Source organism: Blastococcus sp. CT_GayMR19, assembly GCF_004570385.1.
Classification (GTDB): domain Bacteria; phylum Actinomycetota; class Actinomycetes; order Mycobacteriales; family Geodermatophilaceae; genus Blastococcus_B.
The window spans coordinates 1-48,572 of sequence record NZ_SPQL01000022.1 but is presented as its reverse complement, the minus strand read 5'-3'; the positions used below and the strand labels follow the sequence as shown (position 1 = coordinate 48,572).

Genomic DNA, 48,572 nt, shown 5'->3' with positions numbered 1-48,572 from the left:
GGCGGGCGCCGGGGCGGGAGCAGCCGCGACGGGAGCCGCCGGGGCCGGAGCTGCCGGAGCGGAGGGCGCCTCCCGGGGGGCCGGCGACGAGGGCGCCTCGGCCGGGCGGCCGGGGTGCTCGCCCGCGATCGACATCCGCCGCTCGAGGCGCTCGAGGCGCTGCAGGGTCGCGACCGCCGACCCGTCGGTGGCGGGCAGCAGCATGCGGGCGCAGACGAGTTCCAGGAGCAGCCGCGGCGCCGTCGTCCCCCGCATCTCGGTGAGGCCGTCGTGCACGGTGTCGGCCATCCGGCTCAGCGTGGCCGACCCGAGGGCCTTCGCCTGCTGGCTCATCAGGTCGAGCCGGTCGGGCGGGCAGTCGAGCAGGCCGTTCCCGCCGGCGTGCGGAACGGCGTCGAGGACGATCAGGTCGCGCAGCCGGTCCAGCAGGTCGGTGGCGAACCGGCGCGGGTCGTGCCCCGCCTCGACCACCCGGTCGACCGCGCGGAACACGGCGGGGGCGTCGTGCGCGGCCAGCGCGTCGATGGTCTCGTCGAGCAGCGCGTCGTCGGTGACGCCGAGCAGGCCGACCGCGCCCTTGTACGTGACCCCTTCCGGCCCGGCCCCGGCGAGGAGCTGGTCGAGGATCGACAGCGAGTCGCGCACCGAGCCCCCGCCGGCCCGCACCACGAGCGGGAAGACGGTGGGCTCGACGGTGACGCCCTCGGCCTCGCAGGTCTTCTCGAGCAGGCCGCGCAGCGTCGTCGGCGGCACGAGCCGGAACGGGTAGTGGTGGGTGCGCGACCGGATGGTGGGCAGCACCTTCTCCGGCTCGGTGGTGGCGAAGATGAAGACCAGGAACTCCGGCGGCTCCTCGACCACCTTGAGCAGGGCGTTGAAGCCCTGCGTGGTGACCATGTGGGCCTCGTCGACGATGTAGACCTTGTAACGGCTGTTCACCGGGGCGAAGAACGCGCGTTCGCGCAGGTCACGGGCGTCGTCGACGCCGCCGTGGCTGGCGGCGTCGATCTCGATGACGTCGAGCGAGCCGGGGCCGTCGGGCGCGAGCGCCACGCAGGAGTTGCAGTCGCCGCACGGCTGCGACGTCGGCCCCTGCTCGCAGTTCAGCGACCGGGCCAGGATCCGTGCCGAGGACGTCTTGCCGCAGCCGCGCGGGCCACTGAAGAGGTAGGCGTGGTTGATCCGGCCGCCGTCCACGGCGTTCACCAGCGGGCCGGTGACGTGCTCCTGACCGACCACCTCGGCGAAGGTCGCTGGGCGGTACTTGCGGTAGAGCGCCAGAGCCACGTGGGCAGGTTACGTGCCTGCACCGACACCGCGGCGCGCACACGACCGGCAGGTGTGGAGCGGTCGCGGAGCCCGGAGGGCGAGGTGACCAACCGGCAGGTGTGGACCGGTCGCGGAGCCCGGAGGGTTCCCGACCGGGACACGGGCAGCGGCTCCGCAGGGCAGGGGACGGCACCTGGCCGCGGTGCGGCCCGGTAGGGCCGCGATGGGCATAGAAAGGACCCCCCGCGCACCCGCCAGAGCCCGCTTATCCTTGCTGCCTTCCGGCCCTGGGGAGGTTCACAGGATGACGCCACACGAGGGGTCTGGCGTCCACTGTAGAGGAATCCACCAGCGCTCCGACGACGACGCCCGTTCCGCTCCGAGTCCTGAGGCCCGGCCCGCGCCGCGCCCGCGCCTCTCCCGCCGCGCTCCTGACCCGGAGCGCCGCGGGCTGATCGCCCCGCCGCCGGCCCACGATCACGGGCGCGGGCCGTTACGCCGATCCTCGGCGATGGGCCGGCGCACGGCGCGCCGGCCGAGGGCCTGCTCGTGCCGACCGCCGTGGGCGGAGCTCTGTGTGCGGAGGATGGGAGATTCGAACTCCCGAGGGGTTGCCCCCAACCCGCTTTCCAAGCGAGCGCCATAGGCCACTAGGCGAATCCTCCAGTGCACCGGCGATGCTACCGGGCGGCCGGCGGAGACCCGGCGCCACGGTCGGCGAATGCGTCGCATCGGCAACGGCATGTCTCCCGGGGGCGCACCGGAGACGCTCGTGCGGCATCCTGCACCGCAGGCGGTTGGTCTTCCGGCCGCCGGGGAACGCCCCGAACACGGGGGACCGAGAGGAGGCAGGACATGAGCGAACCGAGCGAGGTGCGGCCGGAAGTGGTCGAGGCCATCGTCGGCGTCCTCAAGGGCGGGGACCCCGCGGAGCTGCCTCCGGGTGCGACCGCAGCGGAGAAGGCGGCCGCCAAGGACACCTACCTCTCCGACTTCGTGGCCGAGCGCGGCAAGCGGGACCGCCAGTCGCAGGCGTGGGAGCTGCTGCTGACCCGGAGCTACGACGAGGCGCCGAGCTGGAAGCAGATCTTCGACGACCTCGACCCCGACGTGCACTCCGAGCTCACGAGCCTCTACGACGCCCTGCCGGCCGGCGCCCAGGAGGAGTACGTGCGCCGCTTCGGGGTCCCCTCCGGCGTCTGAGCCGCCGCCCACCGTTTCCCCATGACCCGACCCGTCACGACCCCCGGCCGCCTCGTCGCGGGGCGGTACCGGTTGAAGTCGCAGCTCGGCGGCGGCGGGATGGGCACGGTGTGGCTGGCGCGCGACGAGCTGCTCGGCCGCGAGGTCGCGATCAAGCAGGTGCTCTCGCCGCAGGGAGTGGCGGCCGCCGAGGCCGACCAGCAGCGGCAGCGAGCGCTGCGGGAGGGCCGGATCGCAGCCCGGCTGAGCCATCCGCACGCGATCTCGGTCTACGACGTCGCCCTGGAGTCGGGGCAGCCGTGGCTGGTCATGGAGTACCTGCCGTCGCGCAGCCTGGCGACCGTGCTCACCGAGGACGGCGTCCTGCGGGTCGACCAGGTGGCCCAGATCGGGGCCCAGGTGGCCGACGCCCTGGCCGCGACGCACGCCGCGGGGATCGTGCACCGGGACGTGAAGCCGGCCAACATCCTCATCGGCCAGGGGGGCCGGATCGAGGGCCTGGTCAAGATCACCGACTTCGGCATCTCGCACGCAGCCGGCGACATCACGCTGACCCAGACCGGGCAGATCACCGGGACGCCGGCCTTCCTGGCCCCCGAGGTCGCCCAGGGACGCGAGATGACCGAGGCGAGCGACGTCTTCTCCCTGGGGGCGACGCTCTACACCTGCATCGAGGGGCAGCCGCCGTTCGGCATGGAGGACAACGCGCTCGGCATGCTGCACCGGGTGGCCGGCGGGCAGATCACGCCACCCCGGCGGGCCGGGTCGCTGACGAAGCCGTTGCTGCGGATGCTCGCCGCCGAGCCCGCCGACCGCCCCGCCATGCCCGAGATCCGTGACGAGCTCGCGAAGCTCGCGGCCGGCCGCTTCGGGGACACCACGACCGTGCTGCTGGCGCGCACCGACCTGGGCTCGTCGGAGCAGGGCCGGAACCGGACCACCGCGTTCCCGGCCGGCGGCACGGCGGACGACGCGACCCCGCCGCCCGTCGAGCCCGCGGCGCCCACTCCGCCCCCGCCACTCTCCCGTCCGGCACCGACGCTCACCGGCCCCGCACCGTCGTCGTCCGACGGCTCGGGTCCGGCCGCCGTGGCGCCCGTCGCGGGCGCGGCAGCACCGGTACCGGACCGGGCTCCCCCGCCGCCCGCCCCCCGGACGCCGGGACGACGGCGCGGGCGCGCGCTCTGGCTGCTCGTCGCGCTGGTCGCGGTCGTGTTCGCCGGGCTGATCGCCTTCTGGGTCGTCTCGCTGGACGACCCCGTCGACTCGTCGGACGCGCAGACCTCGACGTCGGCCCCGTCGACGAGCGCGGAGCCGACGGCGGAGGAGCCGGCGCCGTCCGCCCAGCCGACGGCACAGGAGACGTCCGCCGAGCCCACGCCCGAGGCCCCGGCCGATCCCCTCTCGGCGGCCAGCATCACGACCTTCCTCGGGGACTACCACCAGCAGGTCCTGTCCGACCCCCGGGCCGCGTACGCCCGGACCGGGCCGACCCTGCGCGCCAACATCGGCGAGGCCGCCTATGTCGACTACTGGAGCCAGTTCTCCGACGTCCGCGTCAGCGACATCCAGGCCGTGGACGGGCAGACCACCGCGACGGCGTCACTGGAGCTGGTCTTCACGAACGGCACGCGCGAGTCGGGGCTGCACCAGTTCACGTTCCTCGTCCAGGACGGCCAGCTGCTCCTCGACAGCGACTTCCCGGCCTGACCCTCCGGGCGGCCACGCGGCGCCACCGGGGCCGCGACCGGCGCAGATGCCGGAAGGCTGTGCCCGGCCTAGCCTTCTCGAATGGCAGACAAGGACCTGCAGGAGCTGGTGCGACGCCGCCTGTGGGAGCTCGCCCGGGCTCCGGAGGAGGCCTCGCGGGTGTCCCGGTGGGTCGTCCCGCCGGAGACGATCGAGCGGATGGCCCGCGCCGGGGGGAAGAGCTTCATCAGCGAGGGGCTGGCCGAGTTCCTGGCGCGCGCACTCGAGGTTCCGGAGAACCGGATCCGCCGGGCGGCCGGGCTGCCCGAGGTCGACGATCCCCGCGCCGACATCGCGACCGGTCCGCACCTGCGGCTGATCCGCGGTGAGGGGTAGCCCCGGTTCCCCCGGGCCGCACGCACGAAGGCCCCGTATGTCCTGGGAGGACCGGCGGGGCCTTGCATGTGCGCTGGCGGTGGCGGTGGGATTTGAACCCACGGAGGGGGTTGCCCTCACACGCTTTCGAGGCGTGCTCCTTCGGCCGCTCGGACACGCCACCGCCGAAGAGACTACAGGCCGCGCTGCGCCCGGAAGAAAGCACGTAGCAGCGTGGCGGACTCCTCGGCCCGCACCCCGGCGACGACCTCGGGGCGGTGGTTGAGCCGGCGGTCGCGGACGACGTCCCAGAGCGATCCGGCCGCGCCGGCCTTCGGGTCGTCGGCGCCGTAGACCACCCGCGCGACCCGGGCCAGCACGCTGGCGCCGGCGCACATCGTGCACGGCTCGAGGGTCACCACGAGCGTGGCGCCGGTCAGCCGCCAGCCGTCGCCGTGCACAAGCGCCGCCGCCCGCAGGGCGAGCACCTCGGCATGCGCGGTCGGGTCGCCGCGCTTCTCCCGCTCGTTGGCCGCCTCCGCGAGGACGGTGCCGTCCGGGCCCAGGACGACGGCGCCGATCGGGGTGTCCCCCCACGCCTGCGCCGCGGCCGCCAGCTCCAGGGCCCGGCCCATCGCGGCGTCGACGTCGACGTCGAGGGTCACCGGGTGCTCCTCAGCACGCTCCGTCTCTGAGTGCACCTGAACTCAGAGACGGAGCGTCCGGGGAAGGTGGTGCATGGCCGACTCACGTCGGCCCGTCCAGCGGGAAACCGACGAGCTCCGAGAGCTCGGTGAGCGCAGCCGCGGGATCGACGACCTTGATCGTCGAGAAGCCGAGCGCGCGGGCCGGCTTCAGGTTGATCCCGAGGTCGTCGAGGTAGGCGCAGTCCCCCGCCTCGATCGGCCGGCCAACGGCCTCCGAGAGCCGGGCCAGCGCGCGCCGGTAGATCTGCGGCTCGGGCTTGCGCACGCCCTCGGTCGAGGACTCCACCACCGCGTCGAACAGCTCGAGCAGCTCGCCGAGCTCCCCCGTCCGCTCCATCGGCGCCACGTTGTTCGACAGCAGCGCCAGGGGCAGCCCCTCCGCCCGCAGCCGGCGTACGGCCGCCACCATCGACGGCCGGAGCTCGCCGCGCAGCGCCTCGAGCACGCGGGCGGCCTCCAACCGGTGACCCGCCGCCAGCGCCTTGGCCTCGAAGGCCGCCGAGAACCCGGCCGCGTCGAGCTCGTTGCGCTCGAACCGCGCCCACGCATTCGTGTCGGGATCGGTCGAGTTCAACCGCCGGATCAGCCCGTCGGGCAGGCCCACCTCCGCCTCGTACGCCGCGAACGCCGTCATCGGGCTCTCCGTGAGCACGCCGCCGAGGTCGAACACCACCGCGGAGACCCGTGCTGCCGGTGTTCCCGCGACCCCGCTCACGGAGCCACCGCCGCGGCCAGTTCCTCGGCGAACCCCAGCCGGGCGGCGATCCGCTCGACCATCTCGTCGGCCCAGAGGTCGTCCGCCGTCACGATCGGCCGCAGCTCGTCGGCCTTCAGCCCGTCGTCGGCGAAGACGTCGAGGTCTCCGCCCGGCCAGCCCGACTCGTCGTCGTCGAAGGAGCCCTCGGTGTCCACGCCGATGCCGTAGCGCTCGACCACCTCCGCGGCCAGCACCCACTCCAGCATCGCCGCGTCGGAGATCAGCGCCCGGACCATCCCGCCCGGCCCGTGCCGCAGGGCGACGAAGTACAGCCGCGAGTCGACGACGAGCACGAACGGCGGCGGCCATCCGTCAGCACCCGGCTCGCCCAGCGCCCGTTCCAGCACCGGCAGCTCGTCTCCCGCGTCCTCGGCGAGCAGCTCCACCCGCCACCGGCCCCCCGGCCGGCTCACCCGGACGGCGAAGCTCGTCCGCGGCGCGTCCGGGCCGGTCATCGCTTGCGCAGCATGGTCAGGCCGTCGGCCAGGGGCAGGAGGACGGTCTCCCAGCGCGGGTCCAGGGCGAGCGCGGCGTTCAGGGCGACGACGGCGTGGTCGTCCTCGGTCGTCGGAGTCAGCGCCCGTCCCTGCCGCAGCGTGTTGTCCAGCAGCACCACGCCGTTCGGCGTCATCCGCGGGTAGAGCTCCTCGATGTAGTCCGGGTAGCCCGTCTTGTCGGCGTCGACGAAGGCCAGATCGAACGTCTCGGCCGACGGCAGCGAGCGCAGGGTGGGCAGCGCGTCCCCCAGCCGGAGGTCGATCCGGTCGTCCACCCCGGCGCGGGCCCAGTACCGCCGGGCCACCGCCGTCCATTCCTGGCTGCGGTCCAGGCACATGAGCGAACCGTCCTCGGGCAGGCCCCGGGCGATGCAGAGGGCAGAGAACCCGGTGAACGTGCCGATCTCGATCGCCTGCCGGGCGCCGAGCGCACGGGTGAGCAGCTGCATGAAGGCGCCCTGCTCGGGAGCGATCTGGAACGTGGCCGGGGCCTCGCCGCGTTCCGCCATCGCGGCAGTCTCGGCGAGCAGGGCGGTGGCGACGTCGTCGGGCGCCTCCGACGAGGCGAGGACGTACTCGGCCAGCTCCGGCGTGAGGAGGAACGACCGGGGCGTCATGCCGCGTGCTGACGGACGAGCGCGGAGGGAGCGGGCGCGTGAGTCATAGTTCTGATCATGGCCGATGCCCCCGCCGACGGTGCAGCCCCCGCGACCGACGAGACCTCCGTGCCCGGCGACGTCGACCCGGCGCTGTTCGCCCGGCTGGCCCGCGACCCGCTGGCCACCCATCTCGGGATCACGCTCGAATCGGTCCGGCCCGGTTACGCACGCGCGGCCATGACCGTCGCCCCGGGCCTGCTGAACGCCTTCGGGATGGCACACGGCGGGGCGACGATGGCGCTGCTCGACGTCGTCCACGCGGCGGTGAGCAACAGCCACGGCACGCTGGCGATCGCGCAGGACGTGCACACCGAGTTCCTCGCCGCGGGGAGGCCCGGCGACCGGCTCGTGGCGGAGGGGGTCGAGGTGCACCGGAGCAACCGCACCGCGGTCTACCGGATCGAGGCCACGGCGCAGGACGGCCGGCTGGTCGCGACCGCGCTGGCCCGGGTGTTCCGCACCGGCCGGCCGTGGGACGAGGCATGAGCTCCTTCCCCGTCGCGACCATGCCGGCGCCACCCGTCGGCGTCGTGGGCCTCGGCCAGCTGGGCGGCTCGCTCGCCGCGGCGCTCGCGGCCGCCGGCCGCCCGGTCGCGGGGTGGGACGTCGACGCCGGCGCACGCGAGGCGGCCGCCGCCCGGGGCGTCCGGATCAGCCGGGAGCTGGCCGGCGTCGTCGTCCTCGCGGTGCCGCTGCCCGCCGTCGCCACCGCGCTGGACGAGCTGACGATCGATCCCGACGCCACGGTCACCGATGTCGGCTCGGTCAAGGTCCCGGTGCTGGAGGTCCTCGGCGACGCGTACGGCAGCCGCTTCGTCGGCGGCCACCCGATGGCCGGCACCGAGCGCTCCGGGCACGCCGCCACCGATCCCGGCCTGTTCGCCGGCGCCCGCTGGGCGGTCTGCCTCGACCCCGGCACCGATCTGCACCGCTGGCTGCGGGTCGCCGAGGTCGCGATCGCCGTGGGCGCGGAGGTCGTCCCGGTGACCTCGGCCGACCACGACGACGCCGTCGCCGCCATCAGCCATGTCCCGCATCTGCTGGCCGCCGCGCTGGCGACCGTGGCGGGCCAGGCCGGACCGCTCGCCCTGGGCCTCGCCGCGGGCAGCTTCCGGGACGGCACGCGGGTCGCGGGCAGCGACCCGGCGTTCGTCACGTCCATGGTCGAGGGCAACGCCGGCCCGACGGCGGCCGCCCTCGCCCGGGTCCAGCAGCAGCTCGCCCGCCCGTGGCCGGACCTGGTCGCCGACGGGCACGCGGTCCGCAGTCGGACGACGGGGCGACGTCCGGTCCGCGTGCCGCTGGACCGGACCGCCCTGCTCGCGCTCGGCCGGCAGGGCGGGGCGGTCACCGGGCGGCTGGCCGCGTTCCTCGAGGGCTGGGTACCCGAGGGCGCCTGACCGCACGGCTCGCCCCCGGTCGGTTTCGCGGCGTCGACGCCGGGCACCGGGTCCGGCATGGAAGAGAAGGACATCCTGAGCCGCATCTCCGCGCTGGTGGACGAGGAGCACAAGCTCCGCGAGGGCACCGAGCACACCGACGAGCAGCGAGCGCGGATGAACGAGATCGACGCCTCTCTCGACCAGTGCTGGGATCTCCTCCGCCAGCGCCGCGCCAAGCGGCAGTACGGGGAGGACCCCGACGAGGCCGAGCTGCGCCCCGAACCGCAGGTCGAGGGCTACCTGCAGTAGGCCGTGGGGGCTGCCTCAGGTGCGGGGGCGGGCGGCCCGGGAGACGCGGGCAAGGGCGTCGGTGACCACGGCTGCGTCGTCCCCGAGCAGCGTGAGCAGGTGACCGAGGAGTTCGTCGTGGGTCGCCGTCGCCGCGGCCAGGCGCTTCCGGCCCGCCGACGTGAGGGAGGCGGCGTCGTCCTCCGTTTCACGGGACAGCAGACCGTCGCTCACGAGCCGGTTCACCGTCGCGGGCTGGACCGGGCGGGTGAGGCCCGCGGCCTCGGCCGCCGACCCGGCGGCCGGCCCGCCCCCGGCGATCCGCCGCAGCGCGTCGAAGGCGGTCAGCGAGAGGCCGTGATGACGGCGCAGGGCCGCGTCGAGCCGCCGCAGGATGCGGTCGTGCGCCTGCATGATCCGCAGCCACGTCTCCGCGGGCCGCGGCACCGCACCGGGAAGGGCGGCCGGGTTCCGCGGGACGCCGCGGGCGAGCGCGTCGTCCCGCCGGTGCCGGCGGTTCTGGCCCGGCTGCTCGGCCTCACGCACGCCGGAGCGGGAGCCCCCGGCCGAGGGCGCGCTGCCGGCCGGCGACCGAGACCAGCCCGCCGACGGTGGCCACGAGCGCGGTGGCCGCGGTGACGAGCGGGATCAGGTCCGCCAGCCCACTGTCGCCGACCGCCGAGTCGAACCCGGCGACCTGCAGTTCGACGTCGGCGACGAGCTCCGACCGGTGGCCGAACATGTCCACCGTTACGGGCCCGGCGGTGGTGCGGTCCGGGATGTGGACGGCGATCTGCACGGTGCCGTCGGCACCGGCGGTGCCGGACCCGAGCACGGTGTCACTGCCGTGCAGCGCGATGGTGACCCGCTCGCCCGGGAGGAAGCCCGCTCCGACCAGCGTCACCGTCCCACCGGCGGCAACGGGTCGCGCCGAGGACGCGATCGTGCGGTCCGCGCCCGCGGGAACGGCGGAGACCGAGGGACCCGACTCGACGCCGCCGGCGGCCGGCGCGGACGACGAGCCCGCAGCCGAGGGAGCCGGCTCCTGCGACGGTGGGGCGGAGCTCGCCACGCCCGCCGACGGCGGGGCCGTGGGCGCCGCCTCGGCCCCGGGGGGCGCCAGGACGGCCTCGCAGTCCTCCTGGGTCGGCCGGGTGAAGCTGTAGGTGTCCAGCTCGTCGACGAAGGTGACGCCGGAGCCGTCCCGGGCGGCGTACTCGAGCCGGCCGTCGATGGTCTCGCCCCAGGCCACGTCGTCGGTCCGGAGCGTGACGGTGGCACCCGGCTGGATCGTCGCCTCGTCCTCACCCGCCGGCTGCCGAGTCGTCGCGAGCCGGACGAAGTACGCCGACGTGCCGGCGACGACCTCCACGACCAGCCCGCCCGGCCGGCAGCTGGGGCCGAAGGTGACCTGGCCGTCGGGGCGGGACGGGTCCTCGACCGCTGCCGCCGGGGCGGCGCTGAGCGCCAGGAGCACGAGGACGAAACCCGTGACGAGGCCCCCGGATGCTGCCGTCCGAGGCGCGCTGCGCGACGCCGTCCGTGCCCCCACGGCATTCCCCCTGGTACTGCTGTCGGCCCGTGATGCTTCCGATGCCGTTGGGTTCAGATGATGCACGATGTGACGCTTCGTTGTCGCCCCGTTACGCACGTTTCTCGCGTGTCGTCGCGGCGTGTCCCGAGATTCCGGCCGGATCCGGCCCGGCAGGCCGCTCCGAGGCCTGAGGACGGCGAGACGTGGCTCACTACGGTGACCGGGTGGACGAACCAGGTGCCGGGCGCCGTCGGCAGAACGAGGTCTACCGGGCGGGTGTGTTCGGGCACCGTCCGCTGGTCCCGATCGCGGCCCGGAAGCTCCAGGCGCGGGCGAAGCGGGCGCTGAACGCGCGCGCCTACGCCTATGTCGCGGGCGGCGCCGGCGACGAGGCCACCCAGCGGGCCAACCGCGCTGCCTTCGACCGGTGGGCGGTGGTGCCGCGGGTGCTGCGGGACGTGAGCAGCCGGGACCCCTCGATCGAGCTGTTCGGCCGCCGGCTCCCCGGCCCCCTGCTGCTCGGTCCGGTGGGCGCGCTCGAGCTCGTGCACGACGAGGCCGACCTGGCCGTGGCCCGCGCGGCGGCGTCGGTCGGCGTCCCGATGGTCTTCTCCAATCAGGCCTCGGTGTCGATGGAGGAGTGCGCCGCGGCGATGGGCGACGCACCGCGGTGGTTCCAGCTCTACTGGTCGACCTCGGACGAGCTCGTCGAGAGCCTGGTCGGGCGGGCCGAGGCGGCGGGCTGCGACGCGATCGTCGTCACGCTCGACACCACGATGCTCGGCTGGCGCCCGCGCGACCTCGACCTCGGGCACCTGCCGTTCGCGCTGGGCAAGGGCATCGCGCAGTACACGTCCGACCCGGTGTTCCGCCGGCTCGTGGCGGAGCGGGTGGCGAACGCCGGGCCCCGCGAGCCCCAGCCCCGCCCCACCCCGGCGGCCCTGCGTGCGCTCGTCGGCATGGCCAGGGCCTGGCCCGGTTCGATCCGCGACAACCTGCGCTCACCGCTCCCCCGCGCCGCCGTCGAGACGTTCCTCGGCATCTACTCCCGGCCGTCGATCACCTGGACGGATCTGGCGTGTCTGCGGTCGAGGACACGCCTGCCGATCCTGCTCAAGGGCGTCCTGCACCCGGACGACGCCCGGCGCGCGCTGGACGAGGGCGCGGACGGCGTCGTCGTCAGCACGCACGGCGGGCGGCAGGTGGACCGCTCGATCGCGGCGCTCGATGCGCTGCCGGAGGTGGTGGGGGCGGTCGCCGGCCGGGCCCCGGTCCTGCTGGACAGCGGTGTCCGCAGCGGCGCGGACGTGTTCGTCGCCGTCGCCCTGGGCGCCAGGGCGGTGCTGCTCGGCCGGCCGTTCGCCTGGGGTCTGGCACTGGCCGGCGAGGACGGCGTCAGGCAGGTGATCTCGGACGTGCTCGGGGAGTTCGACCTGACGCTGGGCCTGACCGGGCACACCGCCGTCGACCAGCTCTCCCCCGACATCCTCCGTCGCGTCGGCTGACATGCGGTCGCTCCTGGAGCGTCGTCCGCGCCCTCGGGAGTTCTGCCGCACCCAGGAGGACGAGGAAACGCTCCACCAGCACCGGTCCGGACGAGGAAGGCCCACACCGCTGGTGAGCGGCGCCTCGCCACGCCCGGGGACGGGGGTCCGGAGCGACACACCGGGCCCGTCTTGACGCCGGATGTGACCTGGCGCACAGTGGAGAGGGGCGGGGGCAGCCGGTACAACTGGCCACCCATCGCTGGGTGGACCGACCAACGCGGCCAGACCGTCAGGACCGGCCCCCCGCCCCCATATCCCTTCACTGTGCCGACAGGGCGTGCGCGTGGCGGGAACGATGCCTGCGATGCGGACACCGCTTGACGCGACCCCGGTCTCCACGAGGCCGGGGTCGCGGTCGTACGGGTCAGGCCAGGGCGGGTTCGGCGTCGACCAGACCAGAGCGGATCTGCTCCCGCAGCTCCGCGGTGTTCTCGTGGCCGTGCTTGTCGACGGCGTGGGCCACGGCGGCGTCGAGGAGCTCCTCCTCCTCGCCGGCGATCGTGAGCGTGCAGCCGATCTCGCTCGGCATCGTCCGGCAGTCGACCATCTTGCGCGTCATGTACGTGCCTCTCCGTGCGGGCCGGGCGCCCGCTACGGGCGTCCGGCCGGGATGCTGCCACCATCTGGCGGCTGGGTAACGACCCTCGACGGGCTCGTGGGAACAGCCCTCAGCGGGCGTAGTTGCTGGCGCCGTACCAGTCGACGACCACCACGGGCTCGTCGCCGACGACCCAGGCGTCATGACCCTGGGGGAGCGAGGTGACGTCGCCGGGGCCGGCCTCGAACTCGGTGCCGTCGGCCATGAGGACGTGCACCCGTCCACTGACGTGGTACTGCATGTGCGGCGCCTCGCAGAGCTCGGTGCCGGCGATCGGTTTGACGTCGTTCGACCAGCGCCAGCCCGGCTCGAGGACCAGCCGCCCGATCTCGGCACCGCCGACCTTCACGATCTCCGCCCGCCCGTGCGGGAACGGCCGGACCTCGTCCGGCTCGGCGAACCTGCGGTGCTCGGTGTTCTGGGTGGTCATCAACTGCCTCCTCGGAAGGTGGGATTCCCCCGTTGAGGTGCGGCCGCAGGCGTAGGCTTACTTGCACGTAAGTCAGACGTCAAGGGGTGTGACCGCGATGTCCGCGACGAGCGGCGCGAACGGCGCCGGGACGACGAGTCGGATACTCGACGTGGCCGAACGGATGCTGCAGGTCCGCGGCTACAACGGCTTCAGCTACGGCGACGTGGCCGCCGAGCTCGACATCACGAGGGCGGCCCTGCACTACCACTTCAAGGGCAAGGCCGAGCTGGGCCAGGCACTGATCGAGCGGTACGCCGCGCGCTTTGCCGACGCGCTCGCCCACCTCGACGCCACCGCCCCCGACGCGGCCGCCAAGCTCCGCGGCTACGCCGACCTCTACACCGACGTGCTCAGCGCCGACCGGATGTGCCTCTGCGGAATGCTCGCCGCCGAGCACCGCACCCTCCCGGACCCGCTCCAGCAGGCGGTCTGCGCCTTCTTCGCGTCGAACACCGCGTGGCTGCGAAGGGTCCTGGAGGAGGGCTGCGCCGACGGCAGCCTCCGGTGCCCCGGCACACCCGAGGACACCGCCTCGATGGTGCTCGGCGCGCTCGAGGGAGCGATGCTCATCACGCGACTGGACGGCGACGTCGCGCGCTTCACCGCGACGGCCAACCAGCTCCTGGCCGGTCTCTCCCCCGTGCCGGTCCGGGACACGGGAACGCCGCCGTCCCCCCGTTGCTAGGGCAGCCCGACCACCAGTGACGCGGTGATCTCCTCGGGCGCCGCCGGCAGGATCGTCTCGAAGTAGGAGCGCGCCGCGAGCGTCGTCCCCACGTCGTGGCCGGCCGCCTCCGAGAGGAACCAGCGGTGCTCGAGGACCTCGTGGAACAGCTCCGCCGGAGCCAGCCGGCCCAGCAGTTCGCCCGGGATCGCCGCGACGACGGGCCAGTACACCTCGTCGACCCAGCGGTGACCCGCGACGGTCTCGGGCAGTGCCGTGCCGTCCCGCTGCTCCAGCCAGGCCCGGTACCCGTGGAGGTCGGTGAGCAGCCGGCGGGCCTGGTTCTCCTGCACCTCGAGGCCGGACAGGCGGAACAGCTCGCGCCGGTGGTGGTCGGGCTCGGCGACCTGGGTGCGCACGCGCAGCCGCGACGCGTCGTCGGAGGTGACCAGCTCGATCTCGCCGGCGCCGAAGCCGAGGTCGTCGAGGCGCTGGAGCCGCTCGATCACCCGGAGCGTCTCCTCCTTCGGCGCGACGAGCTCCTCCCGGGTGAGCTCGTCCCAGAGGTGCTCGTACTTGGTGCGGAGGCCCACGGCCAGCTCGACCGCGTCCACGCCGTCCGGCAGGAGGCCCGCGGCCTCGAGGTCCAGCAGTTCCGCGCCGACGCGGTCGACGGCCAGGTCGACGTCGTGCGCCCGCTGCCCGTCGGAGAGGGCCGGGTGTCGCTCGACGGTCTCCGCGTCGACGAGGTACGCCGCCATGGCGCCGGCGTCCGGGCGGAAGAGCGTGTTCGACAGCGAGGGATCACCCCAGAAGACGCCGTCGAGGTGCAGCCGCACGAGCAGCCCGAGCATCGTGTCGACGAGCTGCTCGGCCGAGTGCTCGCCGCGCGGCGTCGAGAACAGGTGGCGGTAGGAGACCGAGTAGTCCAGGTAGCGGGTGACGAGGATCGCCGGCAGGTCGTCCGGGCGGTCGACGCAGATGCCCACGGCCTGGACGGTCGGCAGACCCTCGGTGGCGAACGCCGTCAGCAACGCGTACTCCTTGCGCGCCAGGGGCTCGACGATCTGCTTCAGCGCGTAGAGGGTGCCCTCGCTGGCGACGAAGCGGACGACGTGGCGCGAGATGCCGCGTGAGGGGACGTGCGTGACGACGTCCTCGGGCCACTCCTCCAGCGGAAGGTCCCAGGGCAGCGCCAGCAGACCGGCCGCCTCGGTGGCGGGCGGACGGAAGAGGAAGCGCATGCGGGACTCCGGCGGAACGGGGGCGGGACCGACTCAATCGTCCCTGCGCCGTGTTTCCTGGAGCCCCGTCCGACCCGGCGAGTCGTCATGACGTCTGTCTCGTTTGACCGCCTCCGCTACAGCAAACCCACCGTCGCTGAGGGAGTGGTCACTTCCTTGGGCGTCTGCGGCAGCACCGTCTCGAAGTAGGAGCGGGCGGCCGCCGTCGTCCCCACGTCGCGGCCGGCCGCCTCGGACAGGAACCACCGGTGCTCGAGGATCTCGTGGAAGACCTCGGGCGGCGCCAGCCGGCCGGCGAGGTCGGCCGGGATCGCGTCGATGATCGGCTGGTACACCTCGCTGACCCACCGGTGCCCGGCCACGGTCTCGGGCACCGTCCGGCCGTCGCGCTGCTCGAGCCAGGCGCGGAAGCTGCGCAGGTCGTTCAGCAGGCGGCGGGCCTGCTGCTCCCCCACCTCCAGGCCGGTGAGCCGGAAGAACTCGCGACGGTGCTGCCCGGACTCCGCGACCCGGGTCTTGATCCGCAGCTTGACGCCGCCCTCCTCGGTGGAGATCAGCTCCACCTCGTCCACCGCGAAACCGAGCTCGTTGAGCCGCTGCAGGCGGTCGGCGATGCGGTAGCGCTGGTCCTCGGGCGAGAAGACCTCCTCGCGGGTCACCTCGTCCCAGAGGGCCTCGTACCGCGCGGGCAGGGCGGAGGCCATCTCGATCGGGTCGATGTCGGCGGGGAGCAGCCCGCCCTCCTCCAGGTCCATGAGCTCGGCCGCGACCCGCTCGGTGGCCAGTTCGACGTCGTAGGCGCGCTGACCGGGCGACAGCCGCGGATGCCGTTCCACCGTCTCGGCGTCGACCATGTACGCCGAGATCGATCCGGCGTCGGGACGGAACAGCGTGTTCGACAGCGAGCAGTCGCCCCAGAAGATGCCGGCGAGGTGCAGCCGGACCAGGAGCTCGACGAGGGTGTCGATCAGCTGCTCGGCGGAGTGGTCGGCGCGGGGGCTGGAGAACAGGTACCGGTAGGACATCGAGTACTCGAGGTAGCGCGTCACCAGGACGGCAGGCAGGTCGTTCGGGCGGTCGACGCAGATGCCCAGCACCGAGACGGTCGGCAGCCCCTCGGCCTCGAACTCGGTCAGCAGGCTGTACTCGTGGCGCGCCAGGCGCTCGTCGATCTCCTTGAGGGCGTAGACGGTGCCGTCGGAGGTCGCGAAGCGGACGACGTGCCGCGAGATGCCCCGCTGCGGCACCTCCAGCAGGTGCTCGTCGTCCCACTCCTCCAGGGGCTGGTGCCATGGCAGCGTCAGCAGACCGGCGGCCTCATCGGCGGGCGGGCGGAAGAGGAACCGCATCGTGCGCTCCCGTGGTCAGGCGTCCGCGTCAGTGTGACAGCAGCGGTTCCGGCGGGCCGCCCCTCGCCCAAGCGCCGGGCGTCAGCTCTTCGTCTGGTTCGGGTGACGGGTGTGGACGTCGACCAGCCAGACGTCACGACCCTCGACGTAGAACCACAGGCGAGCTCCGCCGGGCAGCTCGTACTGCCACCGCCCGTGGGTCTTCCCGTCCCGTTCAACCGTCGCAAGCTGCCCCTTGAGCTGATGGTTCCGTTCACTCGAGGCGCGAGGTGTGCGAGTCAGGAAGTCCCAGGCATCCACGACGGAGTTGCGAGTCGTGCTGAGGAGATCCGTCCAGCCCTTCTCGGCCTGCCTGGTGGCGAACTGGATCGTGTACTCGGCCTTCTTCAGAGGGCGCGGTACATCCGACTTCCGCTTAGTCACCCTGACGCGGGTCGCTCACCGGCGACGGCTCGTCGAGCCAGTCGAGCTCTTCGTCCGGGGTGTAGCCAGCAGCCAGCGCCACCGCCGTGGAGTGCCATGCCTCGAAGACGACGAGGAGTGGTCCGAACTGGCCGACAGCGGCACAGGCACGGGCCACGTCGACGATCTCGGTACCAAACTTCTCGCGATCGCCGGCCCTGAGGAACTCCACCCAGGGGAACTGCTGCCGCAGCCGCTCACCGAGTGACTGGCCGGTCTGACTCAACGATGCAGCCACGAGGTTCGCAGCCACGGCGAATGCCCGACGTTCCCGCTCCACGTCCTCCGACTTCGCCAGAACCAGGTCGTCCCCATCCCGGCGGGTGATGTTGACCGGACCCTCGTCGGCGGCGGCGAACACGGCCGCAGAGTTGCGGGACAACTCTGACGACTGGACGGTGCGGCGCACGGCGGCGGTCATGCACCCATTATTCAGAACGTGTTCTGAATGTCAAGTCGGCGGCCCACCCGACGTGGCCAGCAAGGCCGACAGCATGCCCGAGCGGGAAGACGAATCTGCCGCGCCTCCCCCGTCGGGGCTGCGCGGCAGATCGGTGTCTCAACCAGACGTGCACCCGAAGGGATTCGAACCCCTAACCTTCTGATCCGTAGTCAGATGCTCTATCCGTTGAGCTACGGGTGCCGATGTTCAGTTGTGGTGCGCGGAGGCTCCGGGATTTGAACCCGGGATGGGGATTAACCCAAACCGCATTAGCAGTGCGGCGCCATAGACCGGACTAGGCGAAGCCTCCCGGGGTCCGAGTCGCTCGGAACCACCGAGGAGGAAGACTACCAGCGCGGCCGAGCGCCTTCGATGGGGCCCGGACGGCGGCCGGCGCCGCCCGTGGTCGCCGGAGCCGGCCCGCAACCGCCGGAGCCGCCGTGCAGCGCGGCTGCCGCGGTTGCACAGCGGCTCCCGCGGGGCCGACGCCCCGTCAGGCGGCGACCGTGTCGCGCAGGACCACCCCGCGCACCGGACGGCGCCCGGGCACCAGCGTGACCGCGACGGCGAGCGCCGCCCCCACCGCCGCGAGCGTGAGACTGCCGCTCACCCCGGCCGCCCCCTCGATGAGGGCACCGCCCACCGCCGCCCCGACGGCGGAGGCCCCGAAGGCGATCGTGGACAGCCAGGTGAAGGCCTCCGTGGTGGCGCGGGCCGGTGCGATCGAGCCGACCAGCGAGCTCTGCACGGTCAGCGTGGGGGCGATCGCCGTCCCGCCCAGGAACAGCAGCGCGCCGAGCACCCAGGGGTTGTCCACCGCGGCCAGCGGAACCAGGCCGATGGTCACCCCGAGCAGCCCCCAGCGGTACTGCCGCGGCAGCGAGACGCTGACGACGCGGGCGCCGAACCAGAGCCCGCCGGCGACCGACCCCAGCGACCAGACGGCCAGCAGCACGCCGGACAGGCCCGGCGAGCCGGCCGCGTCCGCGAACGCGGGGACGGCGACCTCGAGCGCCCCGAAGCCGAGCATCAGCGCGGAGCCGCTGAGCAGCACCCGCGGCATGCCGGGCGCGAGCACCGTCGTGAGCAGACCGGTCCGGGGACCGCCGGCCGGGACCCAGGCGCGCATCGCGGCGGACGTCGCGATGCCGAGCGCCCCGCTGACGGCGAGCACGCCCGCGGCGACGACGGCCCAGGCGGGGCCGGCGAGGACGGTCAGCGTGGCGACGGCCGTCGGTCCGGCCACGAACACGAGCTCGGTCGTGGTCGCGTCCAGGGCGTATGCGGTGGGGCGGACGGCGGGATCGACCCGCGACCACAGCGCCCGCACGGTGCCGGAGACCAGCGGCGTACCGGCGCCCGCGGCAGCGGCGGCGGCGATCACCAGCGGGGCCGACGCGTCCCCGAGGACGGCGGCCAGCAGCACGCCGAGGAGCACGGGGTAGACGGCCACCTGGCCGAGCAGGACCGGACGCGGACTGCGGCGGTCCGCCAGCCGGCCCAGCACCGGGGCCATGATCGCCATCGCGACGCCATGCGTTGCGGCCGCAAGCCCGGCGACGGCGTAGGAACCGGTCTGCTGCTGCACCATGAGCAGCAGCGCCAGCGGCACCATCGCCGACGGGAGCCGACCGGCGAAGCCGGACAGCAGGAGCACCGGGGCGGAGGGGAGCCGCCACACGGTGAGGTAGGCACGCATGGTTCTGCACTCGTTTCACTGCGGGGAAAGGAACTGTAGGGAGTCAAACAGCGTTGACCACCTACGCAGGTCCGAGGCTAGCACCGATCGGTAGGGAGCCACATGGATTACGACACCTACGGGTCAGGTGCCGTCGAACTGGCCATCGAGCTGGCCAACGCCGACCTCGACGAGTTGGTGAGCTTCCTCACCGCGCACGAGGAGTGGTTCAGCCCAGGGACGGCGTTGACGCTCTCGCCGGGTGAGGCCGGCCGCGCCGCCGCCACCGCTCAGCTGGTCCGGGCGGTCGCGGTGGCGGAGACCGAGGACGACGTCCTCGCCCGGCTCAACGAGCTGCTGGCCCTGGCCCGCCCGCGCCCCTACGCCACGCATCACGACGGCGAGCTGCACCTGCACTACGCACGTCCCGAGGCCCCGGCGCTGGAGCAATTGACGACGACGGTCGCGATGGGCCTGTCGCAGGTGGTCGTCCAGCACGGGTGGCGGCGGCTCGGCGTCTGCTCGGCCGAGGGGTGCGACGACGTCTACGTCGACACGTCGCGCAACGCGAGCCGGCGGTACTGCTCGAACACCTGCGCCAGCCGCTCGACCGTCGCCGCCTACCGGGCCCGCCAGAAGTCCTGACCCCACTCCCCCGCTTCCGGTACCGAAAGCGGAGGACGGCACCGCCGCTTGCGGTACCGAAAGCTCACCCGGCCGGGTCGGGGTGGGCGCGCGGCTCGGCCGGACACGGCTCGCTCCACTAGCGTCCGGACGTGTCCAACCCCCGGATCTGGGACGCGCGCCTCCACGCGTTCATCGGCCGCCTGCCCACCACGCCGGCCGACCGCTGGCTGCGCCGGCTCTCCACGTTCGCCAACCACGGGAAGCTGTGGTTGCTCCTCGGCCTCCTCCTCGGGCTGCGCAAGGGCCCGCTGCGCCGCGGCGCGATCCGCGGGGTGGGCTCGCAGGCGGTCTCCAGCCTGCTGGTCAACGTCGTCCTCAAGCGGTACTTCGGCCGGGTGCGGCCCGACCTGGAGAACCTGCAGTCCCACCGCCGGCTCCGCCGTGAACCGGGCAGCCTGTCCTTCCCCAGTGGGCACTCGTCGTCGGCGGCGGCCTTCGTCACCGGCCTGGCGATGGAGAGCCCGCTGGCCGGTGCCGCCCTGGCGCCGGTGGCGCTGGGCGTCGGCTACTCGCGGGTGCACGTCGGCGTGCACTACCCGGGGGACGTCGTCGCCGGGCTGGCGGTGGGCAGTGCCGTCGCCGTCGCCACCCAGCACTGGTGGCGGATCCGCCCGCAGGAGCCGGCCCGCGTGCGGACGACGTACGAGGCGCCCGCGCTGCCCGAAGGCGAGGGGCTCGTCGTCGCCGTCAACCCGAGCTCGGGCCCGGACGACTACGACCCGGTCGCCGACATCTCCCGCCTGCTCCCCCGCGCCGAGGTGCTGGAGATCGGCCAGGACGCCGGCGTCGCCGAACTGCTCGGCGAGGCCGCCCGCTCGGGACGGGTCAAGGCGCTGGGCGTCGCGGGCGGGGACGGCAGCGTCGCCGCGGCGGCCGCCGTCGCCCTCGAGCACGGCCTGCCGCTGGCGGTCATCGCCGCCGGCACGCTCAACCACTTCGCCCGGGACGTCGGGCTGGAGACACCGCAGGACACCGCCGACGCCGTCCTCTCCGGTTCGGCGGTGCACGTGGACGTCGCCGACGTCAACGGGACGCCGTTCCTCAACACGGCGAGCATCGGCGGTTACCCGGAGATGGTGCGCCGGCGCGACCGGCTGTCGGGGCGGATGGGCAAGTGGATGGCCCTGACCGTGGCGGCCGCGCAGGTGCTGCGGACGGGCACGCCGGTGTCGCTGGTGGTCAACGGGCAGCCGCTGCGGGTCTGGATCCTCTTCATCGGCAACGGCTGCTACACGCCCCGGGGTCTCGCGCCCGCCTGGCGCCCCCGACTCGAGGACGGCCTGCTCGACGTCCAGTACCTGAGGGCCGATGTGCGGTTCAGCCGGACGCGAGCCGTCCTGGGCGCCCTGCTCGGGGTCAGTGACCGCGGCTCGGCGTACGCGTCGTTCCAGGCCGAGGAGGTTCGCGTGGTCTCGCGCTCCGGGCTCAAGCAGGTGGCCTACGACGGCGAGATGGGCGAGAAGGCGGAGCAGTTCGTCTTCTCCAAGCGCGAGGCCCTGACCGTCTACTGCTGCCGCACCGAGTGACGCTCTACCGTGGGAACCGTGGTGCGCTGGCTGTACGTCCTGGTCGTCGGAGGGATCGTCTCCGGGTTCACGCTCCTGCTCATCACCGGCCGGTACATCAACGACGGGCCCGTCGTGATCACACTGACCAGGTCGCACGGTCTGCACGCGGGGGACCTGTTCGTGATCACCGGATGGGCGGTTGCCATGGCGGCCCTGGTGCTGCTTGCGAGGGGCCCCGACCGGGTCCGCTCGACCTGACGACGCGTCGTCCCTGACCCCGCGTTTCGCGCACCGGGGCGGCGGTTCCGATCACGGAGCGTGAAGCCTGGCCGGATTTTTGTCTGTTCGTGGCGCCCGCCACAGCCTCGAGGTTGTCGGTCGTGGTGATGTGACGACACAGTTCCCGTACCAGGGCCCCGGGGAGCAGCGTGTCCGACGGCAGCAGCACGACCCGGACGGCTGACCGACACGATCGGTCAGAGACGTCCGGCGCTGCCGCATGCCCGGCACAGAGCCCCGTGGCGTGGTGGCGCCGGACGCTCCTGACGGTCGCCCTCCTCCTCGGCGCCTGGACCCTCCTCGCCGTCTGGTCCGGTGCCGCACAGGCCGATCCGCTGGAGCCGGAGCCGTGCGCCGCCGTCCAGATCGAGCCGCCCCCGCCCTCCCCTCCCGTCGAACCGGTGGCTGCGGAGACATCGCCCGAGGGCGTCCCGCTCGAGCCGGCGACGTGTGACTCCGCCCCTCCGCCGGTCGTTCCCGCGGAGCCGGACGCCGTCGTCCCGCCGCCTCCGGGCCCCCCGGACGTCCCGGTCGCCGACGCTCCTGTCGTGATCCCGGCCGGGGACGCCCTCGTGCCGCCTCCCGACGGTGCCGTTCTGCCGGTGGCCCCCGAGGACGCCGGGCCGGCGCCGGAGGCCCCGACCGCTGACGTCCCATCCGCCGACGTCCCGGCCGTGCTCCCCGGCACCCCGCCCGTGGAGCCGGACGCCGCGCTCGTGGAGCCCGCACCCGTCGAGCCCGCGGTCGTGAGCCCACCGCTCGCGGCAGGGACCGTCCCGCCCGTCCCCTGCAGCGAACCGGCTTCTGGCGATGTCGTCGCGACGGACATCCGTGGCTCGCCGCACGGTGACTCCGGGAACGACGGGCAGCTCACCACCCGGACCGGATCGACCACGACCGGTACGGCGCCGGCCCTCGCCTGGGTCGAGGAGAGCGGTCCACCGGCCGTCCCGGCGAGCCCGCCCGCGCCTGCCCCTGCCCCTGCTCCCGTCCTGCCCGCACCGATCCCGATGCCCGCGCCGGCCGGTCCGGCCGGTCCGGCCGGGACCTCGGCCGCGGCGTCCTCCTGCACGTCCTCCGCCGGTGCGGGACAGCACGACCAGGCCGACAGCATCACCGCGGTCCTCGATGCCCGGGTCGCCGCCTCGCTCGCCCAGGCCGCGCTGCGGCCCTCCTCCGGCTTCGCCGGAGCCGTCGTCGGTGGCGCCGACGACCCGGGAGTCCGGCCAGGCTGAGCCTGCCTCCGACGGCACCCGTCTGCCGTCGGGCTCTCGCCTCTCCGATCGAGCACGGCCACGCCGTCTCTCGCCAGGGCCCTTCCCCGCCCTCCTCGCACCCGCGCCAGTCGCGGGGCCACGCACGGACGTCAAGGAACATCAGATGTGTCAGCACAAGCACGCGGATTCGGCGCTGCCCACGGGACAGGCGCCCCAGCACCCGCCGCGACTGCGCCGGCATCGGTCACAGGGCCGCCCCCTGCAGCCGACGCTGCTGGTCGGGGACGCGCACGGGGTCGCAGCGCTGCACCAGAAGCTCCTCCGGGAGCCCCGGCAGCGCTACCGGGTGATCGGCTGCTGCCTGCCCACCCCCGGTCGGACCGGGGAGACGGTGGACGGCCTCGCCGTGCTCGGGAGTCCGGACGACGTGATCGACGTCGTCTACCGGTACGACGTGGCCGCGGTCGCCGTCCTCCCCTCGTCGGGAATGGACCGCGCGGCGCTCCGTCGGCTGCAGAGCGACCTGCAGCTGGCCCGAGCGGACCTGCTGCTCGCCCCTGCGGGCAGCGATGCCCGCGGGACCCGCACGTGGCACTCGGCGGCGCCACGGCAGAGGGCACGCCCCGGGCTGCACGGCGTGCACCGGCTGGTGAAGGCCTCGTTCGACCGCGTGGCCGCGGCGTTCGCGCTCCTCCTGCTGGCGCCCGTCCTCCTCGGGGTGGCCGTCTGCGTCAAGGCCACGAGCGGCGGGCCGGTGTTCTTCCGGCAGGAGCGCGTCGGCCGCGACGGGCGCGTCTTCCGGCTGCTGAGGTTCCGCAGCGCGGGGACCCTGCGGCGCTACTCGATCGACGAGTTGCCGCAGCTCTTCAACGTCCTGGTGGGGGACATGTCGCTCGTCGGGCCCCCGCCCGGCCTGCCGTCCGAGCTCATCCGCAACGGGGTCGACGTGCACCGTCGTCTGTCCGTCAAGCCGGGCGTGATCGGCCTGGGGCAGGTCGGCGGTGGTCGGGGCCGGTCCCGGGCCCACCGGGAACGCGTCGACGTCGACTACGCGGAGAACTGGTCCCTCCGCCTGGACCTGATGGTCCTCGGCAGGACCTTCGCGGCGGTCCTGCGGGGGGAGGCGGCGCCGTAGGCCGCGGCGGCAGCGCACCGGTGTCCGCCCTTCACGGGGTGGTGCGGCCACCGGCGTCGCTGCTCACGGGTGACGGATCGACGAGGCCCGACCGGGCGGCCATCGGTGCAGGTCGCTACGGTCGCAGCCAGGGATTGCCCCGGGGTTCTCCCGGGCAGTGCACGTCCCGACGTCCACAGCGGCACCGCGTCCAGCGCCGCCGAGGGAAAGAGGTCTCCATGTTGGTCCGCCGCATCGCCCGGCCCCTGCTCGCCGCCCCCTTCGTCTACGGGGGGATCAGCACCCTCCGCAAGCCGCAGGACCGCGTGCCGGGTGCCCGACCGGTCGTCGAGAAGATCGCCGACGCCGCCGACAAGCAGCTGCCGGTGCAGCTCCCCAAGGACGTCGAGCAGTGGGTCAAGGCCGACGCCGCCGTGAAGGTGGTCGCCGGCGCCCTGTTCGGGCTCGGCCGCTTCCCCCGGCTGACCGCGCTGGTCCTCGCCACCTCGATCGTCCCCACCACGCTGGCGGGGCACCGCTTCTGGGAGCACACCGACCCGACCGAGCGGTTCGGTCAGATCTCCAACTTCCTCAAGAACACCGGCCTGCTCGGCGGGCTGCTGCTGGCCGCCGTCGACACCGAGGGCAAGCCGTCGGTCGGCTACCGCGCCCGCCGTGCCGCCAGGAAGGCCGCAGACTCGACCGAGAAGAGCTTCGAGCGGGCCCAGAAGCGGGCCGCCAAGGCGCAGAAGAAGGCCGCGAAGAGGGTCGGCCGCTGACCGCACCGCTCCCGCCCGCGGCCGCGCTCCGGAGGATCGCCTTCCTCCTGGAGCGCGCCCGCGAGCCCAGCTACCGGGTGCAGGCCTTCCGCACCGCGGCGGCCGTCGTCGACGGGCTCGACGCGGACCAGCTCGACCTGAAGATCCGCACCAACACCCTGAAGGACCTCAAGGGCGTCGGACCCAAGACGGCGGCGGTGGTCGTCGAGGCGCACGAGGGGCAGGTGCCGGAATACCTGACCAAGCTCGAGGAGACCTACGCCGAGCTGATCCCCTTGGCCGACGACGTCGCCGAGTTCCGGGCCGCGCTGCGCGGCGACCTGCACGTGCACTCCGACTGGTCCGACGGCGGCAGCCCGATCCGTGAGATGGCCGAGGCCGCGATGGCGATCGGCCACGAGTACATGGCGCTCACCGACCACTCCCCCCGGCTGACCGTCGCGAACGGGCTGAGCGCAGCGCGGCTGGAGCAGCAGCTCGACGTCGTCGCCGGGCTCAACGCGGAGCTGGCGCCCTTCCGGATCCTCACCGGGATCGAGTGCGACATCAACGTCGACGGCAGCCTGGATCAGACCGACGAGCTACTCGGCCGGCTGGACGTCGTCGTCGCCAGCGTGCACTCCGAGCTGCGGGCCGACTCGAAGGCCATGACCGCCCGCATGCTCACGGCCGTCGCCAATCCGCACACCGACGTCCTCGGGCACTGCACCGGGCGGCTGGTCATCGGCCGCCGGCAGCGCAACGGCACCCAGAAGCCGCGACCGGAGAGCCAGTTCGACGCCGAGGCCGTGTTCAGCGCCTGCACCGAGTTCGGGACGGCGGTGGAGATCAACTCCCGGCCCGAGCGGCTCGACCCGCCGAAGCGGCTGCTGAGCCTGGCCGTGGAACTGGGCTGCGACTTCGCCGTCGACACCGACGCCCACGCACCCGGACAGCTCGACTGGCAGAGCAACGGCTGCGAGCGCGCCGTCGAATGCGGTGTGCCGGTGGACCGGGTCATCAACACGAAGACCGCCGACGACCTCCTCGCACGGGGGTAGGTAGAGGGGGCGCTCAGGCCGGGTTCGCCGCCAGGTACCCGGCGAGGGCCTCGCTCCAGTTCCGGGGCCGGAACCCGGCGTTCTTGATCTTCGACAGGTCGAGCACGCTGTTCAGCGGCCGGGCCGCAGCGCCTGGCTTGTCGGCGAAGTACTCGGCCGTGCTCACCCGGCCCACGTCGTCCCCTGACCGTCCGCGCGCCTCGAAGACCGCCGCGGCGACGTCGGCCCAGGACGCAGGCTCCCCGTCGTTCGTGATGTTGTAGGTACCGAACGGCGCCCCGGTCTCCAGGAGGTGTCGGATGCCCGCGGCCAGATCGGCGGTGAAGGTGGGGCGGCCCACCTGGTCGGCGACCACCGTGGGCGAGGCGCCGCGATCGGCGAGGCCGGTCATGGTGCGCACGAAGTTGCCGCCGTCCCCCACGACCCACGTGGTGCGCACCAGGTAGTGCTTGGTCACGTGGCCGGCCTGGGTGTCGCCGTCGGCCTTGCTCTGCCCGTAGACGGACAGCGGGTTCGGCGGCCAGTCCTCGGGGATGGGCCCGTCGTGCCTGCCGTCGAAGACGTATTCGCTGGAGATGTGCACGAGCGTGGCGCCCGACGTCCGCACGGCCCGAGCCAGATGACCCACCGCGTCGACGTTGGCGGCCCGGACGGCCTCGAGGTTGGCCGGGTCCTCGGCGGCGTCGACGTCCGTCCATGCCGCGGCATTGAGGACGACGTCGACGTCGGCCCACCGGTAGTTCCGCACGGCTGCGGCGTCGGTCACGTCGAGCGCCGCCCGGTCGAGGGCGACGGCGCCGGGGAACTCGCGTCGGAGGGCCCGGCCGAGCTGGCCCCCCGCCCCGACGATGACCGTGCTCACTGGCCTCGCGCCGCGTACTTCGCCTCGACCTCCGCCTTGAGCGGGCCCCACCACGACTCGTTGTCGCGGTACCAGTCGACGGTGGCGGCCAGGCCGTCACGGAAGTCGGTGTACTGCGGCGTCCAGCCCAGCTCGTCGCGCAGCTTCGACGCGTCGATCGCGTAGCGCAGGTCGTGCCCGACGCGATCGGTCACGGAGTCGAAGGCGTCGGCCGGCTTGCCCAGCAGCTCGAGGATCAGGGACAGGACCTCGCGGTTGTTCTTCTCGCCGTCGGCGCCGATCAGGTAGGTCTCGCCGGAGCGGCCCTTCTCGAGGATCGCGTGCACCGCCGAGTTGTGGTCGTCGACGTGGATCCAGTCGCGGACGTTCTCGCCCGCGCCGTAGAGCTTCGGCCGCAGTCCGGACAGCACGTTGGTGATCTGCCGCGGGATGAACTTCTCGACGTGCTGGTAGGGCCCGTAGTTGTTCGAGCAGTTGGAGATCGTGGCGTGGATGCCGAAGCTGCGCACCCAGGCCCGCACGAGCAGGTCGGAGCCGGCCTTGGTCGAGGAGTAGGGGCTCGAGGGGTTGTACGGCGTCTCGGGCGTGAACTTCTTCGGGTCGTCCAGCTCGAGGTCGCCGTAGACCTCGTCGGTGGAGATGTGGTGCAGCCGGACGCCGTGCTTCCGCACCGCTTCGAGGATCGTGAACGTGCCCACGATGTTGGTCGTCAGGAACGGCGAGGGATCGGCCAGCGAGTTGTCGTTGTGGCTCTCGGCGGCGAAGTGGACGACGACGTCGCAGCGCTGCACCAGCTCGTCGACGACGGCCGCGTCGGCCACCGACCCGTGCACGAACTCGATCCGGTCCAGCACCGGCGCCAGTGACGCCTCGTTCCCGGCGTACGTGAGCGCGTCGAGCACGGTGATGTCGTGCTCGGGGTGCTCCCGGAGTGTGTAGTGGACGAAGTTCGCCCCGATGAAGCCGGCGCCCCCGGTGACAAGCAAGCGCATGGTCGTGAGCCTCCACATTCGGTGCACCGGTTCGGCGGTCCGACCCGGGGCCCGCCCACTCAGCGGGCCGTCCTCGTCCGACGACGGTAGCCGGGAGGCGCCACGCACCTGCACGCGCGCCGGGTCAGCGCGGACACCCGTTCCAGGTGGGGCGCACGATGCCCGTGCAGCGCGGGTTCCCGACGCGGCCCGCCGGTTGGGCAGGTTCTGCCCGCGTCGGACCGGGTTCCGCCCGGACCCGCCGCCTAGGAAGGACTCATGACCTGGATCCTGATCGTCGGGACGGCGTGGCCGTTGACCGCAGCCGTTGCCGCACTGGTGCTCGGCCGCGCGATCGGTCTGGCGGACAGGCGGACGGCCGAGGCGGAGTTCGCTCGGCCCAACTTCGTGGTGGACCCGGCGCTCACCATCGCCTGATCGCTGAGACGCCTGGCGGCACGGGCGCCCGCGTCCCGGCATCCGAGGCGTCGCAGACCCGTCCTGCACGGAGCGATCCCCGCTCCCCGCTCCCTCCACAGTTCCGCAACCGCTCGGCCTCTCGGCCGGCCTTCCGGCCGCGGACGCCCTCCCCCGCACGCCCGACTCGGCCCGTCGAGGCACGCACCTCACCTGCCGTAGCGACCATCGACCCGGTCGACTCCACCGCCGCCGAGTTTCGGTACGGCAACTGTCGCAAGACGTCACGGACAGTGAGCCCGTGCCGAGAGCGGGCCGCCGGCCTGCTCCCTCGCACGGACGACGGTTGACCGCGCATGTGCCAGCGGACATGGTTCCTGCCACCCAACTGTGGACAACCAATTGACCGAGGACTGCACGGACTGCAACTGGGAGTGAGCTTGCGGATCGGTGGCGGCATCGTGGGGCCTACAGGCGACCTGCAGTCGCCCATGGCGCCCCTCGGTGGCGCGTGTCGCCGGGCGCCGGATCCGGGCCCCGCGCCGCTGACTCCCGGCGACGAGACCGCCGGCCCGACCGCTCCGTTGTCGGACCGGCAGCTCCGGCGCCGCCGCGCACTCGTCGGCCTCGCGCTGTCCATCGGGGCGTGGGCGTTCCTGGGCGCCTTCGCGGGCGCCGCGGCCGCGGACGACGGGCGGTCGCCCGGAGTTCCTGATTGGACCACGGGGGCGCCGTGGAACCCGGCCGTCCCGCCGGAGGACGGCGCGGAGGTTCTCCCGGCCGGCGCTGCGGACCTGGGGACGAACCCCGGCGTGCCCGCTGCCGAGCCGCCGACCACCACCGACGCGACCCCCGACGCTGCCGGAAGCTCCTCGCCTCCGGCAGCCGAGGCGCCCGCGGGCCCGCAGGCTGCGCCCGTCCCCACCGAGGACACCGCGACGGACGCCCCCACGACCGACGACTCCACCACCGTCGACCCGACGACCGACGACGCGACCGACGACCCGCCGACCGTCGATCCCGCCACGGACGACCCGACCGACGACCCGCCGACCGTCGATCCCGCCACGGACGACCCCACCACCGTCGACCCGTACACCGTCGACCCGACGACGGACGACGGCACCATCGACGACGCCGCTACGGACGACCCCACCACGGGCGACCCCGTCACCGTCGACCCCACCACGGGCGACCCCGTCACCGTCGACCCGACGACCGACGAGCCCACCACCGTCGACCCGACGACTGTCGACCCGACGACGGGCGACCCCACCACCGTCGACCCGACCACCGTCGACCCGACGACCGACGAGCCCACCACCGTCGACCCGACGACTGTCGGCCCGACGACTGTCGGCCCGACGACCGTCGACCCGGCGACCGGGCAGCTCCCCGTGGACTCCTCCGGACCCGCGCCCGGACTGACCGGTGCCGGCCTTGGAACCGCTCCCGCTGCCGCCGCTGCGGCAACGGACCAGACGACGGTGATCACCGAAGCCGTATCGGGTTCGTCACCGGATCAGTGCGGCGCAGCCGGTGCCACGGCGCGCCCGACCGGTGCCCCGGCCGCCGGAGCCGGTCCGTGCGAGGCCCGGCACGAGGTGGCCGACGGAGACGGGGCCGATCCCTGCTGGAAGGCCGGATCGCAGCGCACCCAGCCCTCAGGAGCCGAGCAGTGGGCTGCCGCGCACTCCACTGACCCGACCACACTGGCCGAGAAGTCCCGCGAGACGACCGCCGAGGCCCCGCCGCCTCTCCTCCCGGAGCCACCCCTTCTCCCGGAGCCGGATCCACCCGCGCAGCCGCTTCATCTGCCGCGCGCACCGATGGCGCCGCCCACCCTGCCCGGGGCCGGAACCAGTGCCGGCGGATGCGTCAACACCGTCTCGGCGGGCGCCCAGCAGGATGCCTGGTCGCCGCTCGCGATCGTCGATCCCGGTGGCGCGGCATTGCTGCCCACGGTGTCGAACGGCTTCATCGCCTCCTTGACCCCGGACGTCACGGCTCGAGCTGCAGACCCAGGCTCCCGTCCCACGTGAGCGGCGCGGGCGCGCGTCCGGACGTCTGTCCCCGGCGCCCCGCCGCACGCCCGACCGCCCCGCCCTGCACCTGGCCTCCCAGTCGCTCGTCCCGTCTTGTGCGCGCGCATTCGCCGCATGATCGTCAAGGACAGTCAGATGACCCAAGTCAAGTACTCCGATGTCGCACTCGAATTTCCCGCGCGCAGACGACCGGAAGGTCCGCTGCTCGTAGACCACGCTCTGCGCGAGGTCGGTTCGCTCCGGCGTCGCCAATGGCGGCGCACCTACATCCGCCGGATCTTCGTCTCGGACGTCAGCTGTGCGGTGCTCGCCGCCATGGCCGGCGCCGCCGTCCGCTTCGGTCCGGAGAGGTCCGCGGCGACTCCTGCCTCGTTGTCCATGGCGATCGCCCTTCCGGTGGTCTGGGCATTCGCCATGGTCGTCGCACGGACCTACGAGGAACGCTTTCTCTGGGACGGCCCTGAGGAGTTCCGCCGCGTCTTCCTCGCCTCCGGGTTCCTGCTCGCCACGGTGGGGACGGTGTCCTGGGCCGTCCAGTTGGAGGTGGCCCGGGGATTCGTCGTCGTCGCGCTGCCACTGGCCACCCTCCTGACCCTGGCGCAGCGGTACGCCTGGCGACAGCGCCTGACCCGCCAGCGCCAGCAGGGCAAGTGCCTGCGCCGGACGTTGCTGGTCGGCCATCGCAGCGGTGTGGAAGCGCTCAACCGGCAGATCCAACGCCAGCCGCAGCAAGGCTACGACGTGATCGGCTGCTGCCTGCCAACCTCCGGGGGCGCCGCCGCCTCGTCGCTGGGCGGACTCCCGGTGCTCGGGGACCTCGACGGGGTGCTCGGCGCGGTGCGTCGCCACGACGTGGACACCGTCGCCGTCCTGCCCTCACCGCAGCTCGACGGGACGGCGCTGCGCCGGCTGGCGTGGGAGCTTGAGAAGACCTCGGCCGCGCTGCTCCTGGTGCCTGCGGTGACCGAGATCGTCGGACCTCGGGTCCAGATCCGGCCCGTCTGCGGTCTCTCCGTGTTGCACGTGGAGCGACCGGAACTGCGCGGCGTGCGGAGGGTCATCAAGGGCCTGTTCGACCGCAGTGCCGCAGCGTTCGGCATCCTCCTGCTCGCGCCGCTGCTCCTGGGCATCGCGGTGCTGGTGAAGGTCACGACGCCGGGCTCCGTCCTCTTCCGGCAGGAGCGGGTCGGCCACCGGGGCCGGACCTTCCGGATGTTCAAGTTCCGCACCATGGTCGCCGGTGCCGATCAGATGCTGGACATGCTCGCCGGGGAGAACGACGGCAACGGTGTCCTGTTCAAGAAGAAGGCCGATCCGCGCATCACCCGCGTCGGCGCTGTCCTTCGCCGCAGCTCACTCGACGAGCTGCCCCAACTGCTCAACGTCCTGGCGGGGACGATGTCGCTGGTCGGCCCGCGGCCGCCTCTGCCGTCGGAGGTGGACCGCTACGGCGTGGACATGCACCGCCGCTTCCTGGTGAAGCCCGGTCTCACCGGCCTGTGGCAGATCAGTGGGCGCTCGGACCTGTCCTGGGACGAGTCGGTCCGGATCGACATCAGGTACGTGGAGAACTGGTCGCTCACCTTCGACCTGCTGATCCTGTGGAGGACTCTGGGCGCGGTCATGCGGGGGTCCGGCGCGTACTGAGCCGGACCCCCGCCGGCCGAGGAGGACGGGGCCAGGCTCAGAGGTAGCCGGGCGACGCGTAGCCGAGCCCCACGGAACCGGCCGGGACGAAGTCGCCGGACGGGGGGCGCCCGTCGCGGACGCTGCCGGTCAGCGAGGTGTAACCGGGCCAGGAGGCCACCCCGGCGCTGATCGTCGCCGGGCAACCAGAGGTGTCCGGCTGCGGCCAGACGCTCGTGCCGAACGAACGACCCGACCGGCCGGCGATGTAGACGTTGTCCAGCGTCAGCGGGTAGGCGTTGCAGTCCAGCCAGATGAACTGGCCCCCCTTGTCCACGGTCCCGGACTCGGAGCTGGCGATGTTCGCGTTGAAGACCGTTCCGCGTCCGATGGGACCGAGGTCGACCCCCACGTGCAGCCCCTGGTAGTTCGTCGAGCCGGTCAGCCGGTCGATGCGGTACTCGCGCACCCCGCCCCAGGGCTGGAAGACGTCGGCGTGGTTACCGCTCTTCCCGCCCTGCATGCCCTCGACCCGGACGTTCTGGATCTGGACGACCGCCTTCGGCGCGTTGACGGCGATCCCGTCGGCCTCGGAGCCGTTCACGGCCCCGTTGATCAGCACGCCCTCGATGTGGACGACGCCGGTGCAGCTGTTGATGTAGATGGCCCGCTGGTCCGAGCCGCCGAGCTGGGCTGTCGCCGCGACGTCGATCTGGCCACCGATGAGGACGGCGTTCCGGCAGTTCTTGATGACGATCGGCCCGACCGCTCCCGTGGAGGACAGCTGGATGGTCACGTCGCCGCCGCCGGCGTCCACGGTGTTGAGGCCGCCCGCTCCGCTGACCTTCTTGACGGGGAAACTGGCGTGGCCCGCGGGCGGCGCCCAGCTGAGGGCACCGGAGGCACCCGACCTCCTGGTGGCCGGCAGTGCCGCACTCGGGGGCGTCGGCGACGGGCCGGTGGCGGGGGCCGCCTCAGCCGTTGAGGCGCTGGCCTCCGCCGCGACCGCCGCAGCCTCGGTGGCCTCGGTGGCCTCCGCGGCTGCCTGCTCCGCCGCGGCGATGCCGTCGGACCGGGCGCCGGCGCGTGCCGCTGCGCCCACACTCTGCGCCCGGCCCTCGTCGCCGTCGTCGGCGTCCTCTTCGTCCTCGTCGTCCGTGGGCACCTCGGAGGGGCCGACGGCCCCCGCCGAGCTGGACGGCTGGAAGCCCGCCACACCCGGCTCCTGCAGGGCTGAATACAGCCCCACGAGGACGAGCAGGGCGGCCAGGAGCCGGCTGACGGACCGGCTGAACAGAGAGAGATGAGCGCGGGACCGGGCGGCGGTCGGGGCGGTCTCAGGGCGATGACGAGGCACGCACCGAAAGTAGCATCACGATTACGTAACGCCATAGTATGTGCGAGTAATTACTCTCCGAGTTCGGTCAGGACGGCGCTCCGGCGCGCCGATAACTCATGGCCTCGCCCACCGACCTCCCGTCGGCCGGCCCCGAGGAAGCCGGCGCCCTGGCCGGTGGACGGCCTGCAGAAGCCCGGCCGCAGCGGACGACCTGTTGCCCGCCGCGCCAGGACCGCGGTTCCCGTACCCGAACGTCGTGCTGCTTCAGCCCGCGGTGGGCGTCAGACGGCGGGATCGGCCTCGTCGGTCCGGGGGCGAGCGAGCGCCGCGCGGAGGGCCACCGGCAGGCGCGGCCAGCGAGGTCCCACCGGGGGCAGCTTCCACCAGTGACCCTGGAGGGCGTCGAGTTCCGGTTCGATCCGGGTCATGCCGCCCCCGGGGTACGGCGTCAGCTCACCGAACCAGAGCACTCCTTCGTGCTCGTAGAAGTCCACGCGCAGCATGTCGAAACCGGCGGCCAGAGCCGATGCCGCCTTGAGCATGTCCTCGAGACGCTCAGGGCGTGGCGCGTCCGGCCCGCGGGCGTAGCCCCCCGTCCACGGCAGAGGCTCCCAGTCGGGCGTGTACAGCCGATTGCGGTGGACGGTGTCGCGGCTCGTGTGCACGCCGACGATGCGTGGGATGCCGTCGAAGACGAGGACCTTGAGATCGGCCGGGACCTCCCCCGGGGTCCCGATGAACTCCTCCACGAGGAGCCCCGGGCGCGCGTGCCGGTAGGCCCACTCCTCGTGCTGACGCCGGTCCTTCCGGTGCAGCCAGCTCTGCGTCCGGGCGGCCAGGTCCTCGGGTTCGGCCGCACCGTTGCCGAACAGCACGAGTCCGCTCGCGTCGTTGGGCTTCAGCACCCAGTGCGCGGGCAGGTCCACGGAGGCGAGTTCCGCGACGTCCACACCGGACCACAGGGTCTCCGGGATCCGTACGAGACCGGGGGCGATCAGCCGGGCGTGCTCCTTCATGGCCAGCTTGTCGCAGGTGTCGGCCAGCAGGGGCCGACGGTCGTACCGCAGCCGCCAGTGGATCTTCTCGTTGAACGTCAGGGGTCGACGCATCGGCGGCATCCGGCCGTGCGCCCGGCGGAACCGCAGGAACTGGCGCGCCGGCACCGGAATGGCGCGCATCAACGGCCGGTACCGGGAGGGGACAACCACGGGCGCCACCACATCATCACGGGCGCGCCACAGCAAGAGATAGCCGCGGGCGGGCTCTTCTAACGGGTGACATTCCCATGAGTATCCCGCTCAGGCCCAGGTACGGTGGCCATCTCGGGTGCCGGCGCACGCCGCTCCCGACGTCTGCGAGGAGAGAGTCGTTGTCCCCTGGGCCGGTCCCGGCGTCTCGCCTGCGCGCCCTCCGGGAAACCGGCATCAGGTGGAAGCAGTTCTGGCCATTCCTCGGCGCATCGCCCCGGCGGCTCCTGCTCCTCGCCGGCGGCTCCGTGCTCGCCGGGCTCCTGGAGGCCGCGCTGCTGGCACTCGTGGCCACGCTCGCCAGCGCCCTCTCCCAGGGTGTGTCGGTCGTCGACGCCGTCCCGGGCCCGGTCGAGGCCACCGCCTCCCTCCGGACCCTGTTCCTGGTCGGCAGCGCGCTCGCGCTGGTGCGCGCGGCGCTGCAGGTCTGGCTCGCCCACCTGCCCGCCGTGATGAGCGCCCAGGTCATGGCCCATCTGCGTCGGGTTCTCTTCGAGCGGTTCACCCGCACGTCGTGGTCGGTCCAGGCCGCGGAGCGGGACGGCTACTTCCAGTCGCTGATGGCCACGCATGTGAGCCACGCGTCACTGGCGATCACCCGTCTGTCTGCGGGGATCACCGCCGTCCTGATGTTCCTCACCCTGCTCGCGTCCGCCTTCTTCCTCAGCGTGACGACGGCACTGGTGCTCATCTCCGCGTCCGTGGGGCTCTTCCTGCTCCTTGCGCCCCTGTCGCGCCGCCTGAGGAAGCACGTCCGGGAACTCGTCGCAGAGAACGAGGAGTTCTCCAAGGGAGTGCACGAGATCGTCCAGATGGCGGAGGAGATCCAGGTCTTCGGAGCTTCGGAGGCCTACCGGAGCCAGGTGGACCAGCTCATCCAGCACGTGCGCCGTCCCCTCCAGCAGACCCGGTTCCTCACCCGGGCCGTACCGGGCCTGTACCAGAGCATGGCGTTCCTGCTCCTCATCCTCGCGCTGGCGGTCGTGTACTTCTCGGGCGCCACGGCCATCGCATCGCTGGCGGCGGTCGTGCTGATCCTCATCCGCTCCCTGACCTACGGCCAGCAGATCCAGACGGCCACGACCGGCCTGAACGAGCTCATCCCCTACATGACAAGGCTCAGCGAGGCGCTGGAGGAGTACGCCGCTCATCCCCAGGTCGACGGAGCCCAGCCACTGGGCCGCGTCGAGCGTCTGGGGATGTCGGACGTGCACTTCGCCTACGAGGCCGACAGAACGGTGCTGCGGGGCGTGTCGTTCGAGGCGCGCAGGGGCGAGGCCATCGGCATCGTCGGACCGTCGGGAGCCGGCAAGTCTTCCCTCGTCCAGCTCATGCTCCGGTTGCGCGAGCCCACGCGCGGGGCGCTGGAGGTCAACGGCCAGGATGCGACGGCGTTCGTGCGCGCGGACTGGCAGCGGCGCATCTCCTATGTGCCCCAGTCGCCGCAGCTCATCTGGGGCACCGTCGCGGAGAACATCCGCTTCTACCGCCCGGAGATCAGCGACGCCGAGGTGGAGCAGGCCGCCCGCCGGGCGCACATCCACGACGAGATCCTGTCCTGGCCGGAGGGCTACCGGACCGTGGTCGGGCCCCGCGCCTCCGCAGTGTCCGGCGGCCAGCGCCAGCGGCTGTGTCTGGCCCGGGCCCTCGCCGGGAACCCCGACGTCCTCATTCTCGACGAACCCACGAGCGCGCTGGACGTGCGGTCCGAGCAGGCCGTGCAGGAGTCGCTCGCCGAGGTCAAGGAGGACGTGCTGCTCTTCCTGGTGGCCCACCGGCTGTCCACCCTGTCCATCTGTGACCGCGTGATGGTCATCGTCGACGGCCGCCTGCAGGCCATCGACGAGCCCGGGGCCCTGCTCGAGGGCAACGACTTCTTCCGCGAGGTCAGCGACATCACGCTCCGTCAGGCTGCGAGATAGCCGCGATGCCGGTTCCCGGAAACCTGCGTCCGATCGCCATCGCCAAGCGCGTCAGGCGGAACGCCCGGACGCTGGCCCTTCTGGTGCGTGACGAACGGGCAAGCTGGCCCGAGTGCCGGCACCCCTCGATGTGGCGGCGGGGTTTTCTGTCCAGCCGGATCAACTCCTTCCCCGACATCGAGGATCCGTCCGTCCCCTACGTCAGCGACTTGCGTTTCCAGTTCCACGTGTCGAAGCTGAACCCGGACTGGACGCGGCCCCTGCTCCAGGACAAGAACGTGTTTGCGGACGCGCTCACGGCCCGCGGCCTCGGCCCGTACGCCCCTGAGGTGTACGGGATCGTCACCGCCAAGGGCTTCCACGCTCGTTCCTCCGACGCCCTCGAGCGCCTTCGGAACCAGGACGGCGTGATGCTCAAACCGATTCGGGGCACGCGCGGCAAGGGTGTACGCCTCGCCGCACCGTCAGAGGTCGAGGCGATGACGGCCGGATTCGAAACGGCACTGCTGGTGCAGGAGCGGGTGACCCAGCACCCGGCTATCAGCCAGATAAACCCCCGGTCGCTGAACACCCTCCGCCTGCTCGCTGTTCGCCTGCCCGCCGGCCCGGTGCTCGCCGTGGGGATGCACCGCTGGGGCACCGCCGAGAGCGGTGTGGTCGACAACATCGACTCCGGCGGCCTCGCCAGCGGCGTCGATCTCGCGACCGGCCGGCTGGGGCCGGCGCTCACGCTGACTCGGGACGGCCGCCGGGTGGAGTTCGACCGTCACCCGGACACCGACGCGCAGATCACCGGTGTTCTCGTGCCGCAGTGGTCGGCTGTCCGGGAGCTGACCGAGCGGCTGATGTCCTCCTTCCCGGAGCTGGACCACATCGGGTGGGACGTGGCTGTGACCGAGCGGGGACCACTCGTGATCGAGGGGAATGCAGGCAAGCCGGCCCTTGTCTTCATGCAGGTGTTCGGCTCGTTCCTGCACGATCCGGGGCTACGCGACTACTACGAGAGCAAGGGGCTGCTGCCCCCGTCCCGGCAACCCCTCGGCGGAGTCCCGACCGGACCGCGATGCTGATCCCCGCCAATCTGCGTCCCGTCGCCGTCGCCAAGCAAGTGAGGCGGAACGTCCGGACGGCGACCCGTCTGATACGCATGGAGCGCGAGAGCTGGCCTGGGAGACCCCACCCCTCGATGTGGCGCCGCGGCTTCGTGTCCAGCCGCCTCTACTCGTTCCCTGACATCGAGAACCCGTCCGTCCCCCTCGTCAGCGACCTGCGGTTCCTGATGCACTTCTCGTCGCTGAACCCGCCATGGGCTCGGGTCCTGCTCGATGACAAGAACGTGTTCGCGGACGCGCTCACGGCCCGCGGACTCGGGACGTACGCCCCGGAGGTGTACGGGATCGTCTCGGCCGAGGGACTCCTGGTTCGTTCCGCCGCCGCGCACGAGCGCCTCATGAAACAGACGGCGGTGGTCCTGAAGCCGACTACCGGCCGGGGCGGAACAGGCGTGCGCATCGTCTCTCCGGCCGAGGTCGAGGCCATGGTCCCCCGTTTCGGCACGGCACTGCTGGTGCAGGAGCGGGTGACCCAGCACCCGGCACTCCTCCGGATCAACCCCCTGGCCCTGAACACCCTCCGCGTGCTCGCCGTTCGCCCGCCCACCGGCCCGGTGCTTGCCGTGGCTACGCACAAATGGGGCACGACCCGGAGCGGTGCTGTCGACAATGTCAGCGCCGGCGGCCTCGAAAGCGTCGTGGATCTCGCGACCGGCCGGCTGGGCCCGGCGATCCGGTTGACCCAGGACGGCCGCCGGGTGGAGTTCGACCGCCACCCCGACACCGACGCGCAGATCACGGGTGTTCTCGTTCCGCACTGGTCGGCTGTCCGGGATCTGACCCTGAACTTGATGGAATCCTTCCCGGAGCTCGAGCACGTCGGGTGGGACCTGGCCGTGAGCGACCAAGGGCCACGGGTGATCGAAGGGAACGGAACCAGACCGGCCGTACCCGCCATGCAGGTGCACGGCTCGTTCCTGGACGACCCCGCGCTGCGTGACTACTACACGAACAAGGGTCTGCTGCCGTCAGCCCGACCACGCGTCGGCGGAGTCTCGACCGGACCGCGATGCTGATCCACAGCAATCTGCGTCCCATCGCCGTCGCCAAGCAACTGAGGCGGAACGTCCGAACGGCCGCCGGTCTCGTCCGCCTGGAGCGCCAGTACTACCCCGGGGCGCTGCACCCCTCGATGTGGCGCCGCGGCTTCCTGTCCAACCGGATCTACACCTACCCGGGGATCACGGACCGCTCCGCCGTCTTCATCAACGATGTGCGCATCCAGTTCCGGAGCGGTGAGCTGAACGCACCATCGGCTCGCGCCCTCGTCGAGCAGAAGAGCCTCTTCGCAGACCTGCTCGCAGCCCGGGGCCTGGGTTCCTGCGCTCCCGAGGTCTACGGGACGGTGACCGCCGAGGGACTGCAGGTTCGTTCACCGGACGCCGCCGAGCGCCTCCGCCGCCAGACCACGGTGGTGCTGAAGCCCACGAGAGGCCGGGGTGGGGACGGTGTGCGCCTGGCATCCCCGGTCGACGTGGAGAACATGGTGGCCTCGGCCGGCACGGACCTGCTGGTGCAGGAGCGCGTCGTCCAGCACCCGGAGCTGGCGCGCATCTACCCCGGCTCCCTGAACACGGTGCGGGTCCTCGGCGTCCGTCTGCCGAAACACGGGCCGGTGCTCGCCGCGGCGGTCCACCGCTGGGGCGTCGCCGGAACGGGTCCCGTCGACAACATCAGCTCGGGGGGCCTGTGCAGCCGGGTGGACCTCGCTACGGGCCGACTGGACACGGCCGTCGGCCGGGCGCGGGCCCGCCGCCGGGTGGAGTTCGATCGGCATCCGGACACCGGCGCCCAGATCTCCGGCGCACTCGTCCCGGACTGGGACGCGGTACGGGGCCTGGCCCTGGAGTTGATGGACGCCTTTCCGGAACTGAGCCATGTCGGCTGGGACCTCGCCGTCACGGATCGCGGCGTGAAGGTCATCGAGGGCAATGGGAACTTGCCGAACGTGAGCGTCTTCCAGTTCCATGGTCCGTTCCTGGAGGACCCTCGGCTGATCGAGTACTACACGAGCAAGGGGCTCCTGCCCTCGACCTGACGGCGAATCGACGACAGAACCGGAAGCGGAGACAACCCGCGGGCGTAGAGGCGGAAAGATGCAGAGAGCAGCCACCAATCCGGACGGCACGACCCGGGCGGTCGATCCCGACCCCGCTGCACCGGCACAGCCGGCAGAGGGTGGGCGGCCGTCCCTGACGCGCCGGGTGGTAGCCGTCGGTATCGCGATCGCGGTCGCCGCCATCGCGGCCATTGCTGTGATCACATCTGGGCCGGACACGCCGGACACGCCGGACACGCAGCCGGACGGGCGGGAGCCCACCGGTTCGAAGGTGCTCTTCTCCGACTCGTTCGACGACGACGACTGGAGCGAGTACCACCGCGTGCAGAACAGCTTCTTCGCGAAGCGCGCCAACAAGTACGACAACGACTCCTATGCCCTCCGCACGGACGACGGGGCGGCCCGGTTCGAGGTGCGGCCCGGCGACGCGCCCGGTGGTGGCCTGGGCAAGGGTGAGCGCTCGGAAGTCTCGCAGGACTCGGCGTCGTGGCAGGCCGAGGAGGGTGACGAGTGGTTCGTGCACGAGCGCCTTCGCCTCGCCGAGGACTTCGAGCCGGGCCGCTGGACGATCATCACGCAGTTCCACGCAGGCGACGGGTCGCCTCCGTTGTCCTTGCAGGTGACTCGGAAGGGCGCCCTGGTCCTCGCCTCGGGTGGCGACGCAGGCGAGGCCAACGAGGAGGACGGCAAGGAAGACCGCGTGCTCGTGCCGGCCGAGGAGTTCATGGACATGCGGGGGGAATGGTTCGACGTCACCCTGCACGTCCGCTGGTCGGAGGACGGCGACGACGGCGGCACCGCGGCCTACGTCGACGGGGAGCTGGTGGCCCCGTGGCGTGAGCAGCAGACGATGGCCAGTTCACGCATCTACTGGAAGGCCGGGATCTACCGGGCTCCGACCGACTCCACGCACGTCCTGTGGATGGACGACGTCGTGATCAGTGCCGGCCCGGAGCGGAGACGCTGAGGGTCACGTCGTTCACCACCGGGTCGAGACTCAGCGGGGAAGGACGTCCTCGAGCGGGACGAGCTTGAAGTTCTGCCCTTCGCCGTCGTTCTCGCCGTCCTGCGCCACGAGCACCCCCGAGGGGAACGACGGCCCCAGGCCGGCCGTCACGACATCGATCCCGTCCGTATGGTCCGTGCCGTCGATCCCTCCGCCGGGGACGATCCGGAAGGAGCCGACGTAGCCGTTGTCGCCCTCCCGCCGGAAGACGGCGAACGAGCTGTCGCCCTGGCTCGAGGCGATCAGGTATCCCGCTCCCCCGTCCCCGTACGCGAGCGTGAGCCCTTCGACCTGGCCGACGAGTGGCCCGGACTCCGTCACCGGGGCGATGAGTTCTCCGGCGTCGCCGGCATCCGGCTCCGCCCCGAACTTCCAGATCCCCGTGGTCTCCTCGCCGAGGTAGAAGGCGCCCAGCTCGTCGTCAGCGACACATCCCTCGACCTGCGACTCGACCCGGAACGAACGGACCTGTTCGCCCACGACCCCGCCCGCACCGTCGTCGGACAGCCTCCACTGCTCGACCTCGCCCTCCTTGCTGTTCACGAAGGCGTACACCGTGCGGGTCGTGGCGCTCCGGTACAGGCAGGACCCGTAGACCTCCAGGTCCGGGCGGATGGCGTCGCCCGCCACGTCCCGCAGTTGACGGGTGTCCGGGTCCAGGACGAACGCCCGGATGGTGTTGTCACTGCGGTTCCCGGAGACGACGAGCACGACCGGGCTGCCACCGAGGGTGAAGCCGTTCGCAGCCGGCCGGAGGTCGACGTTGTTCATCTCTCCCACCGGCAGGTACTGCAGCTGCCGGCCGGTCAGGTCGTAGACAAGCATCCCGCCCTGCTTGTCGGTCCCGACGATCGCGCTCATGGACGGATCGGCCGGATTGGCCCACACGGCCGGGTCGTCGGCCGCATCGCCGGTGTGCGGGACCGGATCCGTCTCCACCAGCGCGGCGACGTTCGGGGACAGGACCTCGGACGCGGACGAGAGGCTCGCCTCGGGCGCCGCCGGGGCGGTCCCGTCCGCCGGATCGGCGGCGGCCGAACAGCCGGCCAGCGCCACCGCGGCAGAGAGAGTCAGTACGGCGCGCGGAACCGACGGCCGACCGACCCACCGCCCCGACCGGCCACCTGCCTGGCGAACTCCCATGGCGGGCATTCTGGTCCATCCGGTTCCGGTGTGGGGGGTTCCTCAGCGGCATCCGCGGCCCGGGGCGGCCGTCCACAGCTCTTCCGGCTCGTGGACGGCCGCCCGGTGCCTCCTCAGCTCGCCGGACGGATGGCGCGCAGCCAGCCGGCCGAGGTGTACGCCGCACTGAGCTGCCAGGTGGCATCACCCGTGGCACCGGCCGCCGGACGGGTCTGGTAGGCCGACTCGGTCACCTGAGCGCCGCGCCCGTCCACCAGTTCCGTCCAGCCGGTCGGCTCCGTCACCGCGAGGGAGGCGTTGTTCGCCCCCACGCCGCCGACGAGCAGGGCGCCCGCCGTCGCCGTCGTGACCCCCGGCACGGTCAGGGTGGTGGCCGTGCTGGTGTTCACCCTGGTACTGGCTGCGGTGTCGAACGGGTTCGCACCGTCCACGCCGTGGAAGCCGGTCATCGCGGCGTTCCACTTCTCCGGCGTGGACAGCCCCCATGCGTACGAGGCCGGTTCCGAGGCCCCCGCCACCTTGTAGTAGACGAAGAGCCGGGCGCTGGTCCCCATCGCCAGCGGATCCACCACGGTCGACCAGCCGGCCGGGACCGTGGTGATCGACGGCGCGTCGTCCGCGGTGATCTGCGCGATCAGCACGTCGCCCGCCACCACGCCCGCGGGCGTGGGGATGGTCACGGTGCTCACCGTCGTGGTGCTCAAGGCCTGGCTCGAGGCGCCCACCACGATGCCACCACCACCGCCGGGGGCCGGCGGGGTCACCGTGATCGTCCGCGACGCGGTCGTGCCCGCACCGGAGGCGTTCGACGCCGTGAGCGTCACCGTGTGCGTGCCGGCCGCGAACGTGTGCGACGGGTTCTGCACCGTCGACGTCCCACCGTCACCGAAGGCCCACGCCCACGACGTCGGACTGCCCGTCGAGGTGTCCGTGAAGGACACCACCAGCGGCGCCGTCCCCGACTCCGGCGACGCCAAGAATGACGACGCCGGCGCCGACCCGGTCGGCGGAGCCGCCGTGACGGTGATCGTCCGGGTCGCGGTCGACCCCGCACCCGCCGCGTTCGACGCGGTCAACGTGACCGTGTGCGTGCCCGCCGCGAACGTGTGCGACGGGTTCTGCACCGTCGACGTCCCACCATCACCGAAGGCCCACGCCCACGACGTCGGAGACCCGGTCGAGGTGTCGGTGAAGGCCACCGTCAACGGCGCCGTCCCCGACTCCGACGACGCCGTGAACGACGACACCGGCACCGACGGACCCGGCGGCGGCTCCTCACTCCCGGCGGCCGGGCGCAGCGCCCGCAACCAGCCGGTGGAGGTGTAGGACCCGCTGAACGTCCACACCGCGTTCCCGGTGGCCCCTGCCGTCGGCCGGGCCTGCCGGGCGACCTCGGTGTTCTGCCCGCCGGTCGGCTCCCCCAGCTCCACCCAGCCACTCGGCGGGGTCGCGGTCGCGGCGGTGCTGTTGAAGCCCACCCCGCCGACCAGCATCGCCCCGGCCGTGGTCGTGGTCACCCCCGGCACCGTCAGCGACGTGGCCGCCGCCCCGGTCGCCCCCGACGCCGCGGAATCCCACGGGTTCGCGGAATCGACGCCGTGGAAGTCGGCGATCCCCGCGTTCCACTTCACCGCCGCCGACAGCGTCCAGCTGTAGGACGCCGGCTCCGCCGACGCATTCGTGATCACCTTGTAGTAGGCGAACAACCGGTTCCCGGTCCCGCTGGACCGCGGCGCGATCGCCGTCGACCAGCCCGCCGGCGCCGCCGCCACGTTCGGGTTCAGGTCGGCGTTGATCTGCGCCACCAGCACATCACCGGTCACCACTCCGGCCGGCTTGGGCACCGTCACCGCCGTCCCCGCCGTCGCCCCCGACGCCGAGGTGAACGACCCCGCCGTCACCGTGCCGGTCCCGCCGGTCGGCGGAGCCGCCGTGACGGTGATCGTCCGGGTCGCGGTCGACCCCGCACCCGCCGCGTTGGACGCGGTCAGCGTCACCGTGTGCGTGCCCGCCGCGAACGTGTGCGACGGGTTCTGCACCGTCGACGTCCCACCATCACCGAAGGCCCACGCCCACGACGTCGGCGCCTCCGACGAGGTGTCGGTGAAGGCCACCGTCAGCGGCGCCGTCCCCGACTCCGGCGACGCCGTGAACGACGACACCGGCACCGACGGACCCGGCGGCGGCTCCTCGCTCCCGGCGGCCGGGCGCAGCGCCCGCAACCAGCCCGCGGAGATCACCCCGGTGCTGAAGTTCCAGGTCGCGTTCCCGGTCGCCCCGGCCGTCGGCCGCGCCTGCCGGGCGGACTCCGAGACCTGGGCGGTCGTGCCCTCCCAGGTCTCCGTCCAGGACGCCGGCGGCGTCACCGTCGCCGCCGAGGAGTTCATCCCCACCCCGCCGACCAGCATCGCCCCGGTCCTCGTGGTGGTCACCCCCGGCACCGTCAAGCTGGCCGAGTTCGCGCCCAGGTTCGACGCGGTGGAGGCCGCGGTGTCGAACGGTGTGACCGGATCCACCCCGGCGAACGCGGTGATCCCCGCGTTCCACTTCACCGCCGTCGACAGCCCCCAGGCGTAGGACGCCGGCTCCGCGGCCCCCGTCACCTTGTAGTAGGTGAATACCGTGGCCCGGGCGTCGACGCTCAACGGCGCCACCACCGCCGACCAGCCGGCCGGCACCGTGGTCACCGACGGTCCGTCATCCGCGGTGAACTGCGCGATCAGCACCGTCCCGGCCACCACACCCGCCGGCCGCGGAATGCTCACCGAGGTCACCGCCGCGGTGCTCACCGCCGTCGACGACGCCCCCGCCGTCACCGTGCCGGTCCCGCCGGTCGGCGGAGCCGCCGTGACGGTGATCGTCCGGGTCGCGGTCGAACCCGCACCCGCCGCGTTCGACGCGGTCAACGTGACCGTGTGCGTGCCCGCCGCGAACGTGTGCGACGGGTTCTGCACCGTCGACGTCCCACCATCACCGAAGGCCCACGCCCACGACGTCGGCGCCTCCGACGAAGTGTCGGTGAAGGCCACCGTCAACGGCGCCGTCCCCGACTCCGGCGACGCCGTGAACGACGACACCGGCACCGGCGCCGGGCTCACGGTGATCGTCCGGGTCGCGGGCGTGCCCGCACCTGCGGCGTTCGACGCGGTCAACGTCACGGTGTGCGTGCCCGCCGCGAACGTGTGCGACGGGTTCTGCACCGTCGACGTCCCACCGTCCCCGAAGGCCCACGCCCACGACGTCGGCGACTGCGTCGAGGTGTCGGTGAACGAGACCGTCAACGGCGCGGTCCCCGCCGTCTCCGACGTCGTGAACGACGACTCCGGAGTTCGCGGAGGCGCGACGGCGGCTGCCGGGCGCAGTCCCCGGACCCACCCGGCCGACGTGACCGCCGTGCCGAAGGTCCAGGTCGCGTCGCCCGTCGGGCCGGCCGTGGGCCGCGCCCGGTGCGCCAGCTCGGCGACCTGTGCGCCGGTGCTCTCCCAGCTCTCCGTCCAGCCCGTCGGCGGGTTCACCGCGGTGACGGCGTTGTTGAGGCCGACCGCGCCGATCACCATCGCCCCGTTCGTGCTGGTGGAGACGCCGGGAACGGTCAAGCTGGCTGCCGCTGTCACGTCGTTGGACGCCGTCGCGGCGGCCGTGTCGAACGGCGTCGCCGTGTCCACCCCGCGGTAGGCCGTGATGCCGGCGTTCCACGTCTCGGCCACGGAGAGCTGCCACGTGTAGGAGGCGGGCTCGTTCGCCGCGTTGCTGACCACCTTGTAGTACGCGAACAGCGTGGCCCGCGCGTTGACGCTCAACGGGTCCACGACCGGCGCCCAGCCGGCCGGGGCCGTCCCGATGTCGGCCGCGTTGTTGACGTTGATGTGGGCGATCAGCACGTCGCCGGTGGCGACACCGGCCGGCTTGCCGACGGTCACGGCGGACGCCGCCGTGGCGCTCACCGCGGTCGCCGACGACGCCGCGGTCACCGAACCGCTCCCGGCCGGCGGCGCCGTCACGGTCACCGTGCCGGTCGCCGTGGTGCCGGCTCCGGCCGCGTTCGACGCGACGAGCCGGACCGTGAACTCCCCGGCCGACGTGAACGTGTGCGCAGGATTCCGCTCGGTCGACGTGGCCCCGTCACCGAAGTCCCACGCCCAGGACGTCGGGCTGCCCGTCGAGGTGTCGGTGAACGCCACCTCCAACGGAGCCTGGCCCGAGGTCACCGAGGAGGTGAACGACGAGGTCGGGACCGCGGGCACGGAACCGAGCGAGATGTCGGCGTGCCAGTAGCGATCGGTGGTGATGTTGCTCGCCAGCACGACCAGACCGCTGGAAGCCGTGACGCTCTGCTTGGTCGTGGTGACGTTGTTCATGTTGTCCGAGAGGATGTCCCGGATGATCGGCGTGCCGACGCCGGGCGCGAACGACGGGTTCTCCATCGGCGTGGACTTCATGTAGACCGTGCCGGCGCCGCTGGCGGTGCACTCGCCGCTGGCCGTGGGGCCGGTCGCGATCACGTGCACGCGCTGGTTCGTCTCGTCGAGCACGAGCTGCGGGCGGGTGTGGCAGTCGCCGAGGGTGCCGAAGGTGGTGGCCGACCAGCTCGCCGTGCCCGGCCGGAAGGTGAGCAGCCGGATCTGCGCGTCGGACGGCGTCGAGGAGCCGAGGAGGTCGAGGCCGGTCTTGACCACCGCGTAGACGCGGCCGGCCTGATCGGACTGGAGAGACTTGAGGTTGATGTGGTCGTCCGCCTCGCCGGCGCCCCGCCGTGCGATGCCGCCGGTCCACGTCGTCCGTGGAGCGGTGTCGGAGTGCACCGACCAGTACACCGTTCCGTCCGACTGGTTGCTCCAGAGCACGCCGATGCGCCCCTGGAAGGCGACGAGGGCCGAGATGTCGTCAACGGCGGTGGTGGGGTTCACGCCCCCGGTCGTGGGCACCACGAGCGGGGTGCTCCACGCGCCGCTGGTGCCCGTCGTGGAGTTGACGTAGACGGTTCCCGTGGCATCCGGGGCGGTGCCCGTGACCTGTGTCCAGGTCGCCCAGATGGTGCCCGTGGAGTCCTTGTCGATGGTCAGGGACTCACTGGAGAAGTCGTTGATGAGCGTGGGGAAGCCGGCGTCGAGCGAGAAGGTCTTCGACGTCGGCGAGTAGCTGAAGCGGTACAAGCGTGCGGCCTGGCCCGCGGCCGAGGCGGCGCTGCCCGTCCTGACCACGTGGCTGGCCACGTAGAGCTTCTGACCGTCCCAGAGGGCGTCGGAGGACGTGCTGGCGCGCTCGTCGACCCGGACGCCGGTGTCGACCCAGGTGTTGTTCGTCCGGTTCAGCCAGAAGATGTGCCAGTCCGCCGTGGTGGTGTCCCACATGTTGGCCCACCAGCGACCGTCGTGGAACCACAGCTTGCTCTGCGGCTTGTCCGCGGTGGGGGGATTGTTCAGAGCCCCGAAGGAGGGGCCCTGATACCCGAGGTCGCCTTCTGCCGCCGAGGCGGTGGCCGGCACGGCGAGCGTGCCCAGCGCGACCGAGCATGTGACCAGGGCGCAGAGAACCAGTTGACGAAGCGCGCGCATGAAGACGACCTGCACCTTTCCCGAAACCCCCGTGAGCACCGGAAAGGCGAACCAACCCCGTGACTCAGCCGCGCAATGGAACGGCGGCGTCACGAAAGTAGGTCAGTATCGGGTGATTGGGACGGCGCGTTCACCCGCATCGATCAGGTGAATCAGCGGAACGGCATCAACCGAACACCCAGTGTCATCGGTGAAAAGACGCAGATGATCTGCCGGCGCCCTGTCCGGCGGATGCAATCGAGCTCGGCCGCACCATTTGCGGCGCTGTGCAGAGGTCAGTTCAGGAGTGCGTCGAGCCGCTCGTAGGGCACCAGCTTGAAGTTCTGGTTGCCGTTGTTCTGTCCGTCCTGCGCGACGAAGACACCTGACGGGAATGCCGGGCCCAGGTTGGCGGTCGTGACGTCGATACCGTCGGTCCCCTCGGCGCCGTCGATACTGCCCCCGGCCACGATCTCGAAGGACCCCACGTAGTCGTTGGCCCCCTCCCGCCTGTAGACGGCGAACGAGCTGTCGCCCTGACTGGAGGCGAACAGGTAGCCCGTGCCGTTGGGGCCGTAGGTCAACGTCAGACCTTCGATCGTGGGCACCAGCGGGCCGGAATTCGATGCGCCGGCGACCAGGGTTCGGGTGCTCCCGGCCGCAGGATCGGCCCCGTACCGCCAGATCCCGCCGCTTTCCTCCGCGACGTACAAGGCCCCCGTGTCGTCGTCCGCGACGCACCCTTCGGCGATCGACCCGACGGCGAACGTCCGGACCATGGTGGCGTCGACCGTGCCCGCGCCCGTACCTGTGAGCTGCCACTGCTGGACAGCCCCGAGCTCACTGGTCACGAGGACGTAGGTCGTTCCCGCCGCCGCGTTCCGATACATGCAGGCGCCGAGGATGGGCATGTTCGTCGTGATCTTGCGCGCCGCCACATCCCGCAACAGCCTGGTCACGGGGTCGACCGCGAAGATGCCGATGCTGTCATCGGTGCGGTTGCTCACCGTGACCAGGGAAGTCGGAACGCCCGCGAGGTCGAAGCCGGGACGGACGTCGACGTTGTTGACCTCCCCGACGGGCAGGGTCTGGAGCAACTGACCCGCCAGGTCGTAGACCAGCAGCGCAGCGCGCTTGTTCGTACCGATCACCGTGCTGCGAGCGGGGTCTGCCTGATTGACCCAGATCGCGACATCGTCGGCGGCGTCTCCACTGTTCGCGACGGGAACCGTCTCCACCGTGGCTGACACCCGACCCGTGGGCGTCGTCGTCGGCGGCGCGGTCACCGTGATCGTCCTGGTCGCCGGCGCACTCGTTCCGTTTGCATTGCTCGCCGTCAGGGAGACCACGTAGGTCCCCGTGGTGAAGGTGTGCGACGGGTTGCGCTCCGTGGAACTCGTCTCGTCATCGAAGTCCCACGCCCACGACGTCGGAGAACCCGTCGACGTGTCGGTGAACTGCACGGTCAGCGGGGACACGCCGCTCAGTGGCGTCGCCGTGAAACTCGCAGTCGGCGCTGTCGGTGGCGGCGGGGGCGGCGGCTCTGCCGCGCCTCCCGGTCGCAGGGCGCGCAGCCAGCCGGTCGAGGAGTAGGACCCGCTGAACGTCCACACCGCGTTCCCGGTGACGCCCGCCGCCGGCCGGGCCTGCCCGGCCACCTCGAGGTTCTGCCCGCCGGTCGGCTCCCCCAACTCCGTCCAGCCGCTCGGCGGGGACGCCGTCGCGGTGGTGCTGTTGAAGCCCACCCCGCCGATCAGCATCGCCCCGGCCGTGGTCGTGGTCACCCCCGGCACCGTCAGCGACGTGGCCGCCGCCCCGGTCGCCCCCGACGCCGCCGAATCCCACGGAT

Annotated in this window: 45 protein-coding genes, 4 tRNA genes and 1 other RNA gene; 24 read left to right on the top strand and 26 right to left on the bottom strand. The window is 72.5% G+C overall.

Annotation, left to right across the window (positions count from 1 at the left end):
* The 3 genes from E4P39_RS20795 to E4P39_RS20785 all read right to left on the bottom strand — a co-directional run.
* Positions 1-1,287, bottom strand: a 1,287-nt coding sequence (locus E4P39_RS20795; protein WP_135138500.1) for a DNA polymerase III subunit gamma and tau, incomplete at its 3' end; no start/stop codon positions are given.
* A gap of 213 nt (positions 1,288-1,500) precedes the next feature.
* Positions 1,501-1,596, bottom strand: an RNA gene (gene ffs, locus E4P39_RS20790) — signal recognition particle sRNA small type.
* 253 nt (positions 1,597-1,849) lie between these two features.
* Positions 1,850-1,934 (bottom strand) — tRNA-Ser (locus E4P39_RS20785).
* A gap of 190 nt (positions 1,935-2,124) precedes the next feature.
* On the opposite strand from E4P39_RS20785, the gene E4P39_RS20780 reads away from it, so the two are divergent.
* The 3 genes from E4P39_RS20780 to E4P39_RS20770 all read left to right on the top strand — a co-directional run bounded on the left by E4P39_RS20780 (position 2,125) and on the right by E4P39_RS20770 (position 4,557).
* Complete coding sequence (locus tag E4P39_RS20780) at positions 2,125-2,472, top strand: hypothetical protein (protein ID WP_135138498.1); 348 nt, start codon at positions 2,125-2,127, stop codon at positions 2,470-2,472.
* Between the two features lie 21 nt (positions 2,473-2,493).
* Entirely contained in the window at positions 2,494-4,182 is a 1,689-nt protein-coding gene (locus E4P39_RS20775) for a serine/threonine-protein kinase (RefSeq protein ID WP_135138496.1), read from the top strand.
* Between the two features lie 81 nt (positions 4,183-4,263).
* The gene (locus E4P39_RS20770) at positions 4,264-4,557 is read left to right on the top strand and encodes a hypothetical protein (protein ID WP_135138494.1); all 294 of its coding nucleotides are present in this window, start codon (positions 4,264-4,266) and stop codon (positions 4,555-4,557) included.
* Positions 4,558-4,631: 74 nt separating this feature from the next.
* Here E4P39_RS20770 and E4P39_RS20765 read toward each other — a convergent pair.
* The 5 genes from E4P39_RS20765 to E4P39_RS20745 all read right to left on the bottom strand — a co-directional run bounded on the left by E4P39_RS20765 (position 4,632) and on the right by E4P39_RS20745 (position 7,114).
* Positions 4,632-4,720, bottom strand: a tRNA-Ser gene (locus tag E4P39_RS20765).
* 10 nt (positions 4,721-4,730) lie between these two features.
* Positions 4,731-5,171 (bottom strand): nucleoside deaminase, encoded by a 441-nt coding sequence (locus tag E4P39_RS20760; RefSeq protein ID WP_135138503.1) that lies wholly within the window; start codon positions 5,169-5,171, stop codon positions 4,731-4,733.
* A 112-nt stretch (positions 5,172-5,283) separates the two neighbouring features.
* Positions 5,284-5,958, bottom strand: coding sequence for an HAD-IA family hydrolase (locus tag E4P39_RS20755; protein WP_135138493.1), 675 nt, complete (start codon positions 5,956-5,958; stop codon positions 5,284-5,286).
* Entirely contained in the window at positions 5,955-6,455 is a 501-nt protein-coding gene (locus E4P39_RS20750) for a tRNA adenosine deaminase-associated protein (RefSeq protein WP_135138492.1), read from the bottom strand. Before E4P39_RS20750 ends, E4P39_RS20755 begins: the two co-directional genes overlap by 4 nt.
* Entirely contained in the window at positions 6,452-7,114 is a 663-nt protein-coding gene (locus E4P39_RS20745) for an O-methyltransferase (protein WP_135138490.1), read from the bottom strand. The genes E4P39_RS20750 and E4P39_RS20745 overlap by 4 nt, the downstream gene beginning before the upstream one ends.
* 57 nt (positions 7,115-7,171) lie before the next feature.
* Here E4P39_RS20745 and E4P39_RS20740 point away from each other — a divergent pair, with 57 nt between their 5' ends.
* From E4P39_RS20740 to E4P39_RS20730, 3 genes are read left to right on the top strand one after another with little or no spacing between them, the layout of a single operon-like run.
* On the top strand, positions 7,172-7,642 hold the full coding sequence (locus E4P39_RS20740; protein ID WP_135138488.1) for a hotdog fold thioesterase: 471 nt from the start codon (positions 7,172-7,174) through the stop codon (positions 7,640-7,642).
* Complete coding sequence (locus tag E4P39_RS20735; RefSeq protein ID WP_135138487.1) at positions 7,639-8,556, top strand: prephenate dehydrogenase/arogenate dehydrogenase family protein; 918 nt, start codon at positions 7,639-7,641, stop codon at positions 8,554-8,556. The genes E4P39_RS20740 and E4P39_RS20735 overlap by 4 nt, the downstream gene beginning before the upstream one ends.
* A gap of 57 nt (positions 8,557-8,613) precedes the next feature.
* Positions 8,614-8,847: a DUF2630 family protein gene (locus tag E4P39_RS20730; protein ID WP_135138486.1), complete on the top strand. Its 234-nt coding sequence runs from the start codon at positions 8,614-8,616 to the stop codon at positions 8,845-8,847.
* Positions 8,848-8,862: 15 nt separating this feature from the next.
* Here the strand turns inward: E4P39_RS20730 and E4P39_RS20725 are convergent, their stop codons facing one another.
* Both E4P39_RS20725 and E4P39_RS20720 read right to left on the bottom strand, forming a co-directional pair.
* Complete coding sequence (locus tag E4P39_RS20725; RefSeq protein ID WP_135138485.1) at positions 8,863-9,372, bottom strand: MarR family transcriptional regulator; 510 nt, start codon at positions 9,370-9,372, stop codon at positions 8,863-8,865.
* Complete coding sequence (locus tag E4P39_RS20720) at positions 9,365-10,303, bottom strand: hypothetical protein (protein WP_135138484.1); 939 nt, start codon at positions 10,301-10,303, stop codon at positions 9,365-9,367. The genes E4P39_RS20725 and E4P39_RS20720 overlap by 8 nt, the downstream gene beginning before the upstream one ends.
* A gap of 281 nt (positions 10,304-10,584) precedes the next feature.
* Between E4P39_RS20720 and E4P39_RS20715 the strand changes: the two genes are divergently transcribed.
* The gene (locus E4P39_RS20715) at positions 10,585-11,865 is read left to right on the top strand and encodes an alpha-hydroxy-acid oxidizing protein (RefSeq protein ID WP_135138483.1); all 1,281 of its coding nucleotides are present in this window, start codon (positions 10,585-10,587) and stop codon (positions 11,863-11,865) included.
* Between the two features lie 406 nt (positions 11,866-12,271).
* Here the strand turns inward: E4P39_RS20715 and E4P39_RS20710 are convergent, their stop codons facing one another.
* Both E4P39_RS20710 and E4P39_RS20705 read right to left on the bottom strand, forming a co-directional pair.
* The gene (locus E4P39_RS20710; RefSeq protein ID WP_135138482.1) at positions 12,272-12,466 is read right to left on the bottom strand and encodes a DUF1059 domain-containing protein; all 195 of its coding nucleotides are present in this window, start codon (positions 12,464-12,466) and stop codon (positions 12,272-12,274) included.
* 109 nt (positions 12,467-12,575) lie between these two features.
* The gene (locus tag E4P39_RS20705; RefSeq protein WP_135138481.1) at positions 12,576-12,935 is read right to left on the bottom strand and encodes a cupin domain-containing protein; all 360 of its coding nucleotides are present in this window, start codon (positions 12,933-12,935) and stop codon (positions 12,576-12,578) included.
* A 97-nt stretch (positions 12,936-13,032) separates the two neighbouring features.
* On the opposite strand from E4P39_RS20705, the gene E4P39_RS20700 reads away from it, so the two are divergent.
* Positions 13,033-13,662, top strand: coding sequence for a TetR/AcrR family transcriptional regulator (locus tag E4P39_RS20700; protein WP_135138480.1), 630 nt, complete (start codon positions 13,033-13,035; stop codon positions 13,660-13,662).
* Here the strand turns inward: E4P39_RS20700 and E4P39_RS20695 are convergent.
* The 7 genes from E4P39_RS20695 to E4P39_RS20665 all read right to left on the bottom strand — a co-directional run bounded on the left by E4P39_RS20695 (position 13,659) and on the right by E4P39_RS20665 (position 18,837).
* Complete coding sequence (locus E4P39_RS20695) at positions 13,659-14,885, bottom strand: DUF4032 domain-containing protein (protein ID WP_135138479.1); 1,227 nt, start codon at positions 14,883-14,885, stop codon at positions 13,659-13,661. The two genes, E4P39_RS20700 and E4P39_RS20695, sit on opposite strands and share 4 nt — an antisense overlap.
* Positions 14,886-15,001: 116 nt before the next feature.
* Positions 15,002-16,234: a DUF4032 domain-containing protein gene (locus tag E4P39_RS20690; RefSeq protein ID WP_135138478.1), complete on the bottom strand. Its 1,233-nt coding sequence runs from the start codon at positions 16,232-16,234 to the stop codon at positions 15,002-15,004.
* Between the two features lie 81 nt (positions 16,235-16,315).
* Complete coding sequence (locus E4P39_RS20685) at positions 16,316-16,657, bottom strand: hypothetical protein (protein ID WP_135138477.1); 342 nt, start codon at positions 16,655-16,657, stop codon at positions 16,316-16,318.
* Positions 16,650-17,117, bottom strand: a complete 468-nt coding sequence (locus tag E4P39_RS20680) for a type II toxin-antitoxin system Phd/YefM family antitoxin (protein WP_135138476.1) — start codon at positions 17,115-17,117, stop codon at positions 16,650-16,652. The genes E4P39_RS20685 and E4P39_RS20680 overlap by 8 nt, the downstream gene beginning before the upstream one ends.
* A 149-nt stretch (positions 17,118-17,266) precedes the next feature.
* Positions 17,267-17,339, bottom strand: a tRNA-Arg gene (locus E4P39_RS20675).
* Positions 17,340-17,359: 20 nt separating this feature from the next.
* A tRNA-Ser gene (locus E4P39_RS20670) sits at positions 17,360-17,448 on the bottom strand.
* 183 nt (positions 17,449-17,631) lie between these two features.
* Complete coding sequence (locus E4P39_RS20665; protein WP_135138475.1) at positions 17,632-18,837, bottom strand: MFS transporter; 1,206 nt, start codon at positions 18,835-18,837, stop codon at positions 17,632-17,634.
* Between the two features lie 102 nt (positions 18,838-18,939).
* On the opposite strand from E4P39_RS20665, the gene E4P39_RS20660 reads away from it, so the two are divergent.
* From E4P39_RS20660 to E4P39_RS20630, 7 genes are all read left to right on the top strand, one after another.
* Entirely contained in the window at positions 18,940-19,461 is a 522-nt protein-coding gene (locus tag E4P39_RS20660; protein WP_135138474.1) for a CGNR zinc finger domain-containing protein, read from the top strand.
* Between the two features lie 131 nt (positions 19,462-19,592).
* A complete protein-coding gene (locus tag E4P39_RS20655; protein WP_135138473.1) occupies positions 19,593-21,029 on the top strand; it encodes a bifunctional phosphatase PAP2/diacylglycerol kinase family protein in 1,437 nt (478 codons plus the stop codon).
* An 18-nt stretch (positions 21,030-21,047) separates the two neighbouring features.
* A complete protein-coding gene (locus E4P39_RS20650) occupies positions 21,048-21,269 on the top strand; it encodes a hypothetical protein (RefSeq protein WP_135138472.1) in 222 nt (73 codons plus the stop codon).
* Between the two features lie 260 nt (positions 21,270-21,529).
* Complete coding sequence (locus E4P39_RS22720) at positions 21,530-22,525, top strand: hypothetical protein (protein ID WP_135138471.1); 996 nt, start codon at positions 21,530-21,532, stop codon at positions 22,523-22,525.
* A gap of 145 nt (positions 22,526-22,670) precedes the next feature.
* Complete coding sequence (locus E4P39_RS20640; RefSeq protein WP_167762023.1) at positions 22,671-23,642, top strand: sugar transferase; 972 nt, start codon at positions 22,671-22,673, stop codon at positions 23,640-23,642.
* Positions 23,643-23,860: 218 nt separating this feature from the next.
* Positions 23,861-24,400, top strand: coding sequence for a DoxX family protein (locus E4P39_RS20635; protein WP_135138502.1), 540 nt, complete (start codon positions 23,861-23,863; stop codon positions 24,398-24,400).
* The gene (locus E4P39_RS20630; RefSeq protein WP_135138501.1) at positions 24,397-25,440 is read left to right on the top strand and encodes a PHP domain-containing protein; all 1,044 of its coding nucleotides are present in this window, start codon (positions 24,397-24,399) and stop codon (positions 25,438-25,440) included. The genes E4P39_RS20635 and E4P39_RS20630 overlap by 4 nt, the downstream gene beginning before the upstream one ends.
* A gap of 13 nt (positions 25,441-25,453) precedes the next feature.
* On the opposite strand, the gene E4P39_RS20625 is transcribed toward E4P39_RS20630, so the two are convergent.
* Together E4P39_RS20625 and rfbB are read right to left on the bottom strand one after the other, a co-directional pair.
* A complete protein-coding gene (locus tag E4P39_RS20625) occupies positions 25,454-26,302 on the bottom strand; it encodes an NAD(P)-dependent oxidoreductase (RefSeq protein WP_167762022.1) in 849 nt (282 codons plus the stop codon).
* Positions 26,299-27,294 (bottom strand): dTDP-glucose 4,6-dehydratase, encoded by a 996-nt coding sequence (gene rfbB / locus E4P39_RS20620; protein ID WP_135138468.1) that lies wholly within the window; start codon positions 27,292-27,294, stop codon positions 26,299-26,301. The genes E4P39_RS20625 and rfbB overlap by 4 nt, the downstream gene beginning before the upstream one ends.
* A 258-nt stretch (positions 27,295-27,552) precedes the next feature.
* On the opposite strand from rfbB, the gene E4P39_RS22490 reads away from it, so the two are divergent.
* The 3 genes from E4P39_RS22490 to E4P39_RS20610 all read left to right on the top strand — a co-directional run bounded on the left by E4P39_RS22490 (position 27,553) and on the right by E4P39_RS20610 (position 31,382).
* A complete protein-coding gene (locus E4P39_RS22490; RefSeq protein WP_167762021.1) occupies positions 27,553-27,711 on the top strand; it encodes a hypothetical protein in 159 nt (52 codons plus the stop codon).
* Positions 27,712-28,181: 470 nt separating this feature from the next.
* The gene (locus E4P39_RS20615; RefSeq protein WP_135138467.1) at positions 28,182-29,732 is read left to right on the top strand and encodes a hypothetical protein; all 1,551 of its coding nucleotides are present in this window, start codon (positions 28,182-28,184) and stop codon (positions 29,730-29,732) included.
* A gap of 138 nt (positions 29,733-29,870) precedes the next feature.
* Entirely contained in the window at positions 29,871-31,382 is a 1,512-nt protein-coding gene (locus tag E4P39_RS20610) for a sugar transferase (RefSeq protein ID WP_135138466.1), read from the top strand.
* 37 nt (positions 31,383-31,419) lie between these two features.
* Here E4P39_RS20610 and E4P39_RS22485 read toward each other — a convergent pair whose 3' ends face one another.
* On the bottom strand, positions 31,420-32,718 hold the full coding sequence (locus E4P39_RS22485; protein WP_167762020.1) for a hypothetical protein: 1,299 nt from the start codon (positions 32,716-32,718) through the stop codon (positions 31,420-31,422).
* 263 nt (positions 32,719-32,981) lie between these two features.
* Entirely contained in the window at positions 32,982-33,878 is an 897-nt protein-coding gene (locus E4P39_RS20595) for an ATP-grasp fold amidoligase family protein (RefSeq protein ID WP_135138463.1), read from the bottom strand.
* A gap of 191 nt (positions 33,879-34,069) precedes the next feature.
* Here E4P39_RS20595 and E4P39_RS20590 point away from each other — a divergent pair, with 191 nt between their 5' ends.
* From E4P39_RS20590 to E4P39_RS20570, 5 genes are read left to right on the top strand one after another with little or no spacing between them, the layout of a single operon-like run.
* On the top strand, positions 34,070-35,869 hold the full coding sequence (locus E4P39_RS20590) for an ABC transporter ATP-binding protein (RefSeq protein WP_209306647.1): 1,800 nt from the start codon (positions 34,070-34,072) through the stop codon (positions 35,867-35,869).
* A 5-nt stretch (positions 35,870-35,874) separates the two neighbouring features.
* Positions 35,875-36,939 carry a sugar-transfer associated ATP-grasp domain-containing protein gene (locus tag E4P39_RS20585; RefSeq protein WP_135138461.1) on the top strand — a complete coding sequence of 355 codons (1,065 nt, stop codon included), beginning with the start codon at positions 35,875-35,877 and terminating at the stop codon, positions 36,937-36,939.
* A complete protein-coding gene (locus tag E4P39_RS20580) occupies positions 36,933-37,997 on the top strand; it encodes a sugar-transfer associated ATP-grasp domain-containing protein (RefSeq protein ID WP_135138460.1) in 1,065 nt (354 codons plus the stop codon). Before E4P39_RS20585 ends, E4P39_RS20580 begins: the two co-directional genes overlap by 7 nt.
* Positions 37,991-39,019, top strand: coding sequence for a sugar-transfer associated ATP-grasp domain-containing protein (locus tag E4P39_RS20575; RefSeq protein WP_135138459.1), 1,029 nt, complete (start codon positions 37,991-37,993; stop codon positions 39,017-39,019). The genes E4P39_RS20580 and E4P39_RS20575 overlap by 7 nt, the downstream gene beginning before the upstream one ends.
* 58 nt (positions 39,020-39,077) lie before the next feature.
* Positions 39,078-40,007 (top strand): heparin lyase I family protein, encoded by a 930-nt coding sequence (locus E4P39_RS20570; protein WP_135138458.1) that lies wholly within the window; start codon positions 39,078-39,080, stop codon positions 40,005-40,007.
* 30 nt (positions 40,008-40,037) lie between these two features.
* Here the strand turns inward: E4P39_RS20570 and E4P39_RS20565 are convergent, their stop codons facing one another.
* The 3 genes from E4P39_RS20565 to E4P39_RS23060 all read right to left on the bottom strand — a co-directional run bounded on the left by E4P39_RS20565 (position 40,038) and on the right by E4P39_RS23060 (position 48,009).
* Positions 40,038-41,189: a phytase gene (locus E4P39_RS20565; RefSeq protein ID WP_167762019.1), complete on the bottom strand. Its 1,152-nt coding sequence runs from the start codon at positions 41,187-41,189 to the stop codon at positions 40,038-40,040.
* 113 nt (positions 41,190-41,302) lie between these two features.
* The gene (locus E4P39_RS20560; protein WP_135138456.1) at positions 41,303-46,744 is read right to left on the bottom strand and encodes a PKD domain-containing protein; all 5,442 of its coding nucleotides are present in this window, start codon (positions 46,742-46,744) and stop codon (positions 41,303-41,305) included.
* 275 nt (positions 46,745-47,019) lie between these two features.
* Entirely contained in the window at positions 47,020-48,009 is a 990-nt protein-coding gene (locus E4P39_RS23060) for a phytase (RefSeq protein WP_245159997.1), read from the bottom strand.
* Positions 48,010-48,346: 337 nt separating this feature from the next.
* Here E4P39_RS23060 and E4P39_RS23055 point away from each other — a divergent pair.
* Positions 48,347-48,572 (top strand): hypothetical protein (locus E4P39_RS23055; RefSeq protein ID WP_245159996.1); only part of this gene is annotated, 226 nt, incomplete at its 3' end.

Excerpts from the sequence above, each read along its gene's own strand:
- E4P39_RS20780 (WP_135138498.1), top strand. The coding sequence starts at position 2,125 with ATGAGCGAACCGAGCGAGGTGCGGCCGGAAGTGGTCGAGGCCATCGTC.
- E4P39_RS20775 (WP_135138496.1), top strand. The coding sequence starts at position 2,494 with ATGACCCGACCCGTCACGACCCCCGGCCGCCTCGTCGCGGGGCGGTAC.
- E4P39_RS20770 (WP_135138494.1), top strand. The coding sequence starts at position 4,264 with ATGGCAGACAAGGACCTGCAGGAGCTGGTGCGACGCCGCCTGTGGGAG.
- E4P39_RS20760 (WP_135138503.1), bottom strand. The coding sequence starts at position 5,171 with ATGGGCCGGGCCCTGGAGCTGGCGGCCGCGGCGCAGGCGTGGGGGGAC.
- E4P39_RS20750 (WP_135138492.1), bottom strand. The coding sequence starts at position 6,455 with ATGACCGGCCCGGACGCGCCGCGGACGAGCTTCGCCGTCCGGGTGAGC.
- E4P39_RS20745 (WP_135138490.1), bottom strand. The coding sequence starts at position 7,114 with ATGACGCCCCGGTCGTTCCTCCTCACGCCGGAGCTGGCCGAGTACGTC.
- E4P39_RS20740 (WP_135138488.1), top strand. The coding sequence starts at position 7,172 with ATGGCCGATGCCCCCGCCGACGGTGCAGCCCCCGCGACCGACGAGACC.
- E4P39_RS20735 (WP_135138487.1), top strand. The coding sequence starts at position 7,639 with ATGAGCTCCTTCCCCGTCGCGACCATGCCGGCGCCACCCGTCGGCGTC.
- E4P39_RS20730 (WP_135138486.1), top strand. The coding sequence starts at position 8,614 with ATGGAAGAGAAGGACATCCTGAGCCGCATCTCCGCGCTGGTGGACGAG.
- E4P39_RS20710 (WP_135138482.1), bottom strand. The coding sequence starts at position 12,466 with ATGACGCGCAAGATGGTCGACTGCCGGACGATGCCGAGCGAGATCGGC.
- E4P39_RS20705 (WP_135138481.1), bottom strand. The coding sequence starts at position 12,935 with ATGACCACCCAGAACACCGAGCACCGCAGGTTCGCCGAGCCGGACGAG.
- E4P39_RS20700 (WP_135138480.1), top strand. The coding sequence starts at position 13,033 with ATGTCCGCGACGAGCGGCGCGAACGGCGCCGGGACGACGAGTCGGATA.
- E4P39_RS20695 (WP_135138479.1), bottom strand. The coding sequence starts at position 14,885 with ATGCGCTTCCTCTTCCGTCCGCCCGCCACCGAGGCGGCCGGTCTGCTG.
- E4P39_RS20690 (WP_135138478.1), bottom strand. The coding sequence starts at position 16,234 with ATGCGGTTCCTCTTCCGCCCGCCCGCCGATGAGGCCGCCGGTCTGCTG.
- E4P39_RS20680 (WP_135138476.1), bottom strand. The coding sequence starts at position 17,117 with ATGACCGCCGCCGTGCGCCGCACCGTCCAGTCGTCAGAGTTGTCCCGC.
- E4P39_RS20665 (WP_135138475.1), bottom strand. The coding sequence starts at position 18,837 with ATGCGTGCCTACCTCACCGTGTGGCGGCTCCCCTCCGCCCCGGTGCTC.
- E4P39_RS20660 (WP_135138474.1), top strand. The coding sequence starts at position 18,940 with ATGGATTACGACACCTACGGGTCAGGTGCCGTCGAACTGGCCATCGAG.
- E4P39_RS20640 (WP_167762023.1), top strand. The coding sequence starts at position 22,671 with ATGTGTCAGCACAAGCACGCGGATTCGGCGCTGCCCACGGGACAGGCG.
- E4P39_RS20635 (WP_135138502.1), top strand. The coding sequence starts at position 23,861 with ATGTTGGTCCGCCGCATCGCCCGGCCCCTGCTCGCCGCCCCCTTCGTC.
- rfbB (WP_135138468.1), bottom strand. The coding sequence starts at position 27,294 with ATGCGCTTGCTTGTCACCGGGGGCGCCGGCTTCATCGGGGCGAACTTC.
- E4P39_RS22490 (WP_167762021.1), top strand. The coding sequence starts at position 27,553 with ATGACCTGGATCCTGATCGTCGGGACGGCGTGGCCGTTGACCGCAGCC.
- E4P39_RS20615 (WP_135138467.1), top strand. The coding sequence starts at position 28,182 with ATGGCGCCCCTCGGTGGCGCGTGTCGCCGGGCGCCGGATCCGGGCCCC.
- E4P39_RS20610 (WP_135138466.1), top strand. The coding sequence starts at position 29,871 with ATGACCCAAGTCAAGTACTCCGATGTCGCACTCGAATTTCCCGCGCGC.
- E4P39_RS20595 (WP_135138463.1), bottom strand. The coding sequence starts at position 33,878 with ATGCGCGCCATTCCGGTGCCGGCGCGCCAGTTCCTGCGGTTCCGCCGG.
- E4P39_RS20585 (WP_135138461.1), top strand. The coding sequence starts at position 35,875 with ATGCCGGTTCCCGGAAACCTGCGTCCGATCGCCATCGCCAAGCGCGTC.
- E4P39_RS20580 (WP_135138460.1), top strand. The coding sequence starts at position 36,933 with ATGCTGATCCCCGCCAATCTGCGTCCCGTCGCCGTCGCCAAGCAAGTG.
- E4P39_RS20575 (WP_135138459.1), top strand. The coding sequence starts at position 37,991 with ATGCTGATCCACAGCAATCTGCGTCCCATCGCCGTCGCCAAGCAACTG.
- E4P39_RS20570 (WP_135138458.1), top strand. The coding sequence starts at position 39,078 with ATGCAGAGAGCAGCCACCAATCCGGACGGCACGACCCGGGCGGTCGAT.
- E4P39_RS20565 (WP_167762019.1), bottom strand. The coding sequence starts at position 41,189 with ATGGGAGTTCGCCAGGCAGGTGGCCGGTCGGGGCGGTGGGTCGGTCGG.
- E4P39_RS20560 (WP_135138456.1), bottom strand. The coding sequence starts at position 46,744 with ATGCGCGCGCTTCGTCAACTGGTTCTCTGCGCCCTGGTCACATGCTCG.